Genomic DNA, 57,671 nt, shown 5'->3' with positions numbered 1-57,671 from the left:
TCTGGTAAATATCAACGGCTTCGCAATCTGAATAGGTCTGCAGAGACGCCAGAAGCTGATCCCTGAATTCCACGGCTTCTTCATAATCATACCCGTATCCCACCACGATCCGGTAATCATTGGGAGATTCTCCGATTTTCTCAAAATGGATTTTTGCCTGTTCAATCAGCCGTTTCAGGCCCTTTTTCCTGTTTCTGGTTACGCCTGTGGGAAAAATTTCCCCTTCTTTCAGCATAATCAGCGGTTTAATTCCCAGTGTGGACGCCGCAGTTCCCATCACTTTGCCGATTCTTCCGCCATGGATCAGGTACTCATAATTTCCAACTGTAAAAATAATTCTGCCGGTGGACTTTATCCGCTCAATTTCCTGCACTGCTTCCTCAAAGGAAAGTCCGGCCTGCTGCATCCTGACTGTTTCCTGCACCAACAGCCCCTGCAGCACCGTATTCACAGCGGTGTCCACCACCTGAACCCGCACTCCCGGGTATTCCTCCTGCAGCAATTCCGCCGCTGTTTTGGCCGAATTGTAGGAGCCGCTGAATTTGGTGGTAATGCACAGGCAGATAATGTCTTTGCCCTTTTCTGCAAAAGGCCTGAACGCCTCCACATAATCCTGCACCGAAGGAAGGGAGGACATGGGAAATTTATCCGGATGCTCCACCATTTCCTGATAAAACTCTCTTACTCCGATTTCCTCAATTTCTTTCCGGTAGGTCTTTCCGTCGAATGTCACATAAAACGGCACCACCCGCACTCCTGCCTGCTGCGCCGCTTCTGCGCCCAAATCGCAGGAGCCGTCTGTAATAATCTGATATGCCATAAAATCCCCCTTTTTTTAAACTACTTTGGATTGCTGTTATTATAATACCTTTCCTATAAAAAGAAAAGATGTTTTCCTTGATTCCTGCACAGAATACGCCGTAATATCTTTTACTCACTCAGCAAAAATTCCACGAAATCTGCCGCCGCTTCCTTCTGCCCCGAATATTGAAACACGATGAGATAGGCCGGGCCGCTGCTCCTATACCCATATCTTTCCAGTATTTTGCTGTTTTCCACCCGCACCGCGTCTTTTTCACAGATATCGGAATGGGCGGACACAAATTCCTCTCCCATCAGCTGTTCCACCGGAACCAGGAAATTTTCTTCCCTGGAATATTCCTGATAAATATTTTCCGGACAGATAAACAAATCCGTTGTACTGGCGCCCACCAGTGTAACCATTTTCATTCGGTTGGCGTAGTCCATCTCCCCGGAGCCGTCCTGGCTCATAGCTCCAACTGAGATATCCAGCACATATTTGTGCCGCCGGTTGTCGTCTCCCTGATACGCCTGAAAATGCTCCATCATCCTGGTGTCCATTCCGCCGCCGTTGATCACTGCCGCATAGAGAATGGTTTCGTTCTGAAAACTGTCAATCCACATGACAATTCCGATGATCAGCGCAACAGCTCCCGCCAGGGCTGCAAGATGGAATTTATAATAGCTGAAAATATATTCCGCCTTTTCTTTTCCATTCATGGACGCCAGTTTTTGACGCTCCAACTCCCGTTTTTCTTTCCCTGTCATATCTGATTCATGTTTTTTTTGAAATTTTGTATCCATATTCCCTCCTGTTATGGGCTGTCCCAGGCCTTGCCCCCTCCTGTCACCGGCTGTCCTGCGCCTTGATTTTCTCAGCCAGATCATTCAGATAGACCCAGCGATCCATCTTCTCTTCCAGTTCTGCTTCCGCACAGTTTTTCTCTTCCGTCAGCTCCGATAATTTCGCCGAATTGGTGGCATTTTCCATGATTTTCTGATCCAGCCCCTCCAGTTTTTCTTCCAAAGCCGCTATCTCGTCCTCTATGGTATCATATTCCCGCTGCTCCTTATAGGAAAATTTCAGCTTCTGGACTCTGGCTCCATTTCTGTCCCTTCGGGCTTTTTGTTCCTTCTTTTTCTGCTCCTCAGATTTTTTATTGCCCCGGCTCTTTTTATCCTGGATGGAAAGCTCCGGGGCACGTTCCTCCCGGGCCCGCAGATAATCCAGATATCCGCCTTCATACTGCTGCAGACGCCCTTCCTCTTCAAAGGCAAAGATTCTGGTGGTCAGCCGTTCCAGAAAATACCGGTCATGGGAAACAGTAATCACAATCCCCTCAAAGGAATCCAGATAATCCTCCAATATGGTCAGCGTCCGAATATCCAAATCATTGGTTGGCTCATCCAGAATCAGCACATTGGGCGCGCTCATCAGAATCCGAAGCAGGTACAGCCGCCTGCGTTCTCCGCCGGACAATTTGCCGATGGGCGTCCACTGCATGGTTCCGTCGAACAAAAAACGCTCCATCAGCATAGCGGCGCTGATTTTCCCATCTCCCACGTCGACATATTCCGCCGCTTCCCTGACATACGCAATGGCCGTCAGAGATTCCTCCATATGGGAATTATCCTGGGAAAAATAACCGATTTTCACCGTCTCTCCCATCTCAATGACGCCGCTGTCCGCTGCAACCTGTCCCAATATCAGCTTCAGGAGCGTGGTTTTTCCGCACCCATTGGGCCCCACAATGCCGATTCTCTCTCCCTTAAGGAAAATATAAGTAAAATCCTGAATTAATTTTCTGTCTCCATATGTTTTCGACAAGCCTTTGACTTCAATTGTTTTCCTGCCCATCCGGGTGGCAGCGGAACACAATTGAACCGCTTGCTCCTCTATGGGTCCTTCCGCCGCAAGCATATCTTCAATTCTCTGAATATGAGCTTTCTGTTTGGTAGACCTGGCCCGGGCGCCTCTTGCCAGCCATGCCAGTTCTTTTTTCAGAATGCTTTTCCGCTTCCGTTCACTGGCCTGCTCCATACTCTGTCTCTGCATTTTCAGCGCCACATAATCTGCATAACTGCCGGGATAACTGTAGATGCTCCCATATTCCACTTCCACAATCCGATTCACAATCCGATCCAGAAAATACCGGTCATGGGTTACCATCACAAGCGCTCCCCGGAACTTCACAAGGTATTCTTCCAGCCAGCCGGACATTTCACTGTCCAGATGGTTGGTGGGCTCGTCCAGAATCAGGATTTCCACCGGCTTAAGCAGGACATTCACCAGCGCCACCCGTTTCTTCTGGCCGCCGGATAAATATTTTACCGGCTGATCCACATCTTCAAACCCAAGCCTGTGCAGCATGGATCTGGCTTCTCCCTCTAACACTCCGTCCTGGCTGTCCAATCCCTTTAAAGCTGATTTTAATATGCTGTCAGCGTCCTCTAAAACGGGGGTTTGCTCCAGATAAGCCGTTTTCACATGATTTCCCATAATCACGTTTCCCTGATCCGGCTCCTCTACGCCTGCGATAATTTTCAGCAAGGTGGATTTCCCCATGCCGTTAACGCCGATAACCCCTACTTTTTCTCCTTCCTGAAGGCTGAAAGCGGCGTCTTTTAACAAAATACGCTCTTCTGTGTAGGCTTTCTGCAAATGTTCTGCTGTTAATATATTCATAATATTCTCCCGCTACCTCTCCTGACACACCTGAAAAATATAGAATTTCAGATAATACGATTCCTCTGCCGCCCATAAAATAGGATGATCCGCCGCCTGGGTCCGAAACTCCACCTGCCTGAGCCGCCTGCGCGCATGCTCCGCCGCCTGGTGGATTGTCTTGGCAAACAGCTCCGCGTCCATAAAATGAGAGCAGGAGCAGGTGGCCAGAATTCCTCCGTCTTTTACAAGCTTCATGGCCCGCAGGTTGATTTCCCGATAACCCTTTACTGCATTTTTGACAGAATTCCTGGATTTGGTAAAAGCCGGCGGGTCCAGTATCACCACATCATAAGCTTCTCCCCGGCGTTCCAACTCCGGCAGCAGCTCAAATACATCGGCGCAGACAAATTTCACCCGGTCAGACAGCCCGTTTAAGGCAGCATTTTCCTCTGCCTGGGTTACTGCAAGCTGAGAAGCGTCCACACCCAATACGCTGTCTGCCCCGGCAATTCCCGCATTTAAGGCAAAAGAGCCTGTATGGGTGAAACAGTCCAGAACCTTTGCGTTTCGGCACAGAGGATGGATGGCTTTCCGGTTGTATTTCTGATCCAGGAAAAATCCTGTTTTCTGCCCCTCCTTTACATCCACCAGATAGCGGACGCCGTTTTCTGTAATCTCCACTTTGGGATCAAATTCCGGCCCCAGAAATCCTTTCTTTAACTCCATCCCCTCCTGCCGGCGCACCTTTGCGTCGCTGCGTTCATAGACGCCCCGAATCCGGATTCCGTCCTCTGCCAAACATTCCTTTAAATCGGAGATAATTTCTTCCTTGAACCGTTCAATGCCAAGGGCCAGAGACTGCACCACCAGTACGTCAGAAAACTTATCCACCACCAGTCCCGGCAGCCAGTCCGCTTCTCCGAAAATCACCCGGCAGGAACTGGTGTCTACGGTTTTCTTCCGGTACTCCCAGGCGTTTCTCACACGCATTTTTATAAAATCCTGATTTATTTTCTGGTCTTTCCTCCGTGTCATCATACGAATGCGAATTTTTGAATTGGTATTCATAAATCCTTTTCCCATGGGGTATCCGTCAAAATCATGCACTGTCACCACATCTCCGTCTGTAAAATCTCCCATGACAGACTCTATTTCATTGTCATAAATCCACAATCCTCCGGATTTCACGGTTCTTCCTTTTCCTTTTTTCAAGGTAACTACTGCTTCGCTCATGCACTTATCCTCTCATTTTCCTCTGTAACGGCCCAAAGCCGCCGTTGCTTTCTTCTTAATAAAATCTACCACAGTCTCTCCCGGTTCGCAACCATGAAAAATTTCCTGCTTCCCAAAATTTCCCTTTTCATGCAAAAAGGCTGCCCCATTAAGAAGCAAACATACAAGATATCATATTTCCTGATGAAATTATACCATATCCTGCAGTTGTATTTCTTAATGAGACAGCCCAGCGCACAGGCATATTGTGCGGAACAAAATCCACTGCTTACAGAGACTTAAGAAGGCTTTCCAGGCTTTTCAAGCCGCAGTCCGCCTAATCTGTTTCTTTTTCATCCAGTTCTTCATCCGCCACCCGCTCAATGTGCATGGCCAGATATCCGATTTCCACTTCGCTCAGTCTGCATTTCAGACTGCGCTCCACCTGCCTGCAGACTTTCTCTGCAATCCGGAAAGCATTGGGAAATTTAATCCCCATATAATCATTCATATTAACCTTCAGTTTTTCCCCTTTCATGGCGCGGGCCGCCATATAACGAATATGATTCATCAGCCGGTTATAAGCCAGCGACATCACATCAATGGGCCTGCCGATTTCCTGTTCAATCTGAGAAATGCACTCCCGGACAGCCTGGGCCACCTGCATGGCCTGGGAGACTTTCTCATCTTCAATGGCCGAATGAATGTGAAGGGCAATATATCCCACCTCATCCTCGTCAATCTGAATGTCCATCCGCTCTTTCAATATGGGAATAATCTGTTTTGCCGTCTTATATTCCAGATGGAACAGCGCGCGGATGTCCGCTGTCAGGGGGTTGCTGATTTGTTCATGCTCCCGAACTCTTTTCACGGCATATTCAATGTGATCGGCCATGGGGAAAAGTATGTTTCTGTCAATCTTTCCAAATTCCTGTTCTGCTGCATCTAAAATCTGACCTGCAATTTCCAGGCATTCCGGTGCAATGGATTTGGCCAGCTCCCTGGCGTTTCCCCGTTCTGTGGACTTCTGAAGGGAATAGAGGGTCACTTTGGGGCCCGGATCTATCTGCTCTGTGACTTTTTTACCGAATCCAATTCCCTTTCCTATCATCAGAAATTCCTGATTGTCCCCTGAACGAATCCCAATGACCGTATTATGATTTAACACTTTCTCTACTCTATACATACTTTTCCCCGCCTGTTATGTTTCTTTTGCTTTACTCGTAGAAATCCACGGCAAACAGAGCTTCCCCGGCCGTAATGCTTCCTTCCTTCAGCAGCCGTATCTTCTGGTTCTCCTCCAGCTCCGTACACAGCACCGGCGACGCCAGAGACGGCGCGTTGGCTTTCAGATAATCCAAATCCAGCTTCAGCATTGGATCGCCTTTTTTCACCTTCTGCCCGTTTTCCACAAGCACTTCAAAGCCCTGTCCATTTAAAGCAACCGTATCAATTCCCATATGAATCAGAATGCTTAACCCTGTGTCCGTCATAAATCCAACTGCATGTTTGGTTTCAAAGACAAAGCATACCTCTCCGTCCTCCGGCGCTCTGACGATGCTGTCCTTCGGCGTTACCACCGCGCCGTCTCCCATCATTCTGCCTGCAAAAGCCTCATCCGGCGCCTCTGACAAATCTGCGGCCGTGCCTGTTACCGGACTGGAAATAATCACTGTCTTTACCACATTTGCCCCTGTTGTTTCCTTTTGCTCCCTGGCTGCCGTTTCTTTCACGTCGCCGGCTGTATATTCTTCATTGGGAGCCGTTTCCAGATAATCTTCCAGATTGGATTTAATCACCGTTACCCTCGGCCCGTAAATAATCTGGACGCCGTTTCCTTTGTGCACCACACCGGAAGCGCCCGTGGATTTCAGCAAAACGTCATTTACCAGCTCCGCTTTGAAAACTGTGCACCGCAGCCTTGTGGCGCAGCAGTCCACATCAGAAATATTTTTCTTACCGCCCAGGCCGTGGCAGATGGTTTCTGATAATTCATCTTCTTCCCCTGCAGCCGTCTGGCTGTTTTTCTTAGCTTCCACATCGCTTCTGCGGTACAGCTTCACTTCCTCGCTGTCGTCCCGCCCAGGCGTTTTCAAATCCATCTTCTGAATCAGGAAGGCAAACAGGAAATAATATACAACGAAATAGAACACTCCTACAACTACCACCCAAATCCAGTTGGTTTTGGAAGCTCCCTGGAGAATTCCGAACAGGAACAGGTCAATGACTCCGCCGGAAAAAGTCATGCCCACGCCTACCTCAAAAATATGCATCAGCATATAGGCGCACCCTGCCAGAACGCAGTGGATTCCATAGAGAAGCGGCGCCACAAACAGGAACGTAAATTCCAGAGGCTCTGTGATGCCGGTCAGCATGGAAGTAAGGGCTGCAGACATCAGAAGTCCTGCCACCGCCTGCTTTTTCTCTGACTTTGATGTTTTATACATGGCCAGGGCAGCTCCCGGAAGCCCGAAAATCATCAGCGGGAATTTTCCTGACATAAATCTGGTGGCTGACACTGCGAAATGCTCTACCGTGGGATCGGACAACTGGGCAAAGAAAATATTCTGCGCGCCCTCAATGGTCTGTCCCGCCACTTCCAGGGTGCCGCCCACTGCCGTCTGCCAGAAGGGCAGATAAAATACATGGTGCAGCCCAAAAGGAATCAGCAGACGTTCCATAAATCCGTATACCCAGGTTCCTGCATAGCCGGAGTTCAGCACCACATCTCCCACTCCGTAAATGCCTTTCTGAATTACCGGCCACACGAAAAACATCAAAATTCCCACGGCAGTATATACCAGTGCGCTGACAATCGGCACAAACCTGGTTCCTCCAAAGAAGGACAATACCTGGGGAAGTTCAATTTTGTAAAATTTATTGTGGAGGGCTGCAACACCCAGACCCACAATGATGCCGCCGAACACGCCCATCTGCAGAGACGTAATGCCGCAAACGGAAGCAGTAGCTCCGTCCAGCATGTTTTCCGGCCCGCCATTAATCGTAATCAGGGCTCCGATGGAAGCATGCATAATGAAAAATGCCACCACTGCAGACAAAGCCGCAACGTCTTTCTCCTTCTTTGCCATGCCGATGGCAACGCCCATGGCAAAGATAATCGGCAGATTTGCAAATACGATGTTTCCTGCTGCGCTCATAATCTGGAAAATCATATTAAACACCGTTCCCGGCCCCATCACATCCAACAGCCCGTAAGTGCTTAACATTGTCTCATTTGAAAAAGAACCGCCGATTCCAAGCAGCAGACCCGCTACCGGAAGAATCGCGATGGGGAGCATGAAGGAACGTCCAACACGCTGCAGTACGCCAAAAATTTTGTCTTTCATCATTCTTCTCCTTTATTTTTATTTTTTATCTGGAGTTCCTGTGTGTACGCTGCGCCCTCAGCATATCTTTTTCCGTGCCCGGTTCTTTAAAAACGGGACAAAAAAGGCACTAACACACATAAACATCCAAAATATTTATGTATAGCTAATGCCTTATCTGTAATAAGTAACATACTATATCATATGTACTAAATTACCATTGCATTTCTGATTTGTCAAGGGTTTTTTACATCCTTCCATCAGGCTTGTCCAAATCAATGGTTTCATTCATGCTTCCCGTCCGGTATCCGTTCAAATCCATAGATACATAAGTAAATCCGTATTCCCGGAGCTGCTCTGTCACCCGGATTCTGATCTCCTCCTGCAGCAGCCTTAAAAATTCCTCCGGCAAAATCTCAATCCTGGCCATTGCTCCATGAATGCGGACCCGAAACTGGGAAAAGCCCAGCTGCAGCAGCAATTCTTCCGCCTGTCCCACCATGGCAAGCTTTTCAGCCGTAATGGGTTCTCCATAGGGAAACCGGGAAGCAAGGCAGGCAAAGGAAGGCTTTTCCCAGACAGAAAGCCCCATATCCTTCGATAAGAGCCGAATCTCCGCCTTTGTCAGCCTGGCTTCCCTTAAAGGGCTTTTCACCCCCAGCTCTGCCACCGCCTGCATGCCCGGCCTGTAATCTCCCTCGTCATCTGCATTGGAGCCTTCCACTGCCCAGGACATCTGGTTTTCCCGGGCAATGGACTGAATCTGAAGGAGAAGCTGTTTCTTACAGATATAACACCGGTTGGGGGGATTTTGGCTGAAGCCCTCCAGTTCCAGTTCCTTTGATTCAAAAACAACCTGGCGGATTCCTTCTTTTCTGCAGAATTCTTCCGCCTCCTTAAGTTCTCTGGCCGGAAAGGAAGCAGACCTGGCTGTCACCGCAATCACCTTGTCTTTCAGGACTTCATGGGCTATTTTCAGTAAAAACGTGGAATCCACTCCGCTGGAAAAGGCAACGGCAGCGCTGCCAAGAGCCGTAAGAGATTGCTTCAGGCGTTCCAGTTTTAGCTGTGTTTCTGGTAAAATCTGCACTTTATTCTCTGTCATGTTTTATTTACTGGTGTCTGTCTCCCGTATAATTTTTCTCACTCTGAGCACCATGGCCGGAGAAACGGATAATTCGTCCACTCCCATTTTCAGGAAAGTCTCTGTCAGGCTCAAATCTGCCCCCAGTTCTCCGCAGATGCCTGCCCAGATGCCTGCCCCATGGGCATTCTTCACAACCATTTCAATCATCTTAAGGATTGCCGGATGGTGAGCATTGTAGAAATCACCCAGTTTGGCGTTCTGCCTGTCAATGGCAAGGGTGTACTGAGTCAAATCATTGGTTCCGATACTGAAAAAGTCCACTTCCTTTGCCAGTTCATCGCTGACCATCACAGCCGCCGGCGTCTCAATCATAACTCCCAGCTCCACATCTTTAAAGGGAACTGCAAGCTCCGTCAGTTCTGCCTTCACTTCCTCCACAATTTTCTTAATCTTCCTTACTTCCTCCACGGAAATAATCATGGGGAACATAATGGCAATCTGTCCGTAATTGGACGCCCGGTACAATGCGCGGAGCTGGGTTTTGAAAATTTCCTGCTGCGTTAAGCAGATGCGGATCGCCCGGTATCCCATGGCAGGATTCTCTTCTTCATCCAGTTTAAAATAGTCCACCGTTTTGTCTGCACCGATATCCAATGTACGGATAATGACTTTCTTTCCGGCCATATTTTCCGCAACCGCTTTGTAAGCCTTAAACTGTTCTTCTTCTGTGGGGAAATCCTCGCTTTCCAGATACAGGAATTCACTTCGAAACAGGCCGATTCCCCTTGCGTCATTGCGGAGCACATTCGCCACGTCTCCGGGATTTCCAATGTTGGCATAGAGCTTCAGATATTTTCCGTCCAATGTCACATCCTCTTTGCCCTTTAACTGCTGCAGCAATTCTTTTTCTGCCAGGCAGTCCGCCAGCTTGGCCTCCATCACCTTGGAGGTCTCTTCGTCCGGGTCCAGATAGATATCCCCGGTAAATCCGTCTACAATCACAGTTTTCCCATTGTATTCCGGGTCCAGGCCGATGTCTGCCTGAATCACTGCCGGAATATCCATGGTTCTGGCCAGAATTGCCGTATGGGAGTTGGCAGAACCCTGTCTGGTTACAATCGCAAGCAGTTTATCCTTCTCAAACTGAACGGTCTCACTGGGAGCAAGATCCTCTGCCACAATGACAACCGGCTCCTGAAACACATCCAAACTGCTCTGGGAATCTGTCAAAATGCTGATTAATCGTTCCGAAATATCACGGACGTCTGCGGCGCGTCCCTGCATGTAAGCGTCGTCCATGGCGGCAAACATTTCCGCGAAATTGTCGCTGGTCTGGGCCACTGCAAACTCTGCGTTAATCTGCTGCTCTTTTATCATATAATGGATTGAATCCTGATAATCCAAATCTTCCAACATCATCTGATGCACTTCAAAAATCATGGCATTGGCTTCACCCACGTCCTTGAGGGCTTTCTCATACAACCCCTGAAGCTGCTCCAACGCCTTCTCTTTTGCCTTTTCAAACCGCTCTGTCTCTTTCTCTACATCCTCAATGTGCCGGCGTTCTACTTTATTTTCATTTTTCTGAAAAATAAAAAGTTTTCCAATCGCCACACCACCAAATACGCTGCTCCCACTGAATTTTAACATTTGGCTTCTCCTTTCGCTGTTTAAAAATTCAGGCAACTGCAAAACCGGATGCCTCCGGCCTTACAATTACCTGTATTTATTGCATCTTACAGATTTTCTTTGAAAAATGCTTCTAATGCAGTGAATGCTTCTTCCTCGTCATCGCCTTCTATGTTCAGGGTTACTGTATTGTCTTTTTTCACTCCAAGGCTCATGATTCCGAAAATTCTCTTTGCATCTACTTCCTTGCCGTCTTTTGCAATGGTAATCTTACTTGCAAATTTGCCTGCTTCCTTCACAAAAAGCCCTGCCGGCCTTGCATGGATTCCTTCTGGATCTGTAATTGTGTAGTCAAATGTTTTCATAATCTTCTCTCCTTTTTTGTTATTGTAACTGTATTATAATATATTTGTTTTCATTTTTCCAGACTGTTTCTGCCTCTGCGGGAAAAAAACTATTTCCAGCCCATCTGCTCTAAAATTCCGTCAACCTCTGCCTGGGTTGCCAGCCGTTCGGAAAATGCGCTGGCGCTTCCGGTACAGATTCCCATATGAAAGGCTTCTTCGTAGCGATTGCTCTTTAAATATCCGGTGATAAATCCTGCCACCATGGAATCCCCGGCTCCCACTGAATTCACCACTTTTCCCTTCGGCGCAGGGCTCTGCCATACGCTTCCGTCTGCCGCCACAAGGATCGCGCCATCTCCCGCCATGGAAATCAGCACATTCTGGGCTCCCATCTCCTGCATTTTCTTTGCATGCTCCACAATGGTTTCCTGACTGTCCATGGGCACATGGAAAATCTCCTCCAACTCGTGGTTGTTGGGTTTTATCAAAAATGGATGGTATTTCAGCACATTTACCAGTAAATCTCCTGTGGCGTCCACCACAGACCGGATATTCTTGTGCTGTACCCTTGCTAAAATCTGCTCATAACTGGAATCCGGCATGCTGCTGGGAATACTTCCTGCAAGCACAAGAACATCTTCCGGCTCCATGGCGTCCAGCTTCTTATAAAGCTCCTCCAAAGCCTCCTCTGAAATCTTCGGCCCCTGGCCGTTCACCTCACTCTCCTCCCTGGAGCGAAGCTTCATGTTGATTCTGGACATTCCTTCGGGAATCCGGATAAAATCAGTGAGACATCCCCATTCCTTCAGCCCCCGTTCAATTTCTGTTCCGGTAAATCCGGCTGTGAATCCCAAAGCGGTATTCTCCATGCCCAGATTTTTCAGCACCAGAGAGACATTGACGCCTTTTCCGCCGGGATATACCAATTCTTTGGTGGTACGGTTCACCCGCCCAAGGGTAAAATCGTCAACGCTTACAATATAGTCCAGACTTGGATTAAAAGTTACTGTGTAAATCATGGTGTGCTCCTTTCCTGCTTCTCCTGTTTTTTTGTTATTTCAATAATGTTTTTCAAATCCCGGAAGCTGTCGTGCTTGATTTCTGTGGTAATCAGCTCTGCATCCTCAATTCCTGCAAAGGTAACCGGGGAAATCTGGTTGAACTTGCCGGAATCCCCTAAAATATAAGGTCTGCGGCACTGAATGACTGCCCTGCGCTTCACCATGGCCTCTTCAATGTCCGGCGTGGAAAATCCTGCCCTGCGGCTGATTCCATTGGTTCCGATAAACCCGATGGTAAAGTTAAATTTCTCCAGTTCGGACGCGGTTTCAATCCCCACAACCGCTTCTGTGGACAGCTTGAATTTCCCGCCCAGGATATGGGCTTCGCACCCGGCCTGCACCAGACGCTTGGCATGGCCGATGGCGTTTGTCACATAAACGGCTCTCTTCTCTGTAATAAAATCAATGACACGCTCCGTTGTGGTTCCGGCGTCTAAGTAAACCAAATCATCCGGCTTAATCAGGGAAGCCGCATACCTGGCAACTTCTGTCTTTTCTTCCCGGTTCAGGTTCTTGCGGTATTCCACCTCCACATCCTTCTCACTGGCATAAGACATGTTGATGGCAGTGGCTCCTCCGTGAACCTTGTTCAGCTTTCCCTCTTCATCCAGCAGGTATAAATCTCTGCGGATGGTGGACTCGGAAGCCTTCAGATGTTCGGTTAACTCCTGTACAGTAACGCTGCCGTTTTTCTCCACTAATTTCAGGATTTCTCCCAGCCTTTTTTCTAACAGCATTTCGGTTTCCTCGTTGATTGATTTTGATTGTTTCTTGTTGTTTTTGATTGTATATGTATGATACCATCATTTTCAATCATTTTCAATCAAAATAATTCACAAAAGTACAGGAGTATTTTTGTGCAATATGCAAAAAAGCAAATGGATTGTGAAACGGCAGGGAGTATGGTATACTCTGAAAAAGCAGAAAGAAAGGATGTTATCATATGCCCAGGACAGCAGGAATCGGCCACCAGGATTTTGAGACAATACGGCTGAAAAATAACTTTTATGTGGATAAAACCCACTTTATCAAAGAATGGTGGGAAGCAGAGGACAGCGTGACATTGATTGCCCGGCCCAGAAGATTCGGGAAAACATTGAATATGAGCATGTTGGAAAAGTTCTTTTCTGTCAGATATGCGGGAAGAGGCGAGCTGTTCGAAGGGCTGTCTGTCTGGAAAGAAGAAACATACCGGCATCTGCAGGGAACATATCCGGTAATATCCATCAGTTTTGCAGGCATCAAAGAAAACACTTTTCCCGAAGTACGCAAAAGCATCTGCCGGGTCATAGAAGAACAATATAATAAAAACGATTACCTTCTGGATGGAAATTGGCTGAATGGAAAAGAAAAAGCATTCTACCAGGAAGTCTCCCCTTATATGTCGGACAGTACCGCAGGAGCGTCTCTGCGCTCCCTGTGCGACTTCCTTTCCAGGTACTATGGGAAAAAAGTGATTCTGCTGTTGGATGAATACGACACCCCGATGCAGGAGGCTTATGTGAATGGATATTGGGAGGAACTGGTGAACTTTATCAGGAGCCTGTTCAACTCGGCCTTTAAGACAAACCCTTATCTGGAACGGGCAGTTATGACGGGAGTTACTCGAATCAGCAAGGAATCTATTTTTTCAGATTTAAATAATCTGGAGGTTATCACAACCACCTCTGAAAAATATGCGGATTCCTTCGGTTTTACAGAATCAGAAGTACTTGCATCCCTGGAAGAATTCGGACTGTCCGCCAAAATTCAGGAGGTAAAGCTGTGGTATGACGGCTTTACCTTCGGCAGGCAGACAGACATTTATAATCCCTGGTCCATTATAAATTATCTGAATCAGAAAAAACCCGGATTGTACTGGGCCAATACCAGCTCCAACCGCCTGGTGAGCAAACTCCTCAGAGAAGGAAACCGGGAAATCAAAAAATCCTTTGAAAGACTCCTGTCAGGTGAATCTCTGACCACGCCTGCAGAAGAACAAATTGTATATGACCAGCTGGACACCAATGAATGGGCCATCTGGAGCCTTCTGCTTGCCAGCGGATACTTAAAAGTTGCCGGCTATGAAACATATGATGAAATCAAAGACCCATTCCGCGAAGCGAATTATGAACTGGCTGTCACCAACCTGGAAGTAAAACAGATGTTTGGCAAAATGGTCAAAGGATGGTTTGCAAAAAATCAGGCAGACTACAATGATTTTATCCATGCGCTGCTGTTAAATGATTTAAAGGCAATGAATGTCTATATGAACCGGGTAAGCTCTGAAATGTTCAGCTCCTTTGATACCGGAAAAAAGCCCTCCGGCTGCGAACCTGAACGCTTTTATCACGGCTTTGTCCTTGGACTTATGGTGGAACTGACGGATCGGTATGTAATTACTTCCAACCGGGAAAGCGGCTTCGGAAGATATGATATGATGTTAGAACCCCGTAAGGCTGATGACGACGCCATGATTCTGGAATTCAAGGTACAGGACGCGGAGGAGGAAAAGTCCCTTTCTGATACGGTAAAAGCTGCGCTGAATCAGATTGAAAATAAACAATATGCCGCCAACCTTACCGCAAAAGGAATTCCAAAAGAACGCATACGCAAATACGGCTTTGCCTTCTGCGGGAAAACCGTGCTAATTGGAAATTAGGATTACGGTGAATTTTTCCGGCAAAAACGTTTGGAGCTGGATAAAACTGCCGGATTGCCCTTTGACACGCAAACCGGGCAATCCGGCAGTTCTTATGTATTACTCATTAATTTCCCTTTACATACATTTCCTTCCACTCCACATCCACACTCTTTCCAATGCTGTGGTAGTACATCAGAAACAGGAAAATGACTGCCAGGCCCACGAGCCTGCGGAGGCTTTTGCCCTTTTTCGCCCAGGCCACCACCCGGTAAATAATTTCCTCTTTTTCCTGCTCTGTAATTCCGTTTTCCCCTTCAAAATACAGCAAAAGGTAACCAAAGCCTGCAATCATGGCCAGGGTGGCAAAGACCTTGACCTGACTTCCTTCTCCTGTTTTCGGCTCGGCTCCCAGGGGAGTTCCGCTCTTTCCAGGTTTTCCGGAATCCAGAGGAGTTCCAGGTTCTTTCGGAACCGGGGTTTGCACCGGCTCGTCTTTTTTCTCCTGAATTCGCAGCGTTACTTCCGCTGCGCTTTTATTTCCTCCATGATCCTCAGCTTCCACCCGAAGGGTATGGGCGCCTTCCCCTTGGAGCTTCAACGCGAACTCATATTCTGCCACAAATTCCTGTGTAAAATCCTCATCCGGAAGGGATTTTTTCTTCCCGCCGTCCACCTGATAGCGAATGCCGGAAATTCCGCTGGACACATGTCCTTCCATATCATCTACGACCTTTACTTTCACTTTCAGGGGCTTTCCTCCGGCAGATTCTTCGGTATCAGAAAAATAGATTTCCGGCGCATTTTCCTCAACAATAACCCCGCCCCCTTTGGCAGTCAGGATTTTCCGGGCCGATCTGTTTCCGGCATGGTCGGTGCAGGTCAGATACACCTTTCCCTTAAATTCTTCTTCAATGGCAATTCTTGCTTTGTATTTTCCCTGCTCCGCTTCCGCCTGCACCCTTCTAAGCACTGTGGCGCCGCTTCCGTATGCCGCAGCAACGGGGGAAATAGAACGGGCTTCATCCAACCGGGCCTCCCCTTCTTTCTCAGAGCCGTCCTCTGCCAACAGCAGATATTCCGCTTTTGCAAGACCGCTGCCTTCCTCCGTTACCGGAACAGTAATCACCATGCTTTCCTTCTGCAACAGCCAGTCCAGGAAATTCCGGCTTCCCTCTGTGAATGCGGCTTCTCCCAGAATCGGAGCCAGTTCGTCCGCCCATTTGGCGTACAATGTGGTATGTAATGTCCCTGTGTTATACTCCACCGGGCTGTCAAAATCCCACACATCCCCGTCTGGTTCCTCTCCTATCTGCCAGCCCTTGAAATGATAGCCGGTTCTTGTGGGCTCAGACACCTGCTCCAACCGGCCTCCGTAACGGATTTTCTGAGTCTTTGGCTGAGTTCCCCGGCCTCCGTTCAGGTTAAAATCCACTTCGTAGATATTCCGGTCATAATAAAGCTTCAGCACAAGGCTTCCGTCTTTTTCTATGGTTCCACTTGTCTTTCCCAAAGGATGAGACAGATTCAAAGTGAAGCCGGGGTAGGCTTTCCCACGGGCCTCCGCTTCTGCTCCGATTTCTCCGGTCAGGATTTCTGTGTCGGCGTCTACTCGGGTGTATTCGTCTCCGGTCAGGTTCTGACAGTAGTGTTCTGTCTGGTAGGAGGCTTCAGCAGGAGTTTCCTGGCCCGGGTTGTCCGAATCTGTTCCTGGTTGATCTGGATTTGGACCCGGGTTATCCGGGTTATCCGGATCTGGGTTGTCTGGATCTGTTCCCGGTTGATCCGGATTTGGGCCTGGGTTGTCCGGGTGATCTGGATCTGGGTTATCTGGATCTGTTCCCGGTTGATCCGGATTTGGGCCCGGGTTGTCCGGGTGATCTGGATCTGGATTGTCCGGGTTACCCGGATCTGGTTGATCCGGATCTGGGCCGGGAGTAATTTTTTCCCAGACCGCATAAAGTGTATTATGCAGTGTCTTTGTGTTTTCCTCCACCAACTTGCTGAAATTCCACTGACTGCCCTCCGTTCCCTTTTTGTCTTTATACCAGCCTTTAAAACGATATCCGGTTCTCTTAGGAGTCTCCGGTTCTTTTGCCTTGTCTCCATAACGAACCGTTTGAGGAGACGGAGCAATCCCGTCGCCTTCGTTCAGATCAAAGTCTACTTTATAGATATTGCGGTCATAATAAAGCTTTAACACAAGGCTTCCATCCTCCGCTATGACTCCCTTACGCTTTCCCTCCGGATGCGACGAATTTACACTGAAGCCCTGGTACGTTTTCTCCCGGATTTCTGCTTCTGTTCCGATTTTTCCTGTGAAAGTCTCTGTGTCCGCTTCTATTTTGTCATACCCGTCCCCCTTCAGGTTCTGGCAGTAATACTCCATCTTCCATTCTGCTTCCCCAGGGGGTATCTCCTTCCACACCGCATAAAGTATGGTATCTTTGTCAAATTCCTGTTTGCTTCCTACTTTATATTCCGCTTCTGTTCTGTCCTGATCTCTGCTCCATCCGGTCAGGATATATTTCTCCCGCTGCATCTCTCCGGTAAGGGTAAATTCCGGAATTTTATAAGAAACCCCGCCATCATCCAAATCTTCTTTGTGCACATTGGCATAACTTTGATTTGTCTCTGCCTCAAGCTCCGGCTTTCCGCCGTTCCCCTTATAAGTGAGCGTAATATCTTTCTCATAGATTCCGCAGAATTCTGTAACGTCTTCTGTTAAAGTACATTCTTCACCTATGCCAACACTGGTTTCATACTCCTTATTGCTTCTGCTCCATCCTAATGGCTTCCACTCAGAAAAATCTTTTAAGGACGGCGCCATAACCTTTCCTTCCTGGGCAGGCTCGTACACGGTGACTGCCTTTGGCTCCATGAAAACAGGGCTTCCTGAATAGAAATTGGCGGTAAAAGTCCTCTTGTCCTTTTCTCTGTAGACAGCATACAGTTCCGTATCCTCCTGTATGGAAATCTCTGTACCCGCTTTCTGCAGCGTTCCCCCTCCGTCTGCCTGTTCACTCCACCCCTGGAACGTATAACCGAATACCTCCGGCCCTTCTGCAAGGGTTATTTTTGCTTTTTGATATGTGATGGCATCATGAACATTGGCATAACAAAATTCCTTCACTTCCGGCACAGATATGTGGATTTCTTGATCTGCGGAATCATACGAAAGGGTAACTTCTTTCTGGTAGACTCCATAATAATTCTTTGTATCTTCTGTCAAAGTACATGCTCCGCCCTTTTGAATGATATTTCCGCTGCCATATTCCTCAGGATCTTCACCCCAACCCTTAGGGGTCCAGCCCTCAAAAGCTTTTAATGCCGGGGCATTTATCGTTATCTCATCTTCATCTTCTCCTGCTTCCCTTTCCTCATGAACGGGAGCTGAAGAATCAGGGCCTCCTGAATAAAAATCTGCAGAAAACTTTCTCTTCTCATAAACTGGATACAGATGGATATCTTCTGTTATCTCTACGCTTTCCCCTCCTGCATAATCCACTTGAGCAGCGCCCGGCTTCTTACTCCATCCAAGAAACCTATCTTGATTTGGAATTGGAGCTGGCAGCCCTTCTACTGATTTTATCGTGACACTCTCTCCGGGATTGTATTCTGTATTGTCTGTAACTTTTCCGTCCACATCATAGTAAAAAACCCGAAAGCTGTAACCTGGATCATTTGCAGTCAGGTAAATTTGATTCTGTTCTTCATCTAGCTTTTTATACCACTGCCCGCCATTGACATCTACAACAAGCAATTTCTTTAAATCTTCTATAGTCAAACCATACCCATCTATCCCTTCCGCAATAACATATTTTTCCCTGGCTGCCAAGTAAACAGACGCCGGATAACTTAAATTGGCGCCAATTTTTATACATGGCTGAACCGTGTCGCTGTTCTCAAAATAAACGCAGTCCTTACCGGAATCCGACTTATATTCGCAAAACTTTACGCCATCATATACAGTAATATGATCTTTTGAGGTATAGATGCCTCCTCCCTTATCTGCAGAGCAGTTTTCTATCTTACAATCCTTCAAACTTACTGCTCCTTCTACATATGCACTTTCACTATTAACCGCTCCTCCTGTTGTTCCTGCAGAACAGTTCTGTATCACACATCCTTCCATTGTTAACTCCCCGCCTCCGTCGCACCAAACAGCCCCTCCTGACCTGTCGGCAGAGCAGTCTCCTATCTTACTGTCTTTTATATTTACAAATGACACCTTCCGCGTTGAAATAGCACCTCCCTGAAACGCAGAGCATTCTTCTATCTTACTGCCTTTTATATTTATTGTTGATGCCCCCGCTTCAATAGCCCCTCCCGAAGCTCTTCCTCCCGAAAAGTTCTTTATGGTAGATCCGTCCATTGTTAATGTAGATCTAGTGCCACACCGAATCGCTGCTCCCGGATTATATCCATCTATTTTTTTAGAGTTTTCAATCGTACAGGCTTTTATGCTTATTGTACTTTGATCCATCCAAACTGCCCCTCCTGACCCTCCTGAATATCGAGGATCGTTTGCGTAACATTCTTCCAGCCTGCTGTCCCGTAAGTCCGCGCTTACATTCTTGTCAAAGTAAAGCGCTCCCCCAGCCACTGCTATACAGTTTCGTATCACGCATCCTTCCTCCATAGTCAGTGTACCCTCTTTTCCATGAACCGCTCCTCCTCTACCTGTTGTGCAGCCTTCTATTATACATGTCTTCAAGTTTACTGTTGCGCCGCCCGCAAAGTAAATCGCTCCTCCTTCTTCCTCTTCCTTACTAACCGTCTCATACCAAGTTCTACTTTTACAGTCCTGAATTCTGCTTCTTTCTACAATGAGTTTCCCACCCATCACCCTTATCAATGCTCTATAAACTAGAATATCTTTATTGCCGTGCAATGTCATCCCCTGTATAGTCAGAGCACCGCTCTCCGTCACATTAATACCAGATCCAAATCCTTCATTTTTAATTATCCCGCCGCCTCGAACCGTAACTTCTCCATCTATGGTCAGTTCAGTTTTCAGTGTCAGTGTAACCCCTTCCTCAATCACAAGTTCCCCGCCGAACAATATTTTTGGTGTATCCCAAACTGTATCCACACGGATCACTTCACTGTCAGAATCCGCTGTTGTCAGTTCTCTTTCTATGCCGCCATACGTCCTGTCCAATTCTTCCTCTGCCTTTTTCTTATCTTTCTTTCCTCCCGCTGTCTGCCCCTTCCCCGCTTCTCCTGAATCTTCCCTGTATTCTACCAGCACCTGAATCTCCGGCAGACTCACCCCTTCTCCCAGAACATACCCTTTTGGCAAAACTGGCACAAAGACATAGGTTCCTTCTTTCTCATTATCATAAGTAAAAACGCTGCTCCAGGTAATATGCTCAATCACAACCGTTTCTTCTGCAGCGCTGTCAGTTTCCGGCTGCTCCTGCGGCGTTTCGCCCGGCTGCGGCTGCTCTTCCAAATCCCCTTCCGTATCAGACGCAGGCGGTTCCAGATCTCCTTCCGATTCTGGCTCTGCGTCAGACGGCGAAATATCTTTTCCTTTCTCCTGATTTGTCTCTGTAACAGGAGGCAAATTATCGCCCCCTTCCCCGTGCTTCCACTTTGTATCGGAAAGCGTCTGTCCCTGATTTTCTGCAAGCTCCGGTTCCTCGTATTGCAAAGGAACGCAGACCGCTTCCAGAGTTTTCGGCAGATTCAGCTCTTCCAGAGGCGTTCCAGGCTCCACGCTCTGGCTTCTCACTTCCTCAGGAAGCTCCGAAAAAGAGAGAATCTTATACTCCTGCCCCTCCGCCTGTACCTGAAAGCCATAGAGCTCCGCAGGCAGCGACGCCAGCAGCAGACAGATGCTGAGCAGCGCCGATACCAGCTTCGGCCGAATGGGATGCCGTTTTTGCTGTAACAGTTTTTCCAGAAGATTTTCTCTCGTCTTTTTCATTTCCTCTCACACTCCTTGTTTTTTACCGTATTCCTTACGATCTCAATCTAATCATTTTAAATTTTACAGCTTTAACAAAAATATAACTTAATCATAACAAAAAACAGGAGAAATTGCCAGAATAATCCATCAATCTCTCCTGTTTCTTTGGTAATATTGTTAAGCTGCACAAACCAAGTCCCGTTCATAGCAGCGTGATAGCTGCAATTTACATCATCTGCTCATGCTCCGATTTTATCTCCTGAAAAAGTTTTAACGCATTCCAGGACTGATTCGCAGAAGTCAGCACCGCTTTATAGGGAACCGGGCCGATCCCTGATTTGCGGACAGCCTTTAACACCTGATCCATCTGAGGCCCCAAAAGCCCCGCCATCAGCAGCATTTCCCCCTCTAATTCTTCTCCGTCATACGTCTCGTCCAGAGGCGGAATGTCTTTCTTTCCCGCCAGATATCCCACTGGCTGCAGATAATCCTCCCTGGAAACCTCCCTGATTTTTATCCGCAGGGGAAGCAGGGCCCGGGTTAATTTATTTCTCCTGTCTTTGTCTGAAAAATGAAATAATAAAATGGTTGCTTTCAATGTGATTCTCCTTTACTCCGAACTATAGGTTGTCCACTCCGGCCTTCTATTACTCCGGCGGTTAAATGTCGACGAATTTTAACCGCCGGAGTAATATATTTCTGTCCGTATTCACAGATAAAATTCACCGCCGGCTAATCCTTCCATTCCAGCAGCAGTCCGTTGGCTTTCAGCCAGCTTCTTCGTTCTCTGCAGTCGGGCAGAATACTGCTCACTAATTGCCAGAACTGCCCGGAATGGTTCAGATATGCCAGATGGCACAATTCATGTACCACCACATAATCCAGAATTTCTGCGGGAGCCATCACAAGCCGCCAGTTAAAGTTCAGATTTCCTTTGCTGCTGCAGCTTCCCCAACGGGTTTTCTGGCTGCGGATCGAAATACGGTTCACAGAGCCAATTTCTGCTCCCTGGCTTTGCGCCTGCCTGGATACCAATGGATAATACTGGCTGACCCGTTCCGGAAAAATCTGCTTTGCCTGAAAAAGATACCATTCCTCTATGCTCTGTTCCACAAGAGAAGCCTCCGCTTCCTCCAAATCCGACTCCAGATACATAAGCTTCTCTCTTTCTTCCAGCGCAACCCCTTTGTACACTCTGGCCGTCTGCTCTCTGTCCAACTGCTCCTTCTGCCGGTTCCGGGAACGGAATCTCAGCCGGTACGTTTCTCCCTGAAACAGAAAACAGTCTCCCTCCCGGAAGGTATGCGCCGGTTTTTTCTGCTCTATCAGCGAAAGTTCTCTTTGTTTTTCCTGAATCCAGTCTGCCTTTTGCTGAATAAACTGATCGATCTTATATTTCGGCAGCCAGTTCGGCGCCTTTACCTGTATGGTCCCGTCTTTTCCAATGACGATAGAAAGGCTTTTTCGTTTACTTCGCGTCAATTGATATGCTTCCATGCTGTCACCCTCACTGTTTTCTTACTTTGTCATTATACGGAATGACAAAGTAAATTGCAAGAGAAACCCGGCGCTGCAGTTATTCTGCATACTCCTGTCAAAACGGGTCCAGACACCATTTTTTCTTTTCTTCATATATTGTAAGGATAATGTAAATTGGAGGAAGCATATGGCAAAACCATCCATTGCAATCCTCGGCGGAGATCTGCGGCAATGTTATACAGCAGAATACCTTCATTCCTGCGGCTTTCACGTAACCTGCTTCCATACCCCGGATTTCCCATATCATTCCGGTATCCTTCTGGAGCAGGAGCTGTCACAGGCGCTGACACAGGCAGAAGTCATTCTGCTGCCAACCCCCTTTTCCAAAGACGGCGTCCATTTATTTCAGGCGGACCAACAGCACCCGCCCTGCCTGTCAGATGAGCTGTGGAGCTCCTTAAAACCCGGACAGATTTTGGCTGTTTACAGCCTTTCCCAAGAGAAAATCCATGAATTAGAACAGAAATGCTGCAAAGTGTTCCAATTCTCCCTCTCGCCTGTTTTTGCCAGGGAAAATGCATGGCTCACTGCTGAAGGACTTTTATCCGAAGTGATCCGCTATACTCCCTTTTCCCTGTCCTCGGCCCGGACGCTTCTTCTGGGATACGGCTGCTGCGGCTCTGCCATCGGCGCGCTGTTTCATCCCCTGTGCCGCAGTATTTATCTGTTGGAGCAGGAGCAGGAAAAACAGGGTTTGGCAGAAAAAAAGGGAATCTGCCCCATTCAAAAAGAAGATTTTTCCACCGTGCTGCCCCGCTGCAGCCTGGTAATCAACACCATCCCCGCCGCTGTTTTGGAGCCTGAATGGATTCGGGAACTTCCCGGCTCCTGCCATATTTTTGACATTGCATCCTCTCCCTTTGGCTTTCCCGGAACTGTTACGGAGGATTACCTGCTGCCTTATTTCCGGCTGCCGGGCCTTCCGGGCCGTTTTTCTCCGGTCAGCGCCGGGCAGGCCACAGGAAAAATAATAGAAAGGATTACAGATTATGTCATATGATTTTCATGATAAATCCATTGGAATCGGCTTTACCGGCTCCTTCTGCACCTATGAAAAAATTTTTACCGCACTGGAAGAACTGAAAAAAACCGGAGCCAGCCTGCTGCCTGTATTTTCCCTGAACGCCTCCCATCTGGATTCCAGATTCGGCACAAGCGCCTCTTTCCTGGAGCGGGCAAAGGCCATCACCGGCAAAGAACCGATTACCACCATACCGGGAGCGGAGCCCATCGGCCCCAAAGGGCTGATGGATATTCTGGTCATTGCCCCCTGCACCGGAAATACGTTATCCAAGCTGGCAAACGGCATTTCCGATACACCGGTGCTGATGGCGGCCAAATCCCATCTGCGCAACAACCGGCCCCTGGTGCTCTCTTTATCCACCAATGACGCTCTGGGCATGAACCTGAAAAATATCGGCATCCTTTTAAACACCAAAAACATTTATTTCGTTCCCTTCGGCCAGGATGACTACCAGGCAAAGCCCAACTCCATGACGGCCTTTACAGAGCTTCTGCCGGAAACCATTGACTGCGCCCTGACAGGCAGACAGATTCAGCCGGTGATCCGAAGCCCCCATGGAGCGGTTTCCAAATAATAATTGATATGTTTCGATAAAAGAAGAACGGGGCTGTCGGGAAACAGCAATTTTTCACAATATATATTACTCCGGCTTCTGAGAACTTGCGACTATATATTGTGTATAAATTCCGTTTTCCGACAGCCCCATTCATTTCTTTGTCCACATCCCAAAAGCCCTATAAAACGATTGAACTCCCGGGGCATATTATGTATAATGATACTGTATTACTCCGGCGGTTAAATATCTGGAACGATTGCAAAAACAATGACATTACTATATTCTGAATACTGTTATGAAAATGAAAAAAAGTACGCCAAATGAACAATTACTTGCCTCTTTGCTGAGGCAGAACCAGGACCCCGGCCGGACTCAGAAATTATCAGTAGTCTGGCGTTTTAGCGTGCCTGCAATTTTAGCGCAGCTTACCTCCATTATGATGCAGTACATAGACACTGCCATGGTGGGCAATCTGGGAGCCGGCGCATCGGCCGCTATCGGCGTGGTTTCCACAAGCACATGGCTGTTAAACGGTTTGTGCAGCGCAGTCTCCACCGGATTTTCGGTGCAGGCCGCCCAGAAAATCGGAGCAGGCCAGGAAAAAGAAGCTCGGCTGATTTTAAAACATGGGCTGATTTTCGCCCTGTGTTTTTCAGGAATCCTGATGGCTGCGGGAATCCTCATCAGCAAACACCTGCCTATATGGCTTGGGGCGGGAACAGACATCCGGCAGAATGCATCTGTCTATTTTCTGATCTATTCCTGCTCCCTTCCGGCTTTTCAGCTGCAGAGCCTGGCCGGCTCCATGCTTCAATGCAGCGGAAATATGAGGACGCCTGCCATTCTGGATGCGGCTATGTGCGGTCTGGATGTAATTTTCAATATGCTGTTGATCCGGTTCTGGGGCGTGCCCGGCGCCGCTTTGGGCACTGCACTGGCCACTGCGGTAATCTGCCTTGCCAAACTATGGGCTGTATGCTTTCGTTCTCCCTGCCTCAGAATCAACCAGAAAGAACCCTGTCCTTACCGCAGAGACATTTTATCCCGTATGGTAACCATCGGGCTGCCTATGGGATTTGAGCATATTGCCATCTGCGGCGCAATGATTCTTTCCACCCGCATTATTGCGCCTCTCGGCACCGTTGCCATGGCAGCCAACTCCATTGCCGTTACGGCAGAAAGTATCTGCTACATGCCCGGCTACGGAATTGCAAATGCTGCAACTACGCTGGTGGGACAGAGCATCGGCGCAGGCAAAAAAACACTGGCCAAAAGTTTTTCCAACCTGGCCACCCTGTTAGGCTGTGTCATTATGACCCTTGCCGGAATTCTGATGTATTTTATATGCCCTGGGATTTTCCGAATGCTGACGCCGGATCTGCAGGTACAGACCCTGGCATCTTTGGCGCTGCGGATTGAATTATTTGCAGAGCCCTTCTATGCCGCCTCCATTGTGGCTTCCGGAGCTCTTCGGGGCGCAGGGGACTCTCTGATTCCCTGCCTGTTAAACCTGGCAAGCATCTGGGGCGTAAGGCTGACAGTTTCGGTGGCCCTGGTGGGGCGCTGGGGACTGCCCGGCGTCTGGTTTGCCATGTGTCTGGAGCTGTGCGTCAGAGGAATTTTGCTTGTGTACCGGCAGCAGAGATTTCGGTGGTGAAAACAGAACTACCGTTTCTCTAAAAGTGTTTTTACGGCTGTTCTCCCTTTTTCCGGGACAATGCCATAATGTCACGGATTTCCCCGGCAGGAATTTTCGTATAATCGCTTAATTCCCGTATGGACGGAATCGTTCCGTTCTCCTCTGCCAGCACCTTTCTGGCTTCATACACCAGGTTGACTTTCGCCAGAAGGGCGCTTTCTCCGTAATCCGTTCCTTCCATTTCAAGACGGTACTGCTCCATAGCCTCCCGGACATAAGTTTCCAACTGCTGTTCCATGGCGTCACTGTCCAAAGACAGCTCCGGACGCTGCTTTTTTGCTCCCAGTAATTGCTCCATCCCCAGTAAAAGGCCCATATTCCCCTCCTGCACCAAATCTTCCACCAATGCACGGCCTGTCACATAGGCTTTGGCAATGGTTGTAATCTTTTTCAGCCATTGGGCAGAGATAACAGAAATCGCCAAACGGTCTCCTTCCAGGAGCTTCTGATACAGCTCAGATATTCCTTCCCGGGATAAATCGGAAATGTTATGAATCTCATTCAGATACATCTGGTAATGCCTGGAATGGACTGCGTTCTTTCCGCTGCCCGGGGATTGGGAAGTTCCCTTCATGGATTTTCCCGGCAAACTTCCCTCTGGGGACTGTCCAGCTTCCCCCGCCAGGCTCTCCTCCGGGGACTGTCCAGCTTTCCCCGCCAGGCTCCCCTCCGGGGACTGACTAGATTGATCCTCCAGAGGCTTCTGAAAAAACTGGTAAATCATTTCCTGCTGCTGGGAAGATAATTCCATATCCTTAAAATATTCCTGAATCTCCTCCCGGCTCATGGGTTCCGGGGAAGCCTTTGCTATCTCCTGTACGGAGCGCAGCGTTTCCATAAATAACGTTTTATCTACCATAAGTTCCTCCTGCCTTTCCCTGACATTGTACCATGAGAGAAGGTTTTTGTCAGCTTTTTCTCAAGAGGAAAACTATCGCGTCCCTGAAAAATAACATACGTTATTTCAGCAGCATCCTCTACAAGTTCACCGGCGGCCTGCAGCTCCCCTCTTTGCAGAGATACAAAGTAGCCCGGTTGTTGATCCGCTCATACTTTTCATTTTCTTCCCAAAACACCACAATATCCGCATCTTTTCCATACAGCTTCTGCAATTTCTTCAAATCCTTCTCTTCTTTCAGAACGCCTACGATATGCTCCGGGGGATTCTGGTATAAAAGCGCCGCCAGCAGGGAAAAGCTCTGTCCCGCCGGATACTGCTCCGCATAATAGGAAAGGAAATCCAACTGCCAGGCGGCCTGCTCCCGCCAGGCTTCTTTTCCGGTAATCTGCCACAGCTTTACCAGGTTATAAGCCATCACGGAATTGCCGCTGGGAACTGCCCCGTCATAAGTTTCTTTCGAAGGGGCAACCAGAGGCTCATTCTCTGCTCCATAGAGAAAAAAACCGCCCTTTTCCTTATCTGCAAACAATTCTATGGCCCTGCTGCAGTAATGCTCCGCCAGTTCCAGGTATTTCTTTTCCAATGAGGCGCCGTAAAGCTCGATCAGACCAAACCCATAAAATGCATAATCTTCCAGAAATCCTTTGCCCTGACAATGGCCTCTGCGGCAGCTTACATATAAAGAATCTTCTCCTTTTTTCTGATTTTCCAAAAATCTGCAGGCCGCCTTTGCCTGGCGCAGATAACTTTCCTGTCCGAACATCCGGTACATTCTGGCAAAAGCCCCTATCATCAGACCATTCCAGGAAGTGAGAATTTTGTCGTCCAAAAACAGCTGATACCTCTGTTTCCGGTATGCGTATACTTTAGACAGAAGCCTTTCCGGCTCTGTATGGGAGCACTCTTCTTCTCCGCCGGTGCACAGGATTTCCTCTGTATTTTCCGCATTCAGCCGGTTGGGAATGCTTTTTCCCTCAAAATTTCCCTCCCTGGTAATATTGAAATGCTCATTAAATTTCCTTCCGGCAGAACTGCCCAGAAGGGACGTGAGCTCCTCACAGGCAAATACATAATATTTTCCCTCTTCTCCCTGGCTGTCCGCGTCCTGGGCAGAGTAAAAGCCGCCGCCGGAAGCCGTCATTTCACGCTGAATATACTGGGCGGTTTTCCTGACCACTTCCCGGTAAATTTCTTTTCCGGTGACAGAATAAGCCTGGGTATAGGCCATCAGAAGCAGCGCATTGTCATACAGCATTTTTTCAAAATGAGGCACCAGAAAATATGGATCGGTGGAATATCTGGAAAATCCTCCGCCGATATGATCAAACATCCCGCCCCGATACATCTGCACCAGGGTTTTTTCCGCCATTTCCAGGGCCCGCCTGTCCCGGTTCACCCGGTAATATTCCATTAAAAACATCAGATTGTGAGCCATGGGAAATTTAGGCGCACCGCCGAACCCGCCGTAAATTTCATCAAAGCTTCCTTTAAACTGCCGCACCGCCTGAAGGGATAAATGCTGCCAGGAAAGGCCGGATTTGGCCGTATCCTGTTCCTTATTCATCTGCCCAATCAGTTCTTCTGCAGATTCCGCCAGCTTTTCCCTGTCCTGCTCCCAGCGTTTGTGCAGGGCCCGCAGCAAATCTAAAAACCCGATCCGGCCGTATGCCGTCTCCTTTGGGAAATAAGTTCCGGCATAAAAAGGCTTCTGCTCCGGCGTCAGAAACAAGCTGACCGGCCATCCGCCGCTTCCGGTAAACAACAGACATGCCGCCATATAAATGCTGTCAATGTCCGGCCGTTCCTCCCGGTCCACCTTAACAGAAATAAAATGGCGGTTCAATTCTTCGGCCACCTCTTCATCTTCAAAATTCTCATGGGCCATCACATGGCACCAGTGGCAGGTACTGTAGCCGATACTTAAAAAGATCGGTTTGTCCTCTTTTTTTGCCCGCTCAAAAGCCTCCTCGCACCAGGGATACCATTCAATGGGATGCCCGGCGTGCTGCAAAAGATAGGGGCTGGTCTGATTTTTCAAATGATTTCTCAGTTTTATCACCTCAGATTCAAAATGTCTCTGGTATAATATCTGCTATTTGCCCCATTCCAAAACTGGGAAAATCTGTAAAAAAATGGCGGGAAGGATTTTTCAAACACGCTTTCCCATACAGAAAACGTTTTATGATACGTACAGAACTGCCGGAGTAACAGCATTTTAAGCAGCTTCACCCTTCCTGCTGTTGCTTTTCTTCCTTTTCCAGTAATTTCTGCCTCTGTTCTTCCTCTTTTTCCAGTAATTTCTGCCTCTGTTTTTCCTCTTTTTCCAATTGCTTCTGCTGTCTGGCCGCTTCCCGGCCCAGCAATTTTTTCTGCCGTTTCTCGGACTTTTCTCTGGATTTCTGATCCTTCTTCACTTCTTTTTGGACGGTTCTTTCTATTTCCCGAAGCGTATCTCTGGCTTCTCCCGCTTTTTTCTTTTCTTTCCGGTAAGGATTGTAACAGAAATAAGCCGCAGTGCCAAACACCAGTACGCAAATGCCAAAAACTGACAGCCAGGGAAGAATCAAATCATATTCCTGATAGCCCAGTTCAAAACAGATAAATACCACCATCATAAGGGGAAACATGAGAAGATACAGGAGTTTGCAGATCGTATCCAAAATTTTTCCTCTCTTTTTCTCCTGCGCCAGAAGAGTTCCCTCGATTCCGGAAAAAGCAATCATAAACAGACATATCTGTGACTGAAACCCGTGGAGAAGGCCGCACAATGCCACCAACACCACAGACAGCAAAAACAGGGAAAAAGCGCATCCCCGGTAATAGGCATTCCGGTATTCCTGAATCCCCTGTAATTTATCTTCTGTAATACCATACATGGCATAGACCTGAGCGTCCATATGCTCCTGAAATTCCCGGTTATATTTCCTGGCCTCTTTGGTCCGCTCCATATTTTTCTCAATGGACTGGTTCAGCCGGTTCAATGCGTCCTGTTCCCGGCGGATTTGTTCAAACAGTGCGTCCTCTGCTTCCCGCTGTTTTTGAATCTGGCTGTAAATCCACTCTGTTTTCTGTATCTTTAAACTTGTCTGCGTTTGTTCCCGTTCTTCCATTTTCTTTCCTCTCATTGTAAGCTCCCACGCTGCAGTTTATGGGATTGGCCATTGCTAATTCGTTTTTACATATTTTTCAATGATGCATTCATGAACCTTCGTTTCTTTTTCATAGTTAATTCCCACCAAAAGGATATCCCCAGCATAGCCCTCAATCCAGGATGCATATTTCTTCTCTTTGATCTGGCGGATTGCCCCGCTGGCCGTCTTATCCCATTTCAGCTCAATTACCAGCGCCGGATATTCTGTATTCCGCTTCGGCAGGTAAACCACGTCTGCAAAGCCTTTCCCGGACGGAAGCTCCAGAATGGGATTGAGATAATATATTTTCGCACTGTAATATGCCATAAGCACCGCGGAGGTAAGTGAACTTTCCTGATTATATTTTAAAACAGAGGAAGTCTCACTGTGAATGGCCGACATCCCTTCTGCCACTGCGGCCCCATCCAACGCCCATGTGCTTTCCAAAAGCTCCTGTGAACGGTTCAAAGACTGAATCACGCCATCCCATCCCCCTACTTTCACCGCCCGCATAAACTCCTGCTCAATCTCCCGATTGGGGATAAATACCTGACTGGTCTCCTTCTCATAGGTCAGATAGCCAAGATGCACCAGAAGCGTCAGCACATCGTCCCTGGTCCGGAATGTGGTCATATCATTCTGAAATGTGGTAGGATCAATCACACACCGGCCATTCCCCAACATTGCCGTAACAGCCTCCTTCAGACCGTCAAAATTCAAATCTATATAAACCTTCAGCGCCTCATAAGTTTCCGTCCCTGTCCAGTAACTCTGAATTTCTTCCCAGGTCAGTGCATCCGCCACAGATTTTGGATTATAGATATGGAATTTTCCCACGCGGTATCCGTCATACCATCTTTCCACCTCTGCATAATCCATGCCCTGCTGTCTGCAGGCATCATATACTTCCTTTTCCGTAAAGCCAAAATATTCTCCCAGATTTTTGGGAGAAATCATGGAATATTCATCAAAAATATTGATCGCAGAGTGCTCCCCGTATTTCTTAATGGGCAGGATACCCGTCATATAAACCAGTTCTGTATAATCAGCTCCTTTAAAAAGCCCCCGCAAAAAATCCAGATATTCTTTCTGCATTTCTTTGCGGTTTCTGGCAATCCGGAACACACAGTCCCACTCATCAATAATAAAAATAAATCCCTTTTGGGACTGAATAAAAATCTGGTCAAGCGCAGTTTTTAACCGGCTGTCTGAATCAAACCCTTTGTATTCCGAAAACTCTTCGAGCAATTCCGCTACCACGCTTCTTTCCATATCTCCGATAAATGAATCCAGCTCTTTTTCCGATTCCAGAAAACGCTGAACATCAATCCTGATTACATAATGACGGTTCAGATGCTCCTGAAAACTCTGTTCCTTCTCAATCTTTAACCCCGCAAACAGCTCTGCCGAATCACAGCCGCAGCTATAGTAGGCTGCCAGCATATTTGCGGCCATGGATTTGCCGAAACGGCGCGGGCGGCTGACGCATATACACTTTCTCTCCGTTCTGCACACCGCATTTACCTTTGCGATCAACATACTTTTGTCAATATATATCCTGGAACATCGGGACTCCCGAAACGGAATATTTCCCGGGTTGACATAAATTCCCATACTTTTTCATCTCCTTTTGAAACTCTGTTGATTTTATTGTATCATCGGCTCTATGCCGGGGCAAGCAAAAACATCCGTACAAAAAGAAAAAATACGAATCCCCACAAAAGATCAGCTATGAAAAACACTGATTTCTATGAGAGATTCGTATTTTAAAATTCAGAGCCTAAAAATCAGCATTCACCGACAGGCCCATTACATACCGTTCCGCCTCACTTTTCTTTAACATGAACATGAATCAAATATATAACCCCCAATAAAATATTAATGCATAGTACAACTAAAATAAAGATTAAAGGCGTTTCGAAAATATATGCACTACTTTCTGTATGATAACCTTGCCCTTTACTAAATCCAGTGACAGAATCTATATATTGCACAATAATGGCTAAAAATGGAAGTGTACATAGTCCAAAAATGCTCAGTAGTATCGTTTTAATCGCAATAATACTCAAAGGAGAAGATTTCATCCGTATCACCACCCTTTTTTTGTAAAATACATAATTTAGAAATCACATTTTCTAATCACGGAAATAACTTTCCCATTGGAATCACCACGTACTGTTTTTATGCCAATGCATCAATTTATGATATTATATATTATTTTGCTTGTGGAATCAAGCGTTGCAGCCATTTTTGCGGCCAGAAAAGTTGCGTTATTCACTAAATACTATACTATTCCGGAGAATTTAATCTAATGTTTTCTTCTTCCCAAAAAGAAAAATGCCCCAAACCCTTAATTTATAAGGATTTAAAGCACTTCACACAAATGCCGCAGACCGGAATCGAACCGGTACGATGTCGCCACCACAGGATTTTAAGTCCTGCGCGTCTGCCAGTTCCGCCACTGCGGCATAACATTATTCAATTAGTAGAATGGATGGAGAAGGATTCGAACCTTCGAAGGCGGTGCCAACAGATTTACAGTCTGCCCCCTTTGGCCACTCGGGAATCCATCCATAATGGGAAAAAATCATATGCCCTGATTTCCTCAGCCATGTTGTATTATAGCATATGATTTTTCCCCTTGCAAGATCATTTTTTATTTTAGCAGCAAATTAATTGCCTGTGGGAAATTTCAGATAATTATATATTCAACTGCATGCCGCCTTTTCCGATATTTTTCAGAATCACTGCGCAGTTGGGGGGAAGAGACAGTTTCATCCGCCCGTTTCGCACCTCGTAAATAACAGATTCCAGAGAATAAGACTCCGGCTGGGTAAACATAATCCGTTCTAATCTGGTCTCCCGTTCCAGACCTGCCGGCCAGACTCTCCACTCCATCTCCCGCTCCACATAATCATTATTGATAATAATGATAAACTGCTGCCGCCTGTTAAAACGTCCATAGCACATCACCTGATAATCCCCGCCCAAAAACTTCAGAGAACCGGTTTTCAGCGCGTCATATCTCTTGTGTATCCGAATGATATCCCGGTGGAAATCCAGTAATTCCTGATCTTCTTTTCCCCAGGGATACGTCCTGCGGTTATCCGGATCGGTAAATCCCACCACTCCGGCTTCATCTCCGTAATAAATGGTAGGCGCCCCAGGCCAGGTCATCTGAACCACAACTGCTTCTTTCATAACCCCCTTATTTACTTCCTCCCCTGCCGCCGCGCTTCCCAGGTTATTGACGCGGCCCACTTTATGGTTGGTGCGGGTCAGAAATCTGGAATGATCATGATTAGACAGCTCATTCATGGCGCACTGCAGAGACGGCGTCATAAAACGGGTCATATAATAATTCATGGCCCCTTCAAAATTCTGGAAATTCCCCAGCATATCCTGCCGATATCCGTCACTGTGCTTCTCCATTCCGGTTAAAAACCAGGTCAGCGGCTCCATAAAGGCATCGTAATTCATCACCGTATCCCACTGGTCGCCCCGCAGCCACTCCACCGGATCTCCGTAATGCTCCGCCAGTACAATGGCCTGGGGATTCGCCTCCTTGACTGCCTTGCGGAAATCCCGCCAGAACTGGTGGTTGAATTCCATGGAATGCCCCAGGTCTGCCGCTACGTCCAGGCGCCATCCGTCCACATTGTAGGGTGGGGAAACCCATTTCCTGCCAATATCCAGAATATAATCATACAATTCCTGGGAACCCTCATAATTCAGCTTTGGCAGCGTATCATGCCCCCACCATCCGTCATAGGTGCGGTTGTAGGGCCAGCAGTTTTCATCGTGAAACTGGAAAAAATCACGGTAAGGGCTGTCTGCCGATATAAATGCTCCTGTGGCATAACCTACTTCTTTTTCATAAATCAGCTCTCTGTCCAGCCATTTATTGAAGGAGCCGCAGTGATTAAACACACCGTCCAGAATCACCCGCATTCCCCGCTTATGGGCTTCCGCCACCAGGCAGGCGAACAGCTCGTTGCTGGCTTCCAGATTCTCAACGTTGGAAACCCGTTTGATATATCTGGTGGCTCTGGCATTATCCGTCTCCCCCGGCTGCAGTTCTTCTCCGCCGTCCTCGATAATAACGCCGTAATGAGGATCGATGTAGTCATAGTCCTGAATGTCATATTTATGGTTGGAAGGCGAAACAAACAATGGATTAAAATACAGCACCTCCACGCCCAGATTTTGCAAATAATCCATTTTCTTCATTACACCGGCCAAATCCCCACCGTAAAATTCTCCCACGCCGAAATCTGCCGGACATTTATCCCAGTCCTCCACCTGCTGACTGTAAACTTTAATATAGTAATATTCATTGGTTTTCACATCATTGGAAGGATCGCCGTTACAGAACCGATCCACCAGGATCTGATACATAACCGCTCCCTTGGCCCAGTCCGGCGTAGAAAATCCCGGCACAATCACAAAAGAATATTCCGGCCGCACCTGGGGAGTCACGCCCATACGATCATAATAGCAATGGAGCATTCCTGTGGCTATTTCAAAATGATAACGGTATTCTGCCGTCCCAAGCCCCACTTCCGTCCGGTAATAATCAAATTCGCCCCGGGTTTCCTGCTTTTCCATGGGAATCTTGCCTGATTCAGTGCACAGCCATACAATATCCACATTATTTTTGGCTGTGCGGAATGTCAATGTCACTTTCTCATTCTCACCTGGTTCCGGAGGATTTCTGTAATCCCTGGTTCCATCCGAAAACAACGCATGTTTCCGCAGCAATGGACGCATCTGCATCATATACTGCTGTCTCTGATTCAATTCATAAATCGAATATTTACTCATGGCATGACCTCTCAATTTTTTATGATGCTTGAACAGGACTCATTTTCCCTGCTCGCGGTGATGAGTGCCCGTCAGCCCTGCTGACATTCCTCCTGTGATATTCCTGTGAATTAAAAAGGCAGCTTGTTACGGCTGCCTTTTTAGGAGAAGGTATTTTTACTATGGGGTATAGCAAAAACTATATAATGTATTGGGGGGTTTTTACGTTAATTATAGTACCATATTTTTCCCAATAAGTGTGCACAAACTTCAGAAAAATTGCAGCCCGTTTCTATATGTTTTGCACAGTACCTTTTTCCTATCCCCTGGGGGATTTACCGTCATTTTGCACAATTCATCCTTCAAACAGCGCTTCAAACTCATCCCGGCTGATTTTTTCTTTCTCCAGAAGGAGATCTGCGCATTTGTGAAGAATCTTCTCATGTTCCATTAAAATATCTTTGGATTTCTGATAGCACTCATCGATAATGCGCTTGATTTCCTGATCAATCACTCCGGCAATATTCTCTCCGTAAGCTCTGGTGTGAGCCAGATCTCTGCCGATAAAGACTTCATCGTCGTCATTATCATAATTAATCAGTCCCACATGCTCTGACATTCCGTATTTCGTTACCATGGCTTTCGCCACGCCGGTGGCCTGCTTGATATCCTGGGAAGCGCCTGTGGTAATATCATCAAAAATCAGTTCTTCCGCCACTCTTCCGCCCAGATCCACAATAATCTCCTGCAGCATCCGCCCCTTGGTGTTAAACATCTCTTCACGTTCCGGCAGAGGCATGGTATATCCTGCCGCGCCGATTCCCGTAGGAATGATGGACACGGAATACACCGGCCCCACATCCGGCAGCACATGGAACAGAATCGCATGGCCCGCCTCATGGTAAGCAGTAATCCGCTTTTCTTTCTCTGTAATAATCCGGCTCCGCTTCTCAGACCCGATTCCCACTTTTACAAATGACTTGCGGATATCACCCTGTATGATATAGGCCCGGTCCTCTTTCGCCGCATAGATTGCCGCTTCATTCAAAAGATTCTCCAGATCCGCACCTGTAAAACCTGCAGTGGTCTGGGCAATCTGCTTTAAATCCACATCATCGCCCAACGGCTTGTTTTGGGCATGCACCTTTAAAATCTCTTCTCTTCCGCCGATGTCCGGCCTTCCCACATGAACCTTCCGGTCAAATCTGCCGGGACGCATAATGGCAGGGTCTAAAATATCCACACGGTTGGTAGCCGCCATTACGATGATTCCCTCGTTGACGCCGAAGCCGTCCATTTCCACCAAAAGCTGATTCAATGTCTGTTCTCTTTCATCGTGGCCGCCGCCCATTCCAGTGCCTCTGCGTCTTGCCACTGCGTCAATCTCGTCGATAAACACAATACAGGGCGCATTTTTCTTGGCGTCTTCAAACAAATCACGGACGCGGGACGCTCCCACACCTACAAACATCTCCACAAAATCTGAACCGGAAATGCTGAAAAAAGGCACTCCCGCCTCGCCTGCCACCGCCTTTGCCAGAAGTGTTTTACCGGTTCCGGGAGGGCCCACCAAAAGCACTCCTTTGGGAATTCTTGCTCCCAGTTTGGTATATTTTCTGGGCGCCCGGAGGAAGTCCACCAGTTCCTCTAATTCTTCTTTTTCTTCTTTCAGTCCCGCAACGCTTCCGAACGTCACCTTCTTGTTCTCATCAGTAGTCATTTTGGCCCGGCTTTTTCCGAAATTCATCATTTTATTTCCGCCGCCGGAAGCCGCCGACGCATGATTGGTCATCATAATATAAAACACAAACAGCACGGCAAACAAAATCAATGTGGGCAGTATGGAAATCAGCCAGTTTTCCTCCGGCATTTCCTTCACCACATAATCTGCAAAATCATAAGATTTCATGGTCTCCTGCAGGGTATTGATATCCGACACATACAAAACCCTGGCGCCGCCGCTGCCGGAATCTCCTTTCAGCGTCACATCTGCCTGGCCGGTGGGTACTTCCCGGTTCTGGGAAATAATCACCGACACCACATTTTCACTTTTTAAATCCTGTTCAAACTGCGCATAAGTATATAATGAATTCTGTCCAAAACCGGAAGAATTGTCCCGCAGCACCCAGAGCAATGCCAGGATTAAAATTACTGCAATGTACAATCCAAATGCCCGGTTGCGTTTCTGTGCATTCATACTCTCTTATGCCCTCCTCTCTTAATGTCTGCAAATTTTACTGATATTCTGTTTCGGACCTGACCGCTTATTTAGCTGTCTCATCCTCTAATTCTACGACTCCCACATAGGGAAGATTTCGGTAATGCTGCATATAATCAAGGCCGTAACCCACTACGAACTCATCCGGAATAGCAAATCCGGTGTAGTCCACATGCACGTCTGTCACCCGGCGCTCCGGTTTATCCAAAAGCGTGCACAGTCTCAGGCTCTTCGGCTTCCTGCTTTTCAAATTTTCCAGTAAATAGCTCAAAGTTCTGCCGGAATCCACAATATCTTCCACCACCAGCACATGTTTCCCTTCAATCGCCTCGTCCAGATCCTTGATGACTTTCACCACGCCGCTGGATTTGGTGTCGTTTCCATAACTGGACACGGACATAAAATCAAGGGAGACCGGCACTGACAGCCTCTTCGCCAACTGGCAGGTAAAAAATACGCCGCCTTTTAAGACACTGACCAGATGAACTTCCTCCCCTTTATAATATTCACTAATCTCTTTTCCCATTTCACAAATTCTTTTTTCCACTTCTTCTTCTGATATTAATATACGGATTTTTTCACTCATAGGCCGTTCCTCCATCTACCTGTATCTCAAGAATTCTTCTGGTGTGTTCAGTCACTTTAATCTCTTCGCTGATGCGGTATCCTATCACCCAGAGAATATGGCTGCCGTCTGCAAGAAGCAGAATGCGATCCCGTTCCTGTCTGGGTATTTTCTCATCCACGAAATATTTTTTCAGTTTTTTTCTTCTGCCGTCGGGGCCGAGCACCAGAAAATCCTGTTCCTGACGTGTTCTTAATTGCATGGTGCCTTTTATTTTATCATAATCCATCCATTTCGTATACATCTTTTTGGGAATTTCTTCATTTTGAAAATTTTTTTCTATTAATCGGGTGCGTATTTCATATCCATACCCGGGAATCTGCCAGAAGCCCCGGGCGGTAAGCTCCGGGAAATTCTGTTTCCGCCCTTCTTCCCCGGTGCATTTTCGCAGAATTATCCCCTGATACACACGCTCTGCCCTTATATCATAAGGAAAATCCAGGCATCTTCCCACCTGTCTGTCAAAAAGCTCCCGCAGCTTCTGCACATGCAGGCTGGAAATATCTTTGCCGCCTCCCGCAAGTTCTGTCAGAATCAGATGCAGCAGGGATTTTTGCAGAACCGGCCTCTCTTTTCCCAATTCTGCCAAAATAAGGCAGCCCTGTTTTTCCCATTGGGCGTATTTGTTCCGGGCCTCTCTGGTTAAATCCTCCATCAGCTCCAGAATTTCCGCCGACAGCTCCGCCGCCTGATTCATATGGACCACCGCCTGGCTGTTCACTTCCTCCAGAACGGGAAATACCTGACGGCGCAGCCTGTTTCTGGTATAGTCCAGTTCCTCATTGGTCTTATCCATACAGAAGGGCTGCCGGACAGACGCCAGATACGCTTCAATTTCCCTCCGCTGCACACACAAAAGAGGCCGGATAATCTTTCCCCGCACCGGCAGAATGCCGCACATCCCCTTAAGGCCGGTTCCCCGGGCCAGATGGAACAGCATGGTTTCCGCACAGTCATTCCGGTTATGGGCCACTGCAATCTTATCTGCGCCGAATTCTCCGGCTGCCTGATCAAAAAATCCATACCGCAAGTTCCTTGCTCCCTCCTCCACTGTCATTTTATGCTTCCTGGAATATTCCAGTGCATTGCAGTGAAACACCCGGCAGGGCACCTGATGTTCTTTGCAGAAGTTTTCCACAAAAAGGGCGTCCGCCCTGCTGCCCTCTCCCCGGATTCCATGTTCCACATGTACGGCGCACAGCCGGAATTTCATGGTCTGCTGCAAGTTCAGCAGAATCAGCAGCAGGCAAAGGGAATCTGCCCCGCCGGACACGGCAGCCAGAATACAGTCCCCTTCTTCTGCCATATGATGCTTCTGCATAAATTCTGATATCTTCCTTCTCATCTGTTTCTCCCTGTTTTTCCATACTCTTACGTTCTGAAAGGTCAATAAACCTTTTTGGCGCAATGTCTTATTTTTCCCAGATTCCGCTGACTAACACTGTCATGTCATCCGGCACCTTTCCTGCCGTAAATAATAAAATCTGCTCCAACGTCTGCTTTGCCATCTGCTCCGGATTATTCGTCCGAATGCCCTCCAGAATTTCCCGAAACGCCTCTTCCGGCTCCGGAACGTGCAGATCATCCAGTACGCCGTCTGTCACCTGAATTACGAAATCTCCGTTCTGGAGCTGCCGGCTGGCTCTGTCGATTTCAAGCTGATGGAACATACCGGCCGGAAGGCTTCCGGAGGAAATGCATTCCACCGCTTCCCCCCGTTTGATAAAGGTAGCCGCTGCGCCGATTTTATAAAACTCACACATCCCGGTATACAAGTCCATCGACGCCAGATCCACTGTGGAAAAAATTCCCTCTTCCCCCTGGATTACCATGGCGGAATTCATCATCCGAATGGCTGTCTCTTTCCGAAACCCTGCTTCCAAAAACTTCTCTATTAACTCTATCACCATTTCGCTTTCCTTACAAGCACGGATTCCGGAACCCATCCCGTCTGACAATGCCATTACGCATTCTCCTCCGTCCAGTTCCAGAAAGGAAAAACTGTCCCCGGACACCTGGGCGTCGTCTTTGGTCAGCCTTGCCACCCCCTGCAGGGTGTGAAACAGCGTATCTTCTTCAAAGGTAAGGAAGCTTTCTTCCTTTCCAACCATGGACCGGACGTATTTTCCGGGGGCCATATCCCGATGCAGTCCCTGGCTTACCGCCTTGGCCAATTCCTTTACCGATACGCAGTTTCCCCATTTGGAGCATGCCTGCATCTGCAGTGACAGCTTTCCGTTTCTTCTCTCGTAGAGGCGGATTTCCCTGGCGGTAATTCCCCGCTCCTTCATCCTATACCGCACTGACCCAAGCAGTTTTCCCTCCTTACGGCTGATGTCTCTGTACTCTTTGGCGCAGTCTTCCATAATGTAGGCCATGGCGTCTAACTGTTCCGCTATCACTCCGCGGTTTTCCAGCAGCCGGTTATACCAGGCCAGATTCAGCTTGGCCTTCTCAAACACTTCCACCGCCTCTTCTATAATGCTGTCAGAATAGGGGCAGTAGTCCGCCAGCTCCTGATTCACTTCCTCCTTTGCCCCTCCCCGCTTTTCTATTGAATGGAACAGACGGTAAAACACCTCGAACATGGGGCTGTTTTCCTCCTGCCAGCAAATGGCGCACTGATCGCAGGACATGCAGATTTTACCGGCAATTTCCTGCTGCATTCTGCCCATTTCCTCCGGCTCAAAACTGCTTTTAAAACTTTCCATCTGGGAAAATATCTGGGAAAGCCCGTTAAAGGATTTAGCGTAAGTCTCAAGCTTCTCTCCGTGTTCCGGCGCAATCTGACCGGATTCTCTTCTGCCGCCGGAGGAAAAAAACGTCCCTTCTAAAAACTGGTGAAGCAGGGGCGTCAGCGCCAGAACCATTCCAAATACCAGAACAGATTCCAAAAGCCCCATCCATACGATGGCCCGGTTCCTTACCTGCAGCAATTCTCCCGCCAGAGTCACAAGAAACACGCTAATCCCGGCTGCGCCTGCGCCGATGTAAGTACGGCAGCTTTTGTTGGCCCACTCCACCAGCTTGATCACTGCAGCGGTTACAAAAAGCGCCGTCATATATTTTGCCATGGCCTGCACCGGGATAAACAGCGTCATTCCGAACATGCTGAAAATCAGCAGCAGGGTACGGTTGACTTCCTCCAGATAACAGGCTGCAAAAAATCCCGGTATCAATGGATAACACCCGGCAAACGCTCCCTTTGACACTGCCATAGCCACTCCGTATAATATGATTTCTTTCCATCTCGTCTGTTTCATGATTCGTCCTCCTTTTTTATCCGGCTGTTTCCTCTTTGCCGGACGTGCAGGAGTTATTATAAAAAGAAGCGGCTGAAATGTTTGTCAAACCCGGGACGAGTTTTCAAAAACTTTTAGACAAAAAGCCCCTTAGAACCACTGCTTATGGCGATTCTAAGGGGCTTAAGCATTTTAGGAAATTCACAATCATGCTTCATCTCCTGATTCATGATGGTTTATTTTCCGGAGGATTTCCTCTCCTTGAAAATAATTTCATTGGAATATACAAGTCCTAATTTGGTCTTGGCCACCTGCTCTATGTATTCTCTGGTATTTACGTATTTCTTATATTCTTTCAGTTCTTTCTTCCGCTGCTCTTCGGATTCCAACTGGGACTGCAGCTCCGTTTCCTGGGCTAAGTAAGATTGGTTCCTCTCATACACCGAGGTAATCTGAACCGACATCACCCCGATTAAGGTCAGCACAATCAACGTGATGCATATCATGCTGGACTTATTCTGCTTCCTTCTTCTCCGCATTCGGGTTCTCTCTGCGCTGGATTTGCGCGCTCTCTCACGTTTTCCCATGCTACTGCCTTTCTGTGTTCCATGTTCCTATAATTTACATAATCCTATTCTAACTGCTTTCCATAGTTTTTTCAATTGTTTTTTCCAAAACCGTAAGACTTTTTTCAGCATCTTTTTCAGACGCCCCAGGGGGCCTTTCAGCAAACGGGCTGTCCACACCATGGGCCTGCTGACCAGAAACAGGATTTTTTCCAGCAAAAATACGCTTCCTTTCACCACCCACCGGCTTAACAGCAAGTTATAAAACACCATCCCCGCCACAACTCCGCCTATGACAAATCCCCTGATGTAGCCGCTGTTTTCCCGATACAGCATGGCAAAAAGCGCAACCGCGCTCCCGATCCAGAACAACAGGTCTTCCGCTCCTGTCACCCAGCTTTTATGGGAAACCAGACGCCGCATAATCCGAAGCAGATCGTACACAAACAGAAGTATCATTCCAGTAAAGAAAGAGGCCATCAATACATCTGCTTCCTTTAAGATCTCCGGGCTCACTTTCATCACTTAAACAGTCTTCCCAGAAAAGATTCGCCCTGTTTTGCGGAAGATTTTACATCAGAATAGGTAAAACTGTCGATTTTCCCTTCGATATCTATCTCTCCCTTTTCCAGTGTCAGGCGGTTTACGTGAAGATCATTTCCTTTGATCATCAGCATTCCCATTTCCGTTTCCAGAAGAATCTCTCCCACATCAAAGGAAAGCACGTCAATGACTCCGTTCAACACCCCGTTTTTCCGGTTGGATATCACAATCTTATGGCTGTGGCCCGCCGCTCTTTCTTCCATATTAAAACCTCCTTCCATATTTCCGGGACCATATGGATGTCCTTTTTAAATATATGAAGGAGGCTGTATTTTATGCCTGGGATTACAGATATTTGAATAATTCTTTGGCTTCTTCTTTCCTGCTGGTGTCCTGGACTGCCAATACTTCTACCTTTACATTCTTAGTTCCGAATCCAATCTCAATGATATCGCCTGCTTTCACGTCCTGGGAGGCTTTTGCCACTTTCCCATTGACTGACACTCTGCCTGCGTCGCAGGCTTCATTGGCCACCGTCCGCCGTTTAATCAGACGGGAAACCTTTAAATATTTATCAAGTCTCATGTTTCTCTCACTCCTTTCCAAAAACAGAAAGAGAAAAAAGGACTCTCTGTGTGTGTTTCAGAGAGTCCTTAACCATGTCATAAACTGACTATGCATTAATCATGTCTTTTAACGCTTTTCCTGCCTTGAATTTCGGCGCTTTAGAAGCCGGAATTACCATCTCTTTGCCGCTTTGCGGGTTTCTTCCGGTTCTTGCTGCACGCTCAGAAACTTCAAAAGTTCCAAAGCCGACCAACTGAATTTTCTCTCCTTTTTTCAGTTCTTCTGTAACTACATCAGTGAAAGCTTTCAGCGCTTTCTCTGCATCTTTTCTGGATAATTCCGTTTTTTCAGACATTGCTGCAATTAATTCTGCTTTGTTCATGACAAAATTCCTCCTCTGGATTCTATATGTTTAAATTATTGTGGCCCTATATCTGTCAAAGTAATGTCTTATTTCTTTTCTTTATATCCTAAACCACACATTTAAGGATTATATATGTTTTACAGCATTTTGTCAATCATTGCAAGCACTTCTTTCCCTAATTGTTCAGATTTTTCATCTGCATCCGACAGGGAAGTCCCTTTTACGCCATAATAGAACTTCACTTTCGGTTCTGTTCCGGAAGGTCTGACGCATACCCATGCATCTTCTGTCAAATCATAATACAGTACATTGGAGGAGGGAAGCCCGGTGGGCGTTACCTTGCCGTCTGCCATATTCTGAATGGTATCCTTCTTATAATCCCTTGCAGACACTACCTGGTATCCGCCGATTTCCTTCGGCGTATTCTCCCTTAAAGTATTCATAATCTCCTGAATCTTCTCTAATCCTTCGATTCCCTTTAAGGTGATTGCCTTCACATCATCTTTGTAGTATCCGTAACGCTCATACATGGCAATCATGGCATCCCATAAGGTCATGTTCTTGGTCTTGTAATATGCAGCCGCTTCACATAAGGTCATGGAAGCCACAACTGCATCCTTGTCCCTTGCGTAAGTGCCGGTCAGGCAGCCATAGCTCTCTTCCATACCGAAGAGATAGGTTCCCTTTCCGGTGTTTTCAAATTCCAGGATTTTCTGGCCGATGAATTTGAATCCGGTGAGCACTTCAATCAATTCGATTCCGTAATATTTTGCAATGGCATCTGCCATGTTGGTGGAAACGATGGATTTCACAAAGGCTCCGTCTGCCGGAAGTCCGTCTTTTTCTTTTCTCTGGCTGATTACATAATCACCGATGAGACAGCCTGACATATTGCCGGTAAGACTGTGGTATTCTCCTGTCTTGGAATCTTTCACATACACGCCGAGACGGTCAGCGTCCGGGTCTGTGGCAAGAATCAGATCTGCATCCACTTCTTTGCCAAGCTTTAAGCCTAACTGGAACGCTTCTTCTGATTCCGGATTGGGGTAGCTTACCGTGGGGAATTCGCCGTCGGGCAGCTCCTGCTCCGGCACCACATAAACATGTTCAAATCCAAGTTCCTTTAACACCCGGCGCACCGGAATATTTCCGGTTCCATGCAGCGGAGAATATACGATCTTCATGTCTTTTGCCACGGCGTCAATGCAATCCTGGCGCAGAACCAGGCTCTTTAACTCTTCAATATACGGATCGTCAATGTCGCTGCCAATGACAGTGTAAAGTCCTGCCTGCTCTGCTTCGGCCTTATTCATGGTCTTTACGGTGGCATAATCTGTAACTTTCTTCACCTCATCCATAATTCCCTTGTCGTGGGGCGGGGTAATCTGGGCGCCGTCCTCCCAATATACCTTATATCCGTTATATTCGGGAGGATTGTGGCTTGCGGTAATATTGATTCCTGCAATACATCCCAGCTTACGAACGGCATAAGACAATTCAGGGGTAGGCCTTAAGGATTCAAACACATAAGCTTTAATTCCGTTTGCCGCCAGGCAAAGAGCCGCTTCATCTGCAAATTCCGGCGACATTCTCCGGGAATCGTAAGCGATTGCCACTCCTTTGGCCTGTCCGTTTACCGACGCAATATAATTTGCCAATCCCTGGGTTGCCTTTCGCACCGTATAGATATTCATCCGGTTGGTGCCTGCTCCAATCACGCCGCGGAGTCCTGCAGTGCCGAACTCCAGATCCATATAAAAACGCTCTTCTATCTCTTTTTCATCTTCTGCAATTCCTTTTAACTCTGCTTTTGTGGCTTCATCAAAATATGGGTTATTTAACCACTCCTGATACATTTCTTTGTAATCCATTTTAATCCTCCTCGTTATTGTTTCTGCAGTGCGGCGGGTCAGGCCGCGATGATTTCATGCAACATGCATGGGTGAAAATCTGCTGCTTTTATCATACTTCAAGAGGGGGAATTTCTCAACTGTTTTTTGGGGAAAATTCCGGGTTTTGGGCGGAAGATTTTTGGTTTCCGCACCGGACGGGTCTCTTTTTTTGCACACAGGAACTGCCGGATTGCCCTGTTTGGTTGTAAAAGGGCAATCCGGCAGTTCCATGCGCAGCCAATATACTGCCAGCATCTCTTTCGATTTAGCGTCTGGCGGCATTTCCGCTGGTTACGTTGTTATTACTGTTATTGTTATTGTTGTTATTACTATTATTATTGTTATTGTTGGTGTTGTTATTTTTGTTGGTATTATTGTTTCTGTTATTGTTGTTATTATTGTTATTACTATTATTATTGTTATTACTATTATTATTGTTATTGCTATTATTATTGCCGGGCGGATTCGAGGTGGAGATCGTTTCATCTGAGCTTTTATCGGTCAGTTTAATGGTAAGCTCCGCTGTTTTGGAATTGACAATCAGAGTCCGGCTCCATTCTTCGTAGCCTTCGGCTTTCGCAGTCAGGCGGTGGGTGCCGTAGCGGACTTCCACAGCTTTGCTGATGTCGATTTTCTGGCCGTCCAGATATACTTCTGTGTTTGCAGGCTCCACCTTAAACTGAATTTGACAGGATTTGGGGCCTTCCCCTTTCAGCTCATTCAAATCCACAGCCGTTTCCTGGTTGGCTTCCACGGTAATTTCCCGGCTGCCGCCGTAGCCGTCGTTGGCAACCGTCAGAAGATAGGTGCCCTCTGCCACTTCAATTCTCATCTGGGGAACAATTTTCATGGAAATCATGTTTCCAATGGTGATGTAGCCGCCCTGAAAAATATCGGTGTTTTTCAAGGCTACGGTTCCGTGGCCTGCCAACACCTGAATGGTATAAATCTGCTTGTCAATTCCCCGCAGGCAGATGGTGTCCTGTTCGCTGATTTCCGACAGGGATATCTTGCTGTTTCCGTGATAAGCGGATACTTTATCGTCAAAAAAATAGGTGCTTCCCCCTACGCTCAGGGTTTGTTTGGACAAATCCAGGGTAAAATGATACAGATCATCATAGGAAAATACCTCATCGGAAATCTGAACATTCACAAGGGTTTCCCCTCTTCGCTCCACTGTTACCAGTTCTCCCACGGAAATCTGATTCACGGTCAGGTTATCTCCGTATTTTCCTTTAAAATACGTTGCGCCGGTGTAGTTAAACGGCTTTTCCCTTGTGGTTTCCCAGTCCTGCAGCGTGATAACGCTCCGATCCGAATCAATGGCTGTAACGATATACAGCTTATCCGTTTCTTTCAGAATTTCCACTTCCTCAATATAGCTGTCCTCTTTTCCCTTCAGGGACTCCCTGCCGTCGGTAATCTTTCCTCCCCGGCCTCCGCATCCGGCCAGCAGCAGTATCAGACATGCCGCTATAAATACAAAACGTCTGTTTCTCTTTTGCATCCTAATCCCTCCCTAGCGCGTATTTGAAAAATCATTCCTTCTCTGCAGTATTAAGACATCAAATGCAGGAAATTCTCCCTGGCTTCGTTCTGGGAAATGAATTTCTCCAGCTTTTCCAGATTCCTCCCGCACACCCAGGCTTTACTGGCGTTAAAATAATGATTTGCAATTTTCCAGAATTTTTCCGGATACGCAAGCCGGATATAGAGCTGCTTCATCTCCTGTTCACTTAAAGCCCTGACTTTATGGTATGCGTTCAGCATATCCATGCCCAGGCCCATATTCCAGTTATGCTTTTCCATAATTTTGCGCATAAAATTACCAAGATCCGACACCTGGATATCATAAGAGGCTTTTTCAAAATTCAGCACTGCTATTCCCTGCCTGGAAAACAGTACGTTGTGCTGATTGTAGTCTCCGTGGCAGATTCCGTAAATGCCCTCTTTTACGCCTTCTTCTTTTGCCCTCTTAAGTTCCTGCTGCTGCAGCTTCACCACGTCCATGGCTTCTTTGTAAAACTGATCAAAACTTTTTAAAAATTCCATCTCAAAATCCGTCTTTTTCTTCCTGGAAAAAATGAAATTGCGGACTTTTTTCAATTCTCTCGTATGTCTTTCGTTTTCTTCCAGTAAGGTATGCTCCCTTACCTGGAGATACTCTGGCATTTCCTTTGGAAACTCCCTGAGAACATTATGTATATCGGCTAACTGCCGGATGGACTTTAAAATATCGTCCCGGCTCTTGGTATCGCATTCTCTGCCTTCATACCAGTCTCTTACCATATAGGCAGTTCCGTCCACATCTCTGGCTATGGTTTTGGCGTCCTCGGTCTTTACGATACAATCAATCCGTTCTTGTCCATGATTCTTCAAAAACTGCAGCAGACCATACAGGAAATCTGCCCTTCCTTCAGAGCCCTTATATTCTTTTAATATTTTCAGGCCCTTATCCGTATCGCAAATCAGCGCGCCTCTTCCTTTTACCGTCTGCCTCACTTCAAAAGGATATTGTTCCAAAATCAGATTTTCTCGATTATACACATAAACCCCTCCACCATGATATTCACAGGCTTATTTCCTGTGTCTTTCTATCATATGTGAAAGGGTTGGATTCTATTCTGATTTTCTGTCTGTTTTCAGCAGTTTTAACAACTTTTCTCTGGTATTGTCCTCCGGCGTATTCAATACGTGCTGCAGCATCTTTTCTAATGCTTCCCCAAGCTCTTTGCCGGGCTTCATTCCAAGTTCTATCAAATCGCCGCCTTTAACTGCAAGCTCTTTCAGGGTCAGGCATTGGTTTTTCTCCATAATCTCCTGGTAAATCCGCTGATATTCTGCAAGATAATCCAGTTTTTCCTGCCGCTTGTACTGATTTTTGGCCAGTGTATCCGCACGCTTCACTTCAAAAAGAGCCGGTAAATGTTCTGCTCCAATCTGATGAACGGCGCGCCGAATATTTGCTTCCTCTAACAGCGGCCTGTGATCGTGCCAGGTAATCAGGGTTGTCACCTCAGCGATGGTGTCGTTATCAAACTTCAAACGCTGCAGAATCTCCTTCGCCATCTCTGCCCCCTGTTTGGGATGTCCGTAGAAATGATAGATCCCCTCTTCATCCACACTTCTGCACAAAGGCTTGGCCACGTCATGCAAAAGCATGGTCAGCCGGAGCGTTTTGTCTTTCCGGATGTGGGTCAGAGCCGCTATGGTATGTTCTCCCACATTATAACAATGATGCTGATTGTTCTGAGGCGTTGCCATCATTGCATCAAATTCCGGCAGAATCACACGGGTGATTCCAGTTTCATACAGGGTACGCATTTTTTCCGGATGATCGGAAATCAGCAGCTTAACCAGCTCTGTCTGAATCCGTTCCGCACTGACTTCGGCAAGATTCTGAGCCAGACAGGGGATCATTTCCCTGGTCTTATCTTCTATCGTAAACCCAAGCTGAGCTGCGAATCTTACGGCCCGCATTAACCGCAATGCGTCTTCTGTAAAGCGTTCTGCAGGATTTCCCACACAGCGGATCTGCTTTCGGTTCAGATCTCCTGTTCCGTCAAATACGTCAATCAGCCCATTCTGCTCATTATAGGCCATGGCATTGATGGTAAAATCCCTGCGTTTTAAATCTTCAATTAAATCTGAGGTAAAGATAACCTCCTTAGGATGCCTTTTATCCTCGTATTCTCCGTCAATCCGGTACGTGGTCACTTCAAATCCTTCTCTGTCGCAGAGTACGGTAACCGTCCCATGCCGGATTCCGGTATCTACAGTCCTTGGAAAAAGCATTTTCACCTGCTTCGGGGAAGCGGAAGTGGTTATATCCCAGTCCTCCGGCTTTCGCCCCAGAATGGAATCCCTCACGCAGCCTCCCACCGCATAAGCCTCATAGCCTGCCTCTGACAGTGTATCAATTATAAACTTTACTTTTTCCGGTAACTGTATTGTCATATCAAACTCCTATTTGCATAAATCTGCCACTACCTGATTAATTACTTTTCCATCGGCTTTGCCTTTTAATTCTGCCATAACCGCTTTCATAATCTGACCTTTGTTCTTTGTAGCGACAACTTCTGCAAATTTCTCCGTGATGTAAGATTTCACTTCCTCCCGGGACATCAGGGCCGGAGCATATTCTTTGATTACATCATGCCGAAGCTGATATTCCTCCATCAAATCTGTCCGCTCTGCCGGACAGGTGTCAAGCTGCTCTTTTGCTGTCTTTAACTCCTTCAAAATCACCCGGTCCACCAAAGCTTCCGGAATATCCTCCCGGCAGCCCTCATCAATGGCCGCTTTCTTCACGGCAGAAACCAGTGCGGAAATTGCATCCTTTCTGCCTTTATCCTTAGCCTTCATGGCTGCTATCATATCATTCTGCAATGTTTTTATTTCCATATATCGTCTTTCCTTCTTTCTTCCATATGCTACAGCACTCTGCGCACTGTAATAATCGGCCGGTAAGTTGCATTGTCATAAGCTACGATTCCGTATGCCGTTCCCTTGGCATGGACAATCTGCCCATTCCCCATATAGATTGCCACATGTCCGGCATAGCAAATCAAATCTCCTGCCTGGGCGTTGGAATAACTCACTTCCTGCCCTACGGAACGCTGGGAATAAGAATAGCTTGGAATGTTGATTCCGAAATGGGCGTACACATAACTGGTAAATCCGCTGCAGTCCGCTCCGGTATTAGGGTCTTTGCCGCCCCATACGTAAGGATTCCCTACAAAATTCATTGCATAGTTCACCACTGCGCTGCCGCTGACCCCGGTACTGTAGCCAGGATTCTTATTGCCTCCGCCGCCGGAACCGCTGTCCGAAGAGCTGCCGCCGGAAGAATCACTGGTACTGCCGCTTGAGCTGCTGCTGGCTCTGCTTGCAGCAGCTGCCGCAGCTGCTGCGGCACGCTGCTCCTGTTCTCTTCTCTCCTGTTCTCTCCGTTCCCGCTCAATCCGCTCATTTTCCTGGGCAATAATGGTATTCTGAGCATTGATGGTATCCTGATATTTGGCTGCAAGCTCCTGGGCTGCCGCCAGTTTATTCTGGAAATCTCCTACTTCATCTTTCTTCTGCGCAATCGTCGTCTCGAAATTCTCCCTTGCCACCTGATATTCCTGATGTTTTACTTCAAGGGCCTGAATCTCTTCTTCCTGCTGTTTCTCTAACGCTGCCACCTGATCCTTGGTATTCTGATATTCTGTCAGAAGTTCTCTGTCATAGGAATAAACCTCATTGACGTACTCCACCCGGTTCAGCAGATCCGCAATGCTTCCGGATTCCAGCAGACTGGTCAGCATTGCAGTGTCTCCTTTTTCGTACATAAAACGAATCCGCAGCTTCATGGCGTCATATTGATTCTGCTCATCGATCTTGGCCTGTTCCAAATCCGCTTTCGTCTGCTCTAACTCATCTTCCTTCACTGCCAGTTCTTCTTCCAGTGTGGACAGCTCAATCATAACGTTCACCAGTTCTGCGTCCAGTTCATTAATCTCGCTGCGCAGCTGCTCCTGCTGTTCCTCTATTCTGTTAATCTCACCCTGTTTCGACTTCAGGTTGGCTTCCGCCTCTTTCTTCTTCTGCTCCGCATCGGATTTCTTGTCCGCCATTGCTACGGAAAACTGTGACATTCCCATGACAATCACCAGTACTGCCGCTACCAGCCTCTTTCTTCTCATGCAAATCTCCTTTCTGAATGACTCTCAATGTATGTCTCTGATTATAACATCATCTTTCCCCGATAGCAACCGCATAGCAGGCTATTTTTTCGTTTTTACATCTTTCGTCTTAGACCAGCCAGAATACAGCTTCCTGGATTTATTGTTTATTTTTACGGTCTTATAGGTACGGATTCTGAGATAGTATTTCTTATTTGCTTTCAGCTTGCTGACAGTCTTGCTGGTGGTTTTGGTTTTCTTTACCAGAACTGTCTTAGTCGTTTTTTTGGTGAAATTTTTGCTTGTAGAATACTGAAGCTCGTATCCGTCAGCCTCTTTCGTCTGTTTTTTCCATTTCAGGGTAAATCCCTTCGATTTTCTTGTCACTTTTGTAATCGAGGTTGCTTTCGGGTAAACCTTATAGCTTCTGTTTACAGTTCCTGTATAATCTCCCTGAAAGTTTACCTTCACATTGTAACTGCCCACGCCGGCCTTACAGCCGGAGAAGTCTACGGTATAATCTTCTCCTTCTGTCAATTCACTGCCTGCTCTGTCCCTGACCAGAACAGAGGGCTTATTTACGCTTCCGTTCCACTCAAATTCCGTAGTGGAAAGCTTAACCTTTTCCACACCGCTGATGCTGGTTTTTTCTCCCTCTTTTCCGCAGATTATACAGATATCCCGGGTAATTCCGTTTCTTTTAAAGGAAGCCTTTTTCTCTATCTGCTCCTCATAGTCATGTCCCAGCGCAGGCGTGCTTTTGATATACCGATGGCCGCATTTTCCACAGACACAGACTGCTGCTCCGCCTACCCGGCAGTCCGCTTTGCGCAATTCAGTTTCCTTATACGTGTGGTTGCAGTTGGGGTCGCCGTTTCCCTGATTCCCGCCGTCAGGCGGAGTTGGCGTCGGGGTTGGATCAGTTGGCTGTTCCGGCTCCGGCGGGGTTGGCGTAGGCGTTGGGTCGGTTGGCTCCCCTGGACCCGGCGTCGGGGTTGGATCGGTTGGTTCCTCCGGCCCCGGCGTGGGCGTTGGGATAGGTTCCCCTTTATAAATATAATTAATATTTCTTTTTTCGGCGTAATCTTCTGCATAACTGCCTGGAAAAACAATCATCCAGAAGCCTTTATCACGATACTCCTCCAAATTGCCTTTAATTTCTTTCACACTGGACGGTACTTCCAAATATTTCCCTTCCCGATTGTATACTGCCGCAAAAGTCATAGTAACCACTCCATCCGGAACTACCAGCATTTCTCTTCCATTCGGAGACGCATAAAGCACACTTCCCTCTTTATTCAGTATAAATCCGTCTTTTGACTTAAGATCAGGATTGTCCTCTGCCACTACAAATTCCAAAACTGATTTACAGCTGTCAAAAGGAACCAACTCCATGCCTGCTTTTGTAAACCCTGCCGGAATCGTCAGTTTCGTCAACCCATCGCAGCCATAAAACGCACCCATTGTAAATGTCGTGACTGAATCCGGTATTACATATTCTCCGGGCTTCCCTCCGGGATAAGTAATTAATTTGGTTTTATCTTTATTCAGCAGCACATCATTCTCCACCATACAATCAGTCCCTGTCCCGTCAGCAGAACGCATGGTAATCTTGGACAGATTTCTGCAGTATTTAAAGGGATTGTCATCCGGCGCTTCCAACCCCTGGGGCAGAGAAACTTCTTTCAGATTAGTCATGGAAAAAGCCCCGCCTGCTATGGTCTTTAGCGAATCTGGAAAATTAACTGCCGTCAGACCGGCGCACTCCTGAAATGCGGTCCACTCTATCTTTTCTAAGCCATCCGGCAATTCCAGAAATTCCAGACTTTCACATTTGGCAAACGCAAATTGTCCGATTTCCTTAAGTCCCTCAGAAAGAGTTACATGCTCCAGATTGGTACAGGCAATAAACGCACCATTCTCTATCCGCTCCAGACTTCCCGGCAATACCGCTTCTTTTAATCCCCCACAGCTGGAAAATGCGCCTGCTCCGATACTCTCAATCCCTTCCGGCAATACTATTTCTTTCAGCTTTTCACACTGCCTAAAAGTATTCTCCCCGATATTTTTCAAGCTGCCCGGTAAAACAATTTCTGTAAGTTCTGCACAGTTTATAAAAACATTGTCCTCAATTTTCTCAATTCCCTCCGACAGTGTCACTTTCGTCAGGTTCGGGCAATCAGCAAACATCTCTCTTGTGTTGCCTCTGCTTCCTACTGCAGTCACCTTTTTCCCATCTACTTCAGCAGGAATACGTACTTCCGTACAGTCTCTTGCACTTTCTGAAATACCTAAAATTACATAATTTTCTGTCCCTGGGTCTTTCTCCAGAACAAAATCCTCCTTACTTTCCGCAATACCTCCTGCCCTCTCTGAAATCTCCTGCCCGTAAACCGGCGTCTGACACAAACCGGAGCAGACCAGTACAGCCGCCATCCCAAGGCTTAATATTCGTTTCCACTTCATAACTTTCCCTCCTGCCTGACATTTGTCAGCAAACTGTCATTTTATTAAAAACTTACTTATTATATTTTATGTCAGAAACCGGCAGATTTCAAGAGGATTTCCAAAAGAGAAGCTATATTTCCCCACGCAAAAAGTCAGGAGCTCACTTCCTGACTTTCCACCCGCTTCTCAATATCCATCCAGAAGCCTTTTAACCCACCGTTTTGATAATCAGTATCTTATCCCCTCCTTTGATCTGTTCCGACGGAAGCTGGTTCGTTGTTACAATTTCTGAAATTGTTGTATAATTTTCTTTGGCAATATTCCAGAGTTTATCTCCCTCCTTGGCGATATAGCCGATAATTCCGGGACTTTCCTGCAGCTCCTCCAGATTCAGAGGCGCCTGTTCCACCTCCTTAATCTTATGCACCTTCTGCTGTTCAAATACAATGCAGTTCAGACCTAATACGGCTTTCACTTCCACCTGGCTGCTGTCGGTCATCACTGTGGTAAGCTGATCAATTCCAGTCTGCAGATGATACCGGCAGCTCTCGTTAATTCCCGGAACCTCAATCAGATAATGGAACGGCAGAATGTCCTTCATGGAAGCCACCGGCATCCGATCGTCCGCCGTCACATACAAAATGTTCATCTGAAGCGTTCCCTCTACCTGAATTCCTCCTTCCACGATTTCCGTCTGCTCTACCACCGCATTCCCCTCACTGGCACAGATTTGCAGAATCGGCTCCTGATTTTTATCCAGATTCATCTTCTCCACAATTTTGCATTTGGAAGCATTGCGCAGCAGCAGCTTTTCAAACACGGACTCCTGGTACACCGGCATCAGTTTTTCATTGGTGGCATACAAATCTGCCACAATCCGGTCCTCTTCCTCGGTAAACACCTGCAAATCCAGATCCAGCACCAACTCTAAATGAAGCATACGTTCCTCTCCATCGTAATCCGGCTTGGCTTCCAGCTCTATCCCTGCAATATCATAGGAAATGTCACAGACCATATCATCGCTGCACCCCTGGCAGTCAATGATACCGGTAAAAGGCAGGGCTGTTTCCATCCACTGTAAATGTTCTTCTTCCTCCTCACTTTCATAGAGCACAAACACCAGAGATTCTCCTTTGATATTCAGCTGCCCGTCAAACAAACGCATTTCCACGCTCCGAAGCTGCACGCTTTTCCACAAAACCTGACGGATATTGGGCTTATTGGAGGGCAGGACAATTTCTTCCTTAAACCGGTACGTGTCTTTCTTGGCCAGAAAGAGCTGCATGGCTGACAGATTATCTTCTAAAAGCTGTATGCCGCCTTCACGCTCGGCCCCTGTAATCACATCTTCGTCATAAATTTCATCTATCACTGCTTTCAGCACCACCAGGGCTTTCACGCTGAGTTTTCTGGAGTTGATAATTCCTATGGATAAATCCTCCATTTCCCAACTCATCTTTGCGGTATCATATTCGTTGGCCCCATCAATGGCAAGGCTTTCCTGAAACGGAATTTCCCCGTTCATGCTGTTAATCCTGCCTTCCTCCTGATCGCTTCGGTACAACAGGGAAAATTTCAGCACTCCTTTCAGCCATACGTGATCCTGGGTAATGGTGGTTTCATCCAGCCGGATTTCCCCTTTGTCCAGAATAATCCGTATCAAATCCGGTTTGGTGTCCGGTACGTTAAAATCATCATCCAGTGTAATCTGCGTCACAGCTTTTCCTTTTTCCCGGTTCATATGTATATACTTTTTCGATAATTCCAAAATAAAAACGCTCCAATCCTGAATATTTGTACATTTTATTCCGGATTGAAGCATTTTATTCATTTTAGGAACGGTAAAGTTACTTATTTACAATTCCTTACTTTCATTAGCATAATTTCATTCTGATATCCCTTGTCAACACATCGGCATAACTGAAAGAAAGTAACTGCGGTGGATTTTTCTCATTGTCATCATCTACCAAAATGGTAAAAACTGATGGGTAGGCCCCTTTGATAACTCCTTCCTGAATGTCAACCCTGTTGCGGCCCCTGTCCAGCTGAATCATGACCTTATTGCCCAACTGCCCTGATACAGATGCACGTACTTTGTTAATATCTGCCTGCTGTACTGCCATTCTTTCCACCTCTATTCTATTTCTTTCTCCGGAACAAATCTGCCGTTCTGACCTGGGCAAAGCTTTGTCCCCGGGTTGTTCCAGAACAATACCTGCTGCTTTCTGCTCTGGTAACACTTGTTTAGTATACCACCGTGTTAAAATATTGTCAAAGGGAAATATGAGATAAATTTCGACAGAAAACTTCCAGTCCAGATTAATATTGGTTCGGGTTAAACTTCAGATAAATATTATTTCTTCCAATTTTTTCTCTGATATATTTTTCACTCTGCGGCACATAAATGTTATCATTATCCAAAGCAATAAAATCTCCGTCTGCCGTCAGAAATGAATTAATTCCATACTGCCTTGCAATATAGACATGCTTTGCATCATTGACGCCAAGAACATTTCCGGATGTGCACAAGTAATTAACTTCTTCAGTTTTTTCTGATTTACTTTCCCGTTTTCTCTGGCTTGCGATAAATAGTCTTTCGCATACTGATCATAATAAGCCTTTTCGTTCACATGGACTACTTCAGATAAAATCATTTCTGAATGATACAATGTCGTATTATTATTCAGGCAGTCACTCATAAAGCCCTTCACTGGATTATAAGAAAGACTCCCATTATAAGCTGCAATCCATGCGCTTGTATCAACATACAGATCGGATGGAAAACTGTCAAAATCTTTATAAGCATTCCCACGTTTTTCTAATGTAAATATTGATGCCTGATTCAACGGTAATCCCCCCTGAGTTCTTTAAGATTTTCCATCCTTTTCTCATTAATTGCGGGCTCCTCCTCAATAGAAGAAAACATTTTTAAAAAAGCTTCCTTCCGTTCTGCCTGCGGATAACCATAAATTCCCATAGGAACATATCCCGTTTTCTCCTTTGGCAAAGTAAGCCTCTTCATATTTTATCTCCTTATCACGCTGAAACATCCGTCTCGCTCTTTATCCATCTTGCACTGCACATCATGCAGCATGTCTTTAATGGTTCCTTTTTCCGACTTGTTCAGTATCCATTGATAATAATACTTACTCTTATCAGATACCAGCGGTTCTATCTTAAATTCACCAAACATCCTCCCGTCATTCACGAGAAAGCGATATCCCACACCGCAAATCTCATCATCCAGCGGCACATATTTTTTCTCATAAAATTCCTTGCTCTCTTCATGAGAATTTTCCGTCTCTGATATTCCTTCAATGTTAAACAAATACTGATTCTCATCATCAATGAATAATGCATTCAAAACAGACGAGAATTGACACTGTATCTCTTCTATATTAAATCCATTCTCCAAATGCGAAATAAAAGTAATTTGCTGCGGCTCAATCAAAAGATTTTTTTCCCATCCACCAATGATATGGCCGCCACGTTAAACTCCGCCATAACAGGTTTTGCATTTTCAAAATGGCCTTCTCTTAAATTTTTAAGGATTGCCGATACTTTTTTCTCAGATAACTACCCTATCACAAACGGCAGCGTAATCCTCAAATCACACCATTTTATATTTTCCTTCATCTGATTCCCCTCCAGTCATTCGCCTTGTAATTTTCTTTTATTATATGCCATTTTCCCTAAATTTACAATCATTTTATTCCTTCAAATATCCGCTTCCACCCCGAACGGATGTGTGATATACTTTACCATGAGGAGGGACCCGGCTCATTCCCCTTCCTCTCTTCTCTTCCTCCCACGCCGGGAGGAGCCCTGATGGTCTTTACCATGAAAAGCCCTGATGGTCTTTACCATGAGAAGCAGCACAACCCCCGAGGTGATCCTATGAACCAGACATTAATTTTCCACATCGACGTTAACTCCGCCTACCTCTCCTGGACTGCAGTAGAGAACTTAAAAAACGGCGATACCCTGGACTTACGGGAAATCCCGTCTATCATCGGCGGCGATATGTCCAGCCGCCACGGCGTTGTCCTGGCCAAATCCATCCCTGCCAAAGCATACCATATTTCCACCGGAGAACCGGTGGCCCATGCTTTGAAAAAATGCCCGAACCTTCTGTTGGTTCCTCCCAATCACAAACTGTACAGTTCCTACAGCAAACGGCTGATGGAACTCCTTATAACCTTCTGCCCCAGAATTGAACAGGTCAGCATTGATGAATGTTATATGGATTTTACCGGATATGAAAAGCCCTACGGCAATCCGGTTGCCGCTGCCCTGGCCATCAAGGACAAGGTCAGAGATACCTTTGGCTTCACCGTGAATATCGGTATTTCCACCAATAAGCTTCTTGCAAAAATGGCCTCTGATTTCCAGAAGCCCGACCGTGTACATACTTTATTCTCCGAAGAAATTCCCGAAAAAATGTGGCCGCTTCCAGTCCGGGATTTATTTATGGTGGGAAAGTCCTCCGCCGCTATTTTAGAAAAAATGGAAATCCAAACCATCGGCGATCTGGCCCGGACAAATGTAAAAATCCTGGAGAGCCATATGAAAAGCCACGGACGGCTCATCTGGGAATTTGCCAACGGCATCGATCATTCTCCGGTTCACACAGAAGAAAGCGAACTGAAATGCGTGGGGAATTCCACCACCCTGGCAAAAGACGCTCAAACCGCTCCGGAAGCCAAAAAGACGCTGCAGGCCCTCTGCCGCCAGGTTTCCTCCCGGCTGAAACGCTATCATCAGCTTGCCGGCATGGTCAGCACAGAGCTCCGGTACGCCTCCTTTGTGCGCGTCTCCCACCAGATGCAGCTTCCTGCCGCCACAGATGAGGAAGAAATTCTGTACCGCCATGCCTGCCTGCTGTTTGATGAACTGTGGAACGGAGAGCCTATCCGCCTTCTTGGAGTGCGGACCTCCAAGCTGACGGACGAGCCGGAACCCGTTCAGATGACATTATTTGAACTGCCCAAAACCCAGAAAGAACTGCGGGCAGAAAAAGCCATGAAATCCATTCAGGAACGGTTTGGAAAGGATGTGATAAAAAAGGGCGTATAGCGTTACAGCGAACCATCGGTATTTCGAGCACGGTCGGATTGCCTGTGTATCAAAATATCGATGGTCCGCTGTAGTATCAGCGCATATTTAAAAACTCTCTAAACCGCGAACTGGCTGTTATAAAGCTCAGAGTAAAATCCTTT

General features: G+C 47.0%; 47 protein-coding genes and 2 tRNA genes (2 of these 49 running past the window's edge). 5 read left to right on the top strand and 44 right to left on the bottom strand.

Annotated features, from left to right (window positions below; translation table 11 throughout):
• The 11 genes from ACTO17_RS01660 to ACTO17_RS01610 all read right to left on the bottom strand — a co-directional run.
• Positions 1-820: the 5' portion of a DegV family protein gene (locus ACTO17_RS01660; protein WP_482556642.1), read on the bottom strand. 74 nt of this gene lie to the left of the window's left edge; only the first 820 of its 894 coding nucleotides appear in the window; the start codon lies at positions 818-820; its stop codon lies beyond the left edge, outside the window.
• A 110-nt stretch (positions 821-930) separates the two neighbouring features.
• Positions 931-1,605, bottom strand: coding sequence for a hypothetical protein (locus ACTO17_RS01655; protein ID WP_482556641.1), 675 nt, complete (start codon positions 1,603-1,605; stop codon positions 931-933).
• Between the two features lie 43 nt (positions 1,606-1,648).
• Complete coding sequence (locus ACTO17_RS01650; RefSeq protein WP_482556640.1) at positions 1,649-3,487, bottom strand: ABC-F family ATP-binding cassette domain-containing protein; 1,839 nt, start codon at positions 3,485-3,487, stop codon at positions 1,649-1,651.
• Positions 3,488-3,499: 12 nt separating this feature from the next.
• Entirely contained in the window at positions 3,500-4,702 is a 1,203-nt protein-coding gene (locus tag ACTO17_RS01645) for a class I SAM-dependent rRNA methyltransferase (protein ID WP_482556639.1), read from the bottom strand.
• 316 nt (positions 4,703-5,018) lie between these two features.
• Positions 5,019-5,867, bottom strand: coding sequence for a PRD domain-containing protein (locus ACTO17_RS01640; protein ID WP_172535863.1), 849 nt, complete (start codon positions 5,865-5,867; stop codon positions 5,019-5,021).
• Positions 5,868-5,898: 31 nt separating this feature from the next.
• The gene (locus ACTO17_RS01635) at positions 5,899-8,028 is read right to left on the bottom strand and encodes a PTS sugar transporter subunit IIABC (protein WP_482556666.1); all 2,130 of its coding nucleotides are present in this window, start codon (positions 8,026-8,028) and stop codon (positions 5,899-5,901) included.
• Positions 8,029-8,254: 226 nt separating this feature from the next.
• Positions 8,255-9,112, bottom strand: a complete 858-nt coding sequence (gene larE, locus ACTO17_RS01630) for an ATP-dependent sacrificial sulfur transferase LarE (RefSeq protein ID WP_482556638.1) — start codon at positions 9,110-9,112, stop codon at positions 8,255-8,257.
• A gap of 3 nt (positions 9,113-9,115) precedes the next feature.
• Positions 9,116-10,744, bottom strand: a complete 1,629-nt coding sequence (gene ptsP, locus ACTO17_RS01625; protein WP_482556637.1) for a phosphoenolpyruvate--protein phosphotransferase — start codon at positions 10,742-10,744, stop codon at positions 9,116-9,118.
• An 86-nt stretch (positions 10,745-10,830) separates the two neighbouring features.
• Positions 10,831-11,088, bottom strand: a complete 258-nt coding sequence (locus ACTO17_RS01620; protein WP_172535860.1) for an HPr family phosphocarrier protein — start codon at positions 11,086-11,088, stop codon at positions 10,831-10,833.
• Positions 11,089-11,177: 89 nt separating this feature from the next.
• The gene (gene pfkB, locus ACTO17_RS01615) at positions 11,178-12,089 is read right to left on the bottom strand and encodes a 1-phosphofructokinase (RefSeq protein ID WP_482556636.1); all 912 of its coding nucleotides are present in this window, start codon (positions 12,087-12,089) and stop codon (positions 11,178-11,180) included.
• A complete protein-coding gene (locus ACTO17_RS01610; RefSeq protein ID WP_172535858.1) occupies positions 12,086-12,868 on the bottom strand; it encodes a DeoR/GlpR family DNA-binding transcription regulator in 783 nt (260 codons plus the stop codon). The genes pfkB and ACTO17_RS01610 overlap by 4 nt, the downstream gene beginning before the upstream one ends.
• A 206-nt stretch (positions 12,869-13,074) precedes the next feature.
• On the opposite strand from ACTO17_RS01610, the gene ACTO17_RS01605 reads away from it, so the two are divergent.
• On the top strand, positions 13,075-14,772 hold the full coding sequence (locus ACTO17_RS01605) for an AAA family ATPase (RefSeq protein WP_482556635.1): 1,698 nt from the start codon (positions 13,075-13,077) through the stop codon (positions 14,770-14,772).
• Positions 14,773-14,878: 106 nt separating this feature from the next.
• Here the strand turns inward: ACTO17_RS01605 and ACTO17_RS01600 are convergent, their stop codons facing one another.
• The 3 genes from ACTO17_RS01600 to ACTO17_RS01590 form a co-directional block, all read right to left on the bottom strand.
• Positions 14,879-20,686: an InlB B-repeat-containing protein gene (locus tag ACTO17_RS01600; protein ID WP_482556634.1), complete on the bottom strand. Its 5,808-nt coding sequence runs from the start codon at positions 20,684-20,686 to the stop codon at positions 14,879-14,881.
• A gap of 208 nt (positions 20,687-20,894) precedes the next feature.
• Complete coding sequence (locus tag ACTO17_RS01595) at positions 20,895-21,266, bottom strand: DUF3783 domain-containing protein (RefSeq protein ID WP_482556633.1); 372 nt, start codon at positions 21,264-21,266, stop codon at positions 20,895-20,897.
• Positions 21,267-21,400: 134 nt separating this feature from the next.
• On the bottom strand, positions 21,401-22,150 hold the full coding sequence (locus ACTO17_RS01590) for a M48 family metallopeptidase (RefSeq protein WP_482556632.1): 750 nt from the start codon (positions 22,148-22,150) through the stop codon (positions 21,401-21,403).
• Positions 22,151-22,334: 184 nt separating this feature from the next.
• Here ACTO17_RS01590 and ACTO17_RS01585 point away from each other — a divergent pair, with 184 nt between their 5' ends.
• From ACTO17_RS01585 to ACTO17_RS01575, 3 genes are all read left to right on the top strand, one after another.
• On the top strand, positions 22,335-23,207 hold the full coding sequence (locus tag ACTO17_RS01585) for a dipicolinate synthase subunit DpsA (RefSeq protein ID WP_482556631.1): 873 nt from the start codon (positions 22,335-22,337) through the stop codon (positions 23,205-23,207).
• Positions 23,197-23,805, top strand: coding sequence for a dipicolinate synthase subunit B (locus tag ACTO17_RS01580; protein WP_482556630.1), 609 nt, complete (start codon positions 23,197-23,199; stop codon positions 23,803-23,805). The genes ACTO17_RS01585 and ACTO17_RS01580 overlap by 11 nt, the downstream gene beginning before the upstream one ends.
• 277 nt (positions 23,806-24,082) lie before the next feature.
• Complete coding sequence (locus ACTO17_RS01575; protein ID WP_482556629.1) at positions 24,083-25,444, top strand: MATE family efflux transporter; 1,362 nt, start codon at positions 24,083-24,085, stop codon at positions 25,442-25,444.
• 31 nt (positions 25,445-25,475) lie between these two features.
• Here ACTO17_RS01575 and ACTO17_RS01570 read toward each other — a convergent pair whose 3' ends face one another.
• The 29 genes from ACTO17_RS01570 to ACTO17_RS01430 form a co-directional block, all read right to left on the bottom strand.
• The gene (locus ACTO17_RS01570) at positions 25,476-26,345 is read right to left on the bottom strand and encodes a hypothetical protein (RefSeq protein WP_482556628.1); all 870 of its coding nucleotides are present in this window, start codon (positions 26,343-26,345) and stop codon (positions 25,476-25,478) included.
• A gap of 118 nt (positions 26,346-26,463) precedes the next feature.
• Positions 26,464-28,425, bottom strand: a complete 1,962-nt coding sequence (locus ACTO17_RS01565; RefSeq protein WP_482556627.1) for a thioredoxin domain-containing protein — start codon at positions 28,423-28,425, stop codon at positions 26,464-26,466.
• A 187-nt stretch (positions 28,426-28,612) separates the two neighbouring features.
• The gene (locus ACTO17_RS01560; RefSeq protein WP_482556626.1) at positions 28,613-29,512 is read right to left on the bottom strand and encodes a hypothetical protein; all 900 of its coding nucleotides are present in this window, start codon (positions 29,510-29,512) and stop codon (positions 28,613-28,615) included.
• Between the two features lie 39 nt (positions 29,513-29,551).
• Positions 29,552-31,132, bottom strand: a complete 1,581-nt coding sequence (locus tag ACTO17_RS01555) for an AAA family ATPase (protein ID WP_482556625.1) — start codon at positions 31,130-31,132, stop codon at positions 29,552-29,554.
• 212 nt (positions 31,133-31,344) lie between these two features.
• Positions 31,345-31,602, bottom strand: a complete 258-nt coding sequence (locus tag ACTO17_RS01550; protein WP_172539446.1) for a hypothetical protein — start codon at positions 31,600-31,602, stop codon at positions 31,345-31,347.
• 300 nt (positions 31,603-31,902) lie between these two features.
• Positions 31,903-31,986: transfer RNA gene (locus tag ACTO17_RS01545), tRNA-Leu, on the bottom strand.
• A gap of 23 nt (positions 31,987-32,009) precedes the next feature.
• A tRNA-Tyr gene (locus ACTO17_RS01540) sits at positions 32,010-32,091 on the bottom strand.
• Positions 32,092-32,218: 127 nt separating this feature from the next.
• Complete coding sequence (locus ACTO17_RS01535) at positions 32,219-34,342, bottom strand: glycoside hydrolase family 13 protein (RefSeq protein ID WP_172536758.1); 2,124 nt, start codon at positions 34,340-34,342, stop codon at positions 32,219-32,221.
• A gap of 334 nt (positions 34,343-34,676) precedes the next feature.
• Entirely contained in the window at positions 34,677-36,518 is a 1,842-nt protein-coding gene (gene ftsH / locus ACTO17_RS01530) for an ATP-dependent zinc metalloprotease FtsH (protein ID WP_172536759.1), read from the bottom strand.
• A 67-nt stretch (positions 36,519-36,585) separates the two neighbouring features.
• Positions 36,586-37,125 (bottom strand): hypoxanthine phosphoribosyltransferase, encoded by a 540-nt coding sequence (gene hpt / locus ACTO17_RS01525; RefSeq protein ID WP_172536760.1) that lies wholly within the window; start codon positions 37,123-37,125, stop codon positions 36,586-36,588.
• Complete coding sequence (gene tilS / locus ACTO17_RS01520) at positions 37,118-38,509, bottom strand: tRNA lysidine(34) synthetase TilS (RefSeq protein ID WP_482556624.1); 1,392 nt, start codon at positions 38,507-38,509, stop codon at positions 37,118-37,120. Before tilS ends, hpt begins: the two co-directional genes overlap by 8 nt.
• A gap of 67 nt (positions 38,510-38,576) precedes the next feature.
• On the bottom strand, positions 38,577-40,427 hold the full coding sequence (locus ACTO17_RS01515) for a SpoIIE family protein phosphatase (protein ID WP_172536762.1): 1,851 nt from the start codon (positions 40,425-40,427) through the stop codon (positions 38,577-38,579).
• Positions 40,428-40,642: 215 nt separating this feature from the next.
• A complete protein-coding gene (locus ACTO17_RS01510; protein ID WP_172536763.1) occupies positions 40,643-40,993 on the bottom strand; it encodes a septum formation initiator family protein in 351 nt (116 codons plus the stop codon).
• 27 nt (positions 40,994-41,020) lie between these two features.
• Positions 41,021-41,494, bottom strand: a complete 474-nt coding sequence (gene yabQ / locus ACTO17_RS01505) for a spore cortex biosynthesis protein YabQ (protein ID WP_482556665.1) — start codon at positions 41,492-41,494, stop codon at positions 41,021-41,023.
• Positions 41,494-41,778 carry a sporulation protein YabP gene (gene yabP / locus ACTO17_RS01500; protein WP_172536765.1) on the bottom strand — a complete coding sequence of 95 codons (285 nt, stop codon included), beginning with the start codon at positions 41,776-41,778 and terminating at the stop codon, positions 41,494-41,496. The genes yabQ and yabP overlap by 1 nt, the downstream gene beginning before the upstream one ends.
• Before the next feature lie 82 nt (positions 41,779-41,860).
• Entirely contained in the window at positions 41,861-42,100 is a 240-nt protein-coding gene (locus tag ACTO17_RS01495; protein ID WP_172536766.1) for an RNA-binding S4 domain-containing protein, read from the bottom strand.
• An 88-nt stretch (positions 42,101-42,188) separates the two neighbouring features.
• Positions 42,189-42,464: an HU family DNA-binding protein gene (locus ACTO17_RS01490; protein WP_172536767.1), complete on the bottom strand. Its 276-nt coding sequence runs from the start codon at positions 42,462-42,464 to the stop codon at positions 42,189-42,191.
• A gap of 119 nt (positions 42,465-42,583) precedes the next feature.
• The gene (locus ACTO17_RS01485; protein ID WP_172536768.1) at positions 42,584-44,317 is read right to left on the bottom strand and encodes a phospho-sugar mutase; all 1,734 of its coding nucleotides are present in this window, start codon (positions 44,315-44,317) and stop codon (positions 42,584-42,586) included.
• 286 nt (positions 44,318-44,603) lie between these two features.
• Entirely contained in the window at positions 44,604-45,845 is a 1,242-nt protein-coding gene (locus ACTO17_RS01480; protein ID WP_482556623.1) for a PEGA domain-containing protein, read from the bottom strand.
• Positions 45,846-45,895: 50 nt separating this feature from the next.
• A complete protein-coding gene (locus tag ACTO17_RS01475; protein ID WP_482556622.1) occupies positions 45,896-46,885 on the bottom strand; it encodes a CotS family spore coat protein in 990 nt (329 codons plus the stop codon).
• Positions 46,886-46,957: 72 nt separating this feature from the next.
• A complete protein-coding gene (locus ACTO17_RS01470) occupies positions 46,958-48,295 on the bottom strand; it encodes a CCA tRNA nucleotidyltransferase (RefSeq protein WP_482556621.1) in 1,338 nt (445 codons plus the stop codon).
• Between the two features lie 9 nt (positions 48,296-48,304).
• A complete protein-coding gene (locus ACTO17_RS01465) occupies positions 48,305-48,742 on the bottom strand; it encodes a GatB/YqeY domain-containing protein (protein ID WP_172536772.1) in 438 nt (145 codons plus the stop codon).
• Between the two features lie 29 nt (positions 48,743-48,771).
• Complete coding sequence (locus ACTO17_RS01460) at positions 48,772-50,025, bottom strand: C40 family peptidase (protein ID WP_482556620.1); 1,254 nt, start codon at positions 50,023-50,025, stop codon at positions 48,772-48,774.
• Between the two features lie 81 nt (positions 50,026-50,106).
• A complete protein-coding gene (locus ACTO17_RS01455; RefSeq protein WP_482556619.1) occupies positions 50,107-52,470 on the bottom strand; it encodes a leucine-rich repeat domain-containing protein in 2,364 nt (787 codons plus the stop codon).
• 190 nt (positions 52,471-52,660) lie between these two features.
• The gene (locus ACTO17_RS01450) at positions 52,661-54,220 is read right to left on the bottom strand and encodes a DUF3794 and LysM peptidoglycan-binding domain-containing protein (protein ID WP_172536775.1); all 1,560 of its coding nucleotides are present in this window, start codon (positions 54,218-54,220) and stop codon (positions 52,661-52,663) included.
• A 106-nt stretch (positions 54,221-54,326) separates the two neighbouring features.
• The gene (locus ACTO17_RS01445) at positions 54,327-54,575 is read right to left on the bottom strand and encodes a Veg family protein (RefSeq protein ID WP_135991053.1); all 249 of its coding nucleotides are present in this window, start codon (positions 54,573-54,575) and stop codon (positions 54,327-54,329) included.
• Positions 54,576-54,896: 321 nt separating this feature from the next.
• Positions 54,897-55,298 carry a hypothetical protein gene (locus ACTO17_RS01440; protein WP_172536776.1) on the bottom strand — a complete coding sequence of 134 codons (402 nt, stop codon included), beginning with the start codon at positions 55,296-55,298 and terminating at the stop codon, positions 54,897-54,899.
• Positions 55,295-55,474 carry a hypothetical protein gene (locus ACTO17_RS01435; RefSeq protein WP_482556618.1) on the bottom strand — a complete coding sequence of 60 codons (180 nt, stop codon included), beginning with the start codon at positions 55,472-55,474 and terminating at the stop codon, positions 55,295-55,297. Before ACTO17_RS01435 ends, ACTO17_RS01440 begins: the two co-directional genes overlap by 4 nt.
• A gap of 3 nt (positions 55,475-55,477) precedes the next feature.
• Positions 55,478-55,780 carry a hypothetical protein gene (locus tag ACTO17_RS01430; protein ID WP_482556617.1) on the bottom strand — a complete coding sequence of 101 codons (303 nt, stop codon included), beginning with the start codon at positions 55,778-55,780 and terminating at the stop codon, positions 55,478-55,480.
• Between the two features lie 569 nt (positions 55,781-56,349).
• Here ACTO17_RS01430 and ACTO17_RS01425 point away from each other — a divergent pair.
• Complete coding sequence (locus ACTO17_RS01425) at positions 56,350-57,528, top strand: DNA polymerase Y family protein (RefSeq protein ID WP_482556664.1); 1,179 nt, start codon at positions 56,350-56,352, stop codon at positions 57,526-57,528.
• Between the two features lie 98 nt (positions 57,529-57,626).
• On the opposite strand, the gene ACTO17_RS01420 is transcribed toward ACTO17_RS01425, so the two are convergent.
• Positions 57,627-57,671: the final stretch of an ABC transporter ATP-binding protein gene (locus tag ACTO17_RS01420; protein WP_482556616.1), read on the bottom strand. It continues 1,713 nt past the right edge of the window; only the last 45 of its 1,758 coding nucleotides appear in the window; the start codon falls outside the window, past its right edge; it ends in the stop codon at positions 57,627-57,629.

The sequence above is a fragment of the Petralouisia sp. genome (assembly GCF_056822245.1).
Note: the sequence above shows the minus strand (reverse complement) of the source record. Positions and strands in the feature narration are given on the sequence as shown.

What these genes read in the sequence shown, in the direction of transcription:
- ACTO17_RS01655 (WP_482556641.1), bottom strand. Translation starts at nt 1,605, where the DNA reads ATGGATACAAAATTTCAAAAAAAACATGAATCAGATATGACAGGGAAA.
- ACTO17_RS01650 (WP_482556640.1), bottom strand. Translation starts at nt 3,487, where the DNA reads ATGAATATATTAACAGCAGAACATTTGCAGAAAGCCTACACAGAAGAG.
- ACTO17_RS01645 (WP_482556639.1), bottom strand. Translation starts at nt 4,702, where the DNA reads ATGAGCGAAGCAGTAGTTACCTTGAAAAAAGGAAAAGGAAGAACCGTG.
- ACTO17_RS01640 (WP_172535863.1), bottom strand. Translation starts at nt 5,867, where the DNA reads ATGTATAGAGTAGAGAAAGTGTTAAATCATAATACGGTCATTGGGATT.
- ACTO17_RS01635 (WP_482556666.1), bottom strand. Translation starts at nt 8,028, where the DNA reads ATGAAAGACAAAATTTTTGGCGTACTGCAGCGTGTTGGACGTTCCTTC.
- larE (WP_482556638.1), bottom strand. Translation starts at nt 9,112, where the DNA reads ATGACAGAGAATAAAGTGCAGATTTTACCAGAAACACAGCTAAAACTG.
- ptsP (WP_482556637.1), bottom strand. Translation starts at nt 10,744, where the DNA reads ATGTTAAAATTCAGTGGGAGCAGCGTATTTGGTGGTGTGGCGATTGGA.
- ACTO17_RS01620 (WP_172535860.1), bottom strand. Translation starts at nt 11,088, where the DNA reads ATGAAAACATTTGACTACACAATTACAGATCCAGAAGGAATCCATGCA.
- pfkB (WP_482556636.1), bottom strand. Translation starts at nt 12,089, where the DNA reads ATGATTTACACAGTAACTTTTAATCCAAGTCTGGACTATATTGTAAGC.
- ACTO17_RS01610 (WP_172535858.1), bottom strand. Translation starts at nt 12,868, where the DNA reads ATGCTGTTAGAAAAAAGGCTGGGAGAAATCCTGAAATTAGTGGAGAAA.
- ACTO17_RS01605 (WP_482556635.1), top strand. Translation starts at nt 13,075, where the DNA reads ATGCCCAGGACAGCAGGAATCGGCCACCAGGATTTTGAGACAATACGG.
- ACTO17_RS01600 (WP_482556634.1), bottom strand. Translation starts at nt 20,686, where the DNA reads ATGAAAAAGACGAGAGAAAATCTTCTGGAAAAACTGTTACAGCAAAAA.
- ACTO17_RS01585 (WP_482556631.1), top strand. Translation starts at nt 22,335, where the DNA reads ATGGCAAAACCATCCATTGCAATCCTCGGCGGAGATCTGCGGCAATGT.
- ACTO17_RS01580 (WP_482556630.1), top strand. Translation starts at nt 23,197, where the DNA reads ATGTCATATGATTTTCATGATAAATCCATTGGAATCGGCTTTACCGGC.
- ACTO17_RS01575 (WP_482556629.1), top strand. Translation starts at nt 24,083, where the DNA reads ATGAAAATGAAAAAAAGTACGCCAAATGAACAATTACTTGCCTCTTTG.
- ACTO17_RS01570 (WP_482556628.1), bottom strand. Translation starts at nt 26,345, where the DNA reads ATGGTAGATAAAACGTTATTTATGGAAACGCTGCGCTCCGTACAGGAG.
- ACTO17_RS01560 (WP_482556626.1), bottom strand. Translation starts at nt 29,512, where the DNA reads ATGAGAGGAAAGAAAATGGAAGAACGGGAACAAACGCAGACAAGTTTA.
- ACTO17_RS01555 (WP_482556625.1), bottom strand. Translation starts at nt 31,132, where the DNA reads ATGGGAATTTATGTCAACCCGGGAAATATTCCGTTTCGGGAGTCCCGA.
- ACTO17_RS01550 (WP_172539446.1), bottom strand. Translation starts at nt 31,602, where the DNA reads ATGAAATCTTCTCCTTTGAGTATTATTGCGATTAAAACGATACTACTG.
- ACTO17_RS01535 (WP_172536758.1), bottom strand. Translation starts at nt 34,342, where the DNA reads ATGAGTAAATATTCGATTTATGAATTGAATCAGAGACAGCAGTATATG.
- ftsH (WP_172536759.1), bottom strand. Translation starts at nt 36,518, where the DNA reads ATGAATGCACAGAAACGCAACCGGGCATTTGGATTGTACATTGCAGTA.
- hpt (WP_172536760.1), bottom strand. Translation starts at nt 37,125, where the DNA reads ATGAGTGAAAAAATCCGTATATTAATATCAGAAGAAGAAGTGGAAAAA.
- tilS (WP_482556624.1), bottom strand. Translation starts at nt 38,509, where the DNA reads ATGAGAAGGAAGATATCAGAATTTATGCAGAAGCATCATATGGCAGAA.
- ACTO17_RS01515 (WP_172536762.1), bottom strand. Translation starts at nt 40,427, where the DNA reads ATGAAACAGACGAGATGGAAAGAAATCATATTATACGGAGTGGCTATG.
- ACTO17_RS01510 (WP_172536763.1), bottom strand. Translation starts at nt 40,993, where the DNA reads ATGGGAAAACGTGAGAGAGCGCGCAAATCCAGCGCAGAGAGAACCCGA.
- yabQ (WP_482556665.1), bottom strand. Translation starts at nt 41,494, where the DNA reads ATGAAAGTGAGCCCGGAGATCTTAAAGGAAGCAGATGTATTGATGGCC.
- yabP (WP_172536765.1), bottom strand. Translation starts at nt 41,778, where the DNA reads ATGGAAGAAAGAGCGGCGGGCCACAGCCATAAGATTGTGATATCCAAC.
- ACTO17_RS01495 (WP_172536766.1), bottom strand. Translation starts at nt 42,100, where the DNA reads ATGAGACTTGATAAATATTTAAAGGTTTCCCGTCTGATTAAACGGCGG.
- ACTO17_RS01490 (WP_172536767.1), bottom strand. Translation starts at nt 42,464, where the DNA reads ATGAACAAAGCAGAATTAATTGCAGCAATGTCTGAAAAAACGGAATTA.
- ACTO17_RS01485 (WP_172536768.1), bottom strand. Translation starts at nt 44,317, where the DNA reads ATGGATTACAAAGAAATGTATCAGGAGTGGTTAAATAACCCATATTTT.
- ACTO17_RS01480 (WP_482556623.1), bottom strand. Translation starts at nt 45,845, where the DNA reads ATGCAAAAGAGAAACAGACGTTTTGTATTTATAGCGGCATGTCTGATA.
- ACTO17_RS01470 (WP_482556621.1), bottom strand. Translation starts at nt 48,295, where the DNA reads ATGACAATACAGTTACCGGAAAAAGTAAAGTTTATAATTGATACACTG.
- ACTO17_RS01465 (WP_172536772.1), bottom strand. Translation starts at nt 48,742, where the DNA reads ATGGAAATAAAAACATTGCAGAATGATATGATAGCAGCCATGAAGGCT.
- ACTO17_RS01460 (WP_482556620.1), bottom strand. Translation starts at nt 50,025, where the DNA reads ATGAGAAGAAAGAGGCTGGTAGCGGCAGTACTGGTGATTGTCATGGGA.
- ACTO17_RS01455 (WP_482556619.1), bottom strand. Translation starts at nt 52,470, where the DNA reads ATGAAGTGGAAACGAATATTAAGCCTTGGGATGGCGGCTGTACTGGTC.
- ACTO17_RS01445 (WP_135991053.1), bottom strand. Translation starts at nt 54,575, where the DNA reads ATGGCAGTACAGCAGGCAGATATTAACAAAGTACGTGCATCTGTATCA.
- ACTO17_RS01435 (WP_482556618.1), bottom strand. Translation starts at nt 55,474, where the DNA reads ATGAAGAGGCTTACTTTGCCAAAGGAGAAAACGGGATATGTTCCTATG.
- ACTO17_RS01425 (WP_482556664.1), top strand. Translation starts at nt 56,350, where the DNA reads ATGAACCAGACATTAATTTTCCACATCGACGTTAACTCCGCCTACCTC.